This is a genomic window from Peribacillus simplex (assembly GCF_900156045.1).
Taxonomy (GTDB): domain Bacteria; phylum Bacillota; class Bacilli; order Bacillales; family DSM-1321; genus Peribacillus; species Peribacillus simplex_D.
The window spans coordinates 519,043-570,891 of record NZ_FTMX01000005.1; the positions used below are offsets into that span (position 1 = coordinate 519,043).

The window sequence follows — 51,849 nt, forward strand, 5'->3', positions numbered from 1 at the left end:
CCCCTTATTTATTGACTTGCTATATCTATACCCCACGTCAGTTGATTTAAACCTTTATTTATATGGAGGAATTTGATAAAAGAAATTAGGTTTCTTTATTTCATTGTTATATGGCTGATGAAAAACGTGTGTCGTCGCTGGAGACACCGGTGGAATTAACCAGGTCCAGTCCCCTGTTACTTTCCGGTCACAAGAGGCTTCTTTTTCTTCGAATTTCTTGAATTGTTTAGCTGCTGTATGGTGATCCACAATGCTGACTCCGTGTTTTTTATACGAATGAAGGACTGCTTCATTCAGTTCGATAAGGGCTCTATCTTTCCATAAATTCGAATCACGCTTAATATCCAAGCCCATTCTCTCCCCGATTGCCGGCAGCATATTGTAGCGTTCTTCATCCGCGAGGTTCCTGGCACCGATTTCCGTTCCCATGTACCACCCATTAAATGGTGCAGCTGAATAAGTAATACCACCAATTTCCAATCTCATACCTGAAATGATCGGAACTGCATACCATTTGATTTGAAGATCTTTGAACCATTTTAGCTTAGGGTGGGTGATTTGAACTTCTTTAATGAGGCTTTCAGGTATATCATGAAAACTAGGGGGTTTTCCGTCCAATTGGACTACAAGGGGTAAAATATCGAAAGGTCCGATTTTCCCTTCCCATCCTAATGACATACATTGCTTGGTGAATTCGATTGAACTTGAATCACCGATTACGCCATGTTCAGTCTCATATCCTGCATATCGAATGAGCTGATGATTCCAAATATCCACTTTTCGATCATGATCTTTCTGTTTGAAAATGGTAATCACAGGTCTGATGCTCCCATTATTCGTAGCATATTCGATATGCTCAAAGAGAGCCGATACTATTCCTTCTTCGCTTTGAACCATCCTTTTATCAATCACCCTCAGCGATTCCCAAAAAAAGCGTCCAATGCAACGATTGCTATTACGCCAAGCTAATTTAGCACCGTATACCAGTTCTTCATATGTATGTTCATATCTGCCTGTTTCATTTATTTCCTTGTTAATTTGTTCGATCCTGCCATTTATGTCCTCTTCCGTTTTCAATAATTCCGGATAACTTGTCCTGATAAAGGATACGGCCTCTTGCAGTAAATCATTCATCTTTCCCACGGATCCTTCCATTTGCAAAACTTTGACTTCAATATTAAAATAACATATTTTTCATGGCATCCCTAAAGAACACTATTGTTTAAAAGTGCATTTTTTTAAAATGTGGCAATTCCGAGGCGGAATACTTTTCATGATACTTAAAGTAAGCTCATAAATTTCATATACTAAATAATTATCGGTAAAGTTGTTACATATAAGGTAAATGGATTATAATATATTAATAATGAGGTGATATGATGAATAATACGACACTTTGTCCACGATTTGAAAAAGGAATGCAAATCTTGAGTAAACGCTGGACTGGATTGATTGTCAATCAATTACTTAATGGCCCTCAACGGTTTTGTAATATTGAATCTGCATTCCCGATAAGCGGCAGGATTCTTTCTGAACGTTTAAAGGACTTGGAAATTGAAGGTATCGTTAAAAGGGACGTTTATCCAGAAACACCGGTCAGGATTGAATATTCTTTAACTGAAAAAGGCAAGGCTCTTGCACCGGTAATGAACGAAATTCAAAATTGGGCACAAGAATGGCTCGAACCAATACAGAATCAATGACATAGGAATTAAGAAGGGAGGAAGGTCTGCGGACCTCCTCCTTTTTTGTTTAAGTGCCAGTGCCTAGTGGTATATTTTTTACAGATAGAATAACACTAGGTTTATTCCAAATTTATGGGCGGTGAATTATGAAACAGGCAGATTGCATTATTATTGGTGGTGGTATTGCCGGTATTCAGGCAGCCATACAGCTCGGAAGATATAAACATGATATTATCGTCATTGATTCTAATCAAGGCCGATCTTCCATTGCCAAGGCTTACCATAACATCCTTGGATGGCCTGATGGGGTAAGCGGCAAACAATTAAGGACACTTGGCAAACAGCACGCTGAAAAATTCGGTGTCGAATTCTTGGATGATACAGTGAAATCCCTTGAAAAAAAGCAGGACAAGTTTTTTATCCAAACAAAAAATGACAGGAAATATCAAGCCAAAATGGTTTTTCTGGGTACTGGCATTACCGATAACATTCCTCCAATCAGAAACATCTATCCAACTCTTGGGACATCCACATATATATGCCCTGATTGTGACGGGTATGAGATCATGGATAAGCAAACCGTTGTCATAGGAGGCGGAAATACAGGCGCGGGCATGGCGCTTACTCTATTATATTGGTCAAAAGATATCATTTACGTAAATCATTTGAAAACAAAAATTGATGATGAGTATAGGGAAAAATTAAAGGAAAACCAGATTCCCGTAATCGAAGAGGAAGTTTTTGAAGTCCATGTTGATGCCAAACAGCAGTTGACAGCCATACAATTAGTATCAGGTAAATTAATCGAAGCTGAAAAGGCATTCACGGCATTTAAGGGTAACAAACTTAATAATGAGCTGGCCTTACAATTGGGTGTGCAAGTAAATGAAAACAATCATGTGGTGATTCATCCACGGACTAAAGAAACGAATATTAAAGGAGTCTGGGCGGGCGGCGACCTCGTTGCCCATTCCGAACAAGTCACCATTTCGATGGGGGATGGTACCCAAGCAGCGATATGGATTCATAAGAGGCTGTTGGGCCAGCCACTTCCTTATGATTGACAACCTGATGGAAGATTAAAAGGCGACCTGTCAACCAGGCCGCCTTTTATATTGGTATATATAAAGTTTTCCACGTTAGCCTTCTAACACATCTATGTTCGATTCCTCCCCTTAAAAACTTTAACCAAAATGAGAATGACCGCGATGATAAGCAAGATATGTATAAATCCTGCAGCCACTTTAAAGACTAAACCAAGAACCCATAATAAGATGATTACACCAATAATTGTCCAAATCATGATTAAGCCCCCTTTCTTCCCTTCTTTAGATGATTTTTTATTAATAAGAACCTACAACGAAATTTTCTGCTTACATTTAAATTACCCCATATCTTTCTGTAACAAACCCTTACACTATTTTTTACATAAAACTGTAAATGCTGTAAATGATAATAAAGGAATGAGAATCTTCCATATTGAAAACCACCATAAGGAAGAGACTTTCAGGTTTTACCCAAAAATCCAATTAGAAGGAGTCGTCCGTTCATGAAAAAGTTTTTAGTCATCTGTTTAACAGCCTGTTCCCTATTCTTGGTTAATCTGAATCACTCGGCTGCACAGGAAAATAAAGCAAAGCCGGAAAGTGTCCAATTCACTGAAGCTCAAAAATCGGAAATCGCTAAGATCCAAAAACAGATACTCGCTGATAAAAAGTTATTGATCGAAAAATATGTCGAGTTTGGCGCGCTTTCGAAAGAAGAAGCCGATAAAATGGTTTCACATTTTGAAGAACATTATAAAATGATGGAAGAACATAATTTTCAAATTCCGCCGCACCGCCCACATTCTCGACACATGCACAAGTAATTGCATGTTATTTGCCTATAGCCTGATAATCCGACCTGATGAATAGGCCGGATTATTTTCATTTCTTTCGTCCTTGATAAATAAACATTCCGCGTTTACCATTTACTAAAGGATTTATATTTCTCTTTAGCGAAATACATAACTATGAGAAATGAAAGGGTGAAAAGGATGAACAAAATAGGTATAACAGCAAGAGACTTATTTCACTTGAAATCAGTAACCGACCCAAAGCTATCCCCGGATGGAAGCATGGTGATTTATGTCCAAACAAGAATAGATGAAAAAACGGAAAAATACATTTCCAATCTGTATATGTTCAGCCTGATAACGAATGAAACAAAGCAATGGACGTTTGGGGATAATCGTGATACATCACCAGCCTGGTCCCCCGACGGCAAGCATATCGCCTTTATATCGGACAGATCTGGTAAAAAACAGGTCCACATTATAGGGAGCATTGGCGGGGAAGCTCGACAGCTGACCCATTTCGTGAACGGTGTATCAAAGCCTATTTGGTCTCCTTGTTCCACCAAATTGCTGCTTTCAACCGGATTAAAGGTGGGGGAAAACCTTAATACGGTCAAAGAAAATGATTTGTCCAAAGAAGTTCATAGGTATGACCGGATTAAGTATAAATGGGATGGAAGAGGCTATTTTGATCAGTTATATCAGCAGCTGGTTATAGTGGAAATTTTTAAGGGAGATTCCACATTGCTAACGGAAAACAATATTGATCATCATCCGAATGCTTGGTCCCCAGACGGACAGCATATTGCATTCATAAGCGGGGATGCAGAAAGAAGTGATGATGAACTATTTTCCGATATTTTCATCATGGAACTAGAAACGAAAGCTTTAGAGAGGATAACGGATGGCAAAGGTTTTTTTAGAGATCCGAAATGGTCTCCAAATGGCGAATATCTATCTTTCATTGGCCATAATAAAGAATTTGCCGGTGCCACCTTTTCAAATATCTGGTTATATTCCATTTTCGATCAAACGACTCAGTGTTTGACCGATGGATGGGACGTCCAAATTGGAGATTCCGCAATTGGTGATTTCCAAATCGGAGCCGTCGACCCAGGTATCTTATGGACAAACGATAGCCAAGGCTTTTACTTTTTAATTAGCGATTACGGAAATACCGGAGTTTATTATGGTTCCATTGAAGGAGCCATGTATCCATCGATCCTTGACCCGCAGCATATATACGGCCTGACTATAGATCCCGAAAGCCATCGTGCTGTGGTGGCTATCAGTACACCTGTTCATCCCGGCGATCTCTTTGCTTATAACCTTACAAACGGCGATAAGGAACAAATCAGTTTTGTTAATGAGGATTTTTTGAAGGATAAACATTTGTCTATGGCTGAACCCATTACATTTCCATCTGTTGATGGTCTTACCATTCACGGCTGGATCATGAGACCGACCGATTTTAATGGCAATCAAAAATATCCGCTCATTTTAGAAATTCACGGCGGTCCGCATATGATGTATGCCAATACCTATGTACATGAATTCCAGACCTTGGCTAATGAAGGGTATACTGTATTGTTCACTAATCCGCGCGGGAGTGTAGGATATGGCCAAGACTTTGTAAATGCCTGCAGGGGCGATTATGGTGGCATGGATTATAAGGACTTAATGGCTGGAGTTGATCATGTTTTAGCCACGTATGATTTTATCGAGCATGAAGATTTAGGGGTATCCGGGGGAAGTTATGGAGGATTCATGACAAATTGGATCATCGGACATACCAACCGCTTCAAGGCCGCTGTGACTCAGCGTTGCATAAGTAATTGGCTAAGTTTTTATGGGGTCAGCGACATCGGCTATTATTTTACAGAGTGGGAAGTAGGCGGCGATATCGTTAACTCTGCTGAAAAATTATGGCAGCACTCTCCTTTAAAATATGTTTCCAATGTGACTACCCCTTTACTTTTACTTCACGGTGAAAAGGATTTCCGCTGTCCCATTGAACAGAGCGAGCAATTTTTTGTCGCTTTAAAACGGCAAAAAAAAGAAGCGATGCTTGTTTCATTCCCAGATGAAACTCATGAAGTATCCCGAAGCGGATCTCCAAAAATGCGCCTGCAACATGTTGAGGAAATCAAAGGATGGTTCAATAAGCATCTTTAAAAACAAGGCTGTTTTCGCATACTTTGTTGCTATTTACCAAGTAAAGCGGTGTGGTTGATTTCCCCTCCAGATGCTCGCTTTCCGCGGGGCGGGCGGTGAGCCTCCTCGGCGTAAACGCCTGTGGGGTCTCACCTGTCCCGCAGGAGTCTCGCACTTGCGCTCCAATCAACCTTAAATCGTTTCGTTTTTAAAAACAACAATCTTTACGAAAAGAGCTAAAAACAAAAACTCTGTTAGCAAAGCTAACAGAGTTTTTGTTTTTAGTGTTGAATTTGGTCTCTGTCCTCGGAAATCGAACTTAAAGCATTTCCTGCCATTGAATTTGTCTGTTGGTGTACAGCAAGATCACCTAATGCCACGACTCCCACCAGCTTGTCATTCTCAATGATTGGGAGCCTTCTGATTTGTTCGGTAGCCATTAATTCTTCAGCTTCCTCCACCGACATATCGGGCCTACCTGTTACAAGGTTCGTGGAAATGACATCAGTAATTCTAGTTGAATTCGGCTTTTTCTCGGCAACACAACGAATGACGATATCCCTGTCTGTGATGACACCAATTAAATGGTTATTCTCCAATACAGGAATGACACCAACATCATCATTCTTCATTTTGACTGCTGCTTCATATATATTATCTTCCGCCGTGCAACAATCCACGTTTGTTGTCATGATATCTCTTAATGTAGTCACGGATATCCCTCCATTTTCATAAGTTGCTTGTTTATTTTTGACTTCTGTAAAGAAATTATTCATGAAACACGCTCACGCTTCATTCCACATATTTCCCATGATCCGGTTTAGCAAATGAATCGAACTCCTTTGCAAGCTTTGATAAACCCATTTCCAGTTCTTGCCCTTCAACAGGATACCCGTGCCCCGTTATGGCAACAGCCGGCTTCATACTTTCCAATAACTTTACAGATTCTTTTGCAGCCTCCCAATCAGTTGTCAAATACCGCGGTGGGCCCGCAATTTCTTTCTCCTGAGTAATAACCTTGTATAGGGAATCTTGTCTGACATTCACAAAAGCATCTCCAGCAATCAAACTTCGGTCACTTTCACGGAAAAGTGAAATATGTCCTTTTGAATGGCCAGGGGTGTGAATCCATTTCCAATCGCGAAGCCCGGGAACACTTTGATCATCAGGCAATGGCTGAACTTTTTCATCAAGGTTGATTCCCTCATTCGGAAATATCCATGAAATTTTTGCGACCATCCCCCCTTCAACTGTAGGATCCGGTTCGGAGTAATTTTCCTGTCCCGTTAAATAAGGCATTTCTTTTATATGGGCATAAACAGGAGCATTCCAATACTCCATTAGCTCAATCAGTGCACCAACATGATCGAAATGTCCATGTGTCAAAATAATGGCAGCAGGTGGATTCCGAGGTCCATATATTTCTTCAGCCGTTTTCTTTATTACCTCCGCTGAGCGTGGCATCCCTGCATCTATCAATACCCATTTATCATCTTTGGGTGACCCTACAAAAATCACATTAACGATTTGGACGGACAGACAATATATATCTTCATTTATTATCTGTACATCACCACTGGAAACTGAAGTCATTGGCATCAATTTTTCATTCAAATGATTATCATCCATTTATAATCCTCCAAATTTTGAACAATCTTTTTTAAAAGGATACCCTGTACAAGAAAATAAAAAACAACCTATAATTTATATAGGCTGTTTCAGACTGTAGACAAATTCGAAGAAAAGTTGCAGATGATTTCAGTTCATATAAAACATAAAAAATCATGCAGTATAACCAAGTCATGGTTTAAAATCATGGTTATCATTTCTTCACCTCAGTATACATCCCTTCGGGTAAATACTGTAAAGGATACAATTAAAGCAAGAGCCCACCAAACGAGCAAAGTAGTGACAGACGATAATAAAGTCATCCCTTCTATCGGGGGAGCCGTCCCGCTAATATAGGCGGTCAACTTCAAATTCACCATAAAGAAATATTTCGCTGATTCCCATGATGAAACCATATTGTTCAATATAGCCCCGGAAATTAATGCTGCCAGCATGATGCCCATTCCTGCAGGGGTGCTCCTCACTAAAACCGAAAGCATGAAAGAAAGGGTCCCTACAACGACCGCCACCAGCCAGACAAGTCCCAAATCCATCAATAAGAATTTCCATTGTTCAACTAACCTTACTTGACTGACATCCACATCAGCACCATGCAATTCGAATCCGGTTATTACAGGGGCCCCCCATCCTTGATACCCGAAAACGATTCCTGATAAAAGGTAAGACAATATGGCTGTCATCGCCACGATAATCGAAACCGATAATAATAATGTTACATATTTGCTCAATAAGATTTTCCAGCGCTCCACTGGCCTTGTAAGCAATAGCTTGATCGTGCCTTGTCCATTTTCGGAAGAAACCAAATCACTGGCCACAATCATGATCAACAGCGGAATGAACAAATCAATTGCATTTTCCAAAAACATGCGTGTAAAAGTAGCTGCGCCTGGTTCTGAGGGATTGATATCATGATCGAGATAATATTGCTGCTGCTTCAGACTTACTTGCAGCTGTTCACGCCACTCATCCAGCATCCTATTCGAGCCCAACCGATTTTGAGTATCAATGATTTGCTGCTGAAGAGCTGCACGCCAATCATCAGTTCCCAACTTCTCCCGCTGCTCTTCCACTTGTTTGTATTGGGCATATGTAAACATCAACACTAAAATTCCAACGATGATACCGATTATGATCAGCCGTTTTTTTGCCAACATCTTCATCATTTCATTTTGGACCAAGTTATTCAATGCCTGCACCTCCGACACCGGTAACTTGTAAAAACAACTCTTCCAATCCCGGGAGCTTTCGATTCATTTCATGCACCCTTACCCCTGCTTGGTTAAGCGCAGCATTCCAATCGGGTGTTTTGAGTTCATCATAAGCTGTAATGATATATTTTTGATCTAAGGTAATATCGGTGAAGCTGCTTAGAATTTCCGCTCCCTTTTGAAAAGGTTCCACCCGCCAAATTAACCGCTCCTGCGTGGATAATAAGCTTTCCACTGTATCCGTTTTGATAATTTCCCCGCCTTTAATAATTGCGACCCGGTCACAAAGTTGCTGTATTTCACCTAATAAATGTGAAGAAACCAGTACACTCATACCTTCATCTTCAGCCAACTTCCTGATGAATTGTCGCATTTCACGGATTCCCGCAGGATCGAGCCCGTTAGTCGGTTCATCCAAAATTAACAGCTTAGGGCTGTTCAGCATTGCCTGCGCGATTCCTAAGCGCTGTCTCATACCTAACGAATAGGTCTTCACTTTATCGTGAATTCTCGCTTGTAGACCGACGAGTTCAACAACCTCGATCAATCTTGTTTCATCTACTTCAGGTAACATTCTTGCAAAGTGGATCAAATTATCCCACCCACTCAAAAATGTATATAATTCTGGATTTTCAACGATGCAGCCCATTTGCTTCATAGCCTTCGTAAATTCCTGACGAACATCATACCCGCATATATGGATGGAACCCGAGGTTGGCTTAATCAATCCGACCAACATACGGATTGTCGTCGTCTTACCTGCTCCATTCGGTCCTAAAAATCCGAAAACCTCACCTTCATGCAACTCAAAATCTATTCCTTTAATAATTTCCCTTTTGCCAATCTTTTTTCGCAAGTCCCTAACAGACAATGTCACCTGTTTCATCGTTCCACATCCTCCCATTTTATTAAAGGAGCAACTCTATCGGCAATTAAACGATACCCCTTCTTATTAGGGTGAAAATTGTCCGAATACAAAAACTCATTTACCGACAATTGAAATAAATCGAATGTTGGAACGAAAATTGCATTTTCATAATGAGCCACTACTTCAGCCGTTTCATTATTCCAGTCCCGTACGATGCGGTTTGTATCAAAGTCTTTATCCAAATCTATAAATGGGTTATACAAGCCAAGCAACAAAATAGTGGCTGAATCATTGACTTTATTTATATCTTTAAAAATTTGATGTAAATTTCCCAAGAAATTCTTTTGTGATACGGAAGTAGCTTCCCGATCATATTCAAGCAGGGTCTGCCCTTTTTGAAATAAATCGTTACCCCCGATTGTAACTAAAATAACATCAGCTGCCTGGATTTGGCGCTTCACTTCCGGTTGTTTCACTTGCTGCACCAATTCTTTAGACACTTGTCCATTAATTCCGAGGTTATGAATGATTGGTTTTCTATTATATTGACTCTTCAAGTCTTCAACAACAAGTCCAACATAGCCTTTGCCTGTTTCATCACCTGTGCCACGTGTTAATGAATCGCCTATCGCCACTACCGTAAAATCTTCGGGAAGGTCATTTTTTATGGGGGTTTCTTCAATTACTTCCATATCGGATGTTCCTTTTCCATAATGGTCCATAATCGCCCATCCTAGGCAAAATACAAAAAACAGACCGATAAGAGCTGATACGATGGTAGTAGCCAACACTTTTGGTTTACTCAAAAACACTCACCCTTCCATTCATTCTCTATCTTCCATTAAATCATATTATTTCCAAAAACAAAAAAACGTTTACTTATGGTTAAAAATCCCATAACTTAATTATTAACAGCATTTCAGCATTTCTTTTATAAAGCGCAACCTTCCCCTCTTATCAATAAAAAAGGCAGAATGGGATTCATCTATTCCCTTTCTGCCTTTTTTTATTTGCTGTTTAATTGATCCCTGACCCACCACGGTATTCCTTTTGATTTTGTCTGCTTTTTTTCGGAAACATTATGCCACCCACTAAAGGTGGCACTCCGGACGGCCGCTAGTGGTGAAAAAGAACGGTCGTTAATGCAGCACCTAAACCTGAGTTTTGCATGCCCACTTCAATTGATTTTGATCATTGTATCTCCTTGTATTAAAACGGACCACTCATTATTTTTTAATTATACCTAAGGGTTTCCCCATTACTTTTAAATTTTTCTCTAACTTCATGAGCCAAATTGTAAGCAGCATCCCGATCAGTGTGAGTAAACCATAAAATAAATAGACTGAATATATTCCTGATTTATCCAATATTATCCCGCCGCTGAAGGTACTGAACCAGTTTCCCAATCCGTTGCCAATGGCGGAATAAAGCGTTATTGCTGTAACTGTTATATGTGCAGGGACAACTTCCCTGATATATTGTAAAGCTGCTGGTATGAATAAGCCAAGTGAAAACCCTTGAATGACCGAAGTCACATATACGGTAGCCAAACTTGGTTCGGTGAAGTACAAACCCCAGCGGACCAATGAAGCCGCGCCAGCCAATAAGGTAATTGGCAGCAGGCCTATCTTATGAATCCATGTACCTGCCATTCTCATAAAGGGAATTTCCGATAATACAGCTAATAGGAACGCAATGCCAATTCCTGTATATGTTCCGCCTCTTGCCTCGACAAACAAACCATAGTATACATTATTTGCAAGATTAGGACCAAAAAGCAAGAACGTGATAGCAAGAAAGATTAGAAAACGTTTCATGGTGATCAATTCTTTCATTCCGCCGAAAAGTTTCACTTTTCCCCCAGGAGGCTCTTCGGGCAAACGAAGAGCCAGGCTAGCCGCGATCAACAGGCCGAAGAAAAAGGCATAAAATATAACGGAAGGACCCATGAAGGATTCAGATAACTTTCCCATTACAAAAACCGCCACACCGTAACCAAGTGATCCGAATAAACGGATTTTCCCATAATTCGATTTGATTTTTGTTGTATATTGAAGGGTGATGCTATCAGAAACTGGTATTATCGCACTTTGAAAGATGGCCAAAGCAATTGCGACGGATACTAAAAGGAAATAGGGTTCGAACAGCAAATAGCCTAAACCGAATACACCAGCAAGAAACGATGTCATTGCAAGTATTTTTGCTGGTCTCCCGCTCCAATCACAGACAATTCCCCAAAAAGGTTGAAAAACGATCATCACTATCGGTCCAACAGACATGATCGTACCTATTTCAATACCGGATAAACCTGCTTCATTGGCCAAATAAACGCTTAATAGCGGTGTTAAACTTCCCACTGCAAAAAAAGAAAAAAGGTAAAATACCTTCAAGTTTATAATATTGACATGCTTTTGTTTTTCCAAATCCAGTTCCCCCACGCAGACTCTTCTACAAAGTTGTTGATTTTTTTCATTGCTTCCTAATAGGCATTTTAAATAGGGAGCACGATATTAAAGACTGTTCCTTTATTGACTTCGCTCTCGACAAAGACATTCCCCGAATGGCTTTCTATGATTTTAAAGCTGATCATGAGACCTAACCCGTTTCCAGATTTTTTCGTTGTGAAAAATGGTTCCCCGAGTCTCTTTAGCTGCTCTGGCGGCATCCCAATTCCTGTGTCGGTAATGGATATATGCACTTTATCCTCTTTAAGTTCAGTGATGACATTTATGAACCCACCGTCAGGCATAGCTTCCATACCATTTTTAATGAAGTTCAATATGACTTGTTTTAACCGATTCTCATCACACTGAACGAGTATCTCTTCGTCATTACAAGCCGAAATCAGCGTGATGTTCTTCTTCCTTGCTTCAAACTCCGTCAAAGATACAACGTTTTGAATGATCGACACAAGATTCTTCGTTTCCAATATCAATGCCTGTGGTTTGGCCAATTGTAAGAACTCTTCAACTATCTCATTCACACGATTGATTTCATCCATGATTATTTCTAGATATTCTTGTTTATTTTTGTCCGTTTCATCCAATTGCAAAAATTCCGTATATCCTTTCATGGATGTCAGCGGATTCCGAATTTCATGTGCCACCCCAGCTGCAAGCTGACCGACAGCGGCTAATTTATCCTGCCGATGGAGCATCTCTTCAGATTGTTTACGCTCAGTTATGTCATATCTAAGTGCCAAAAACTGAAATGGCTTTCCTTCTTCGTTGAAAAATGGAACAATGGTTGTATCGACCCAATAAAAACTGCCATCTTTCGCCTTGTTCCTGATTTCACCTTTCCAAACTTTCCGTTCATGGACGGTCTTCCACATTTGTTCAAAGAATTCCTTTGAATGGTATCCAGAATTAACCATTCTATGGGTTTGGCCTATCAATTCACCTTTCCCATAACCTGAAACCTCCGAGAACTTTTCATTCACTTCAATAATGACTCCGTTATCATCGGTTATCGCCACAATCAAGGATTGGTTTATTGCATAATGCATATCTTCCAGTTCCTTGATAGACCCCTTTAAAGCATTTTCTGCTTTTTTACGGCTGGAAATATCCGAACGGATGGAAATATATTGATATGGTTTCCCCTTTTTCATAAAAGGAACGATAGTTGTATCAACCCAATAAACATTACCATCTTTAGCCCGGTTGCATATTTCACCATGCCATGTTTTCCCTTGGCTGATCGTTAGCCATAAGTCAGTGAAAAATTCTTTTGCATGATAACCAGAATTTATTATGGAATGGTTTTTCCCTATTAGCTCATGCTTTTCATATTGTGATATTTCCAGGAATTTTTCGTTAACATATGTAATGATTCCTTTTGCATCCGTGATGGCGACGATTGCCGATTGATCTAAAGCATAACGGATATCACTCACAGTATTATCGCTTTTTGCTAACCGACGGCCCACAATCGTACTTGAAGCTATCAAGCTGGCAAGGATGAATAATGAAACGAAGCATGTAAGATAAAGCATAAATGGCGTGAGTGGAACAAATTCAACCGTTTCATTTTTCACGTTCATCGGTAACACTCTCACAAAAAGATAATAGCCTTCAATGATTGCCCCGCTCATCATGAGCGTACTGACTGGCTTTAGCGAAGATTGACTTAATTTATTAAAATAAAATAATATTGCAAGCGCTGCTACAAATAATATAAAGATACTGAAAAGCGTACTGAGAACCGACAATGGGTTAAAGTGCAAGGAGTGATTTAAAGAAGATGTTCCCATTATATAATTAGATAAAATGGCCATCGTAAACATAAAGCCGCAAAAAATGATTTGCAGGACTTGGGTTTTATACGATATGGCCAATAACCCAACCCCTGCGAGCGCTATCGCTAAAGCTAACGAAAAAATTATTGTAGAAAAGTTGGATGCTGCCATTCCTGAATTATCGAGGGTATATATGACCACAAAATTAAGCGTCCAGATTGCCACTCCCATAGAGCAGCTGCTCCCTATATATACCAGGCGTTTATATCTCTCTATCGTCAGTAATGTTGTCAGTAAATCCAAAGCCGTATAACACGCCATTATTATCAATAGTACTGCAATCATAAAGAGGACAGGATTTGATGCCACAATTGATTGTTCCATTTTTTTACTTGATCACCTCTACCGTTCTATTCTCCTATATTGTAATGTAAATTCACAGGACCTCAAAGGTTTTTTATTTCCTTACTCCTATTTGATTCTTACGGAGCACCCCTTGCCTCAAGAAAATGAAGGTTTTTTCATAAATTCAATAAAATGAGAAATACTATTGTTTTGTATGGAGTAGAATATGAATACATGGTAATGACAAGCATTCACACCCCTGTTTCATCATTGCAGGGAATTATCAATAATACGAATAATTATTCAGGAATATATTAATCCAGAATGTTAATTTCTTTATTTAATTATACCTATAGGTTTATAATTAAATAGAACCTATATAGAGAGAAGGAGTGGGGGTCATGATTATGTCAGACCTGGCAGGTGCAAGTACAACAGAAATTATGCAAAAGAAGACCCAGCATAAAAAATTAACACTTAGACAAATTTTACAGAGAGGTCTATTAATTACGATCGGTGCGGTTTTAATGGCTGTCGGCCTCGAGATTTTTTTAGTGCCGAATAACGTAATCGACGGGGGCATAACGGGTATTTCGATTATGTTATCTTACATCACTGGATGGAAGCTTGGAATCTTTCTTTTCATTTTGAATCTTCCTTTCTTTTTCATCGGTTATAAACAAATCGGAAAAACCTTCGCGTTATCTACCCTTTATGGAATTTTAGTCCTTTCCATTACCACTACATTGCTTCATCATGTACCAGCTTTCACTCAAGATATCCTCCTAGCTTCCGCTTTCGGCGGAATGATTCTTGGAATTGGTGTTGGAATGGTCATACGATATGGCGGCTCATTGGATGGTACAGAAATACTTGCTATTCTCGCTAGCAAGAAACTCCCTTTTTCCGTTGGGGAAATCGTCATGTTCTTTAATTTATTCATCCTTGGCAGTGCGGGCTTCGTATTCTCGTGGGATCGTGCCATGTATTCGATCATAGCTTACTTTGTGGCATATAAAACGATGGATATCGTCATCGCAGGTTTGGACGAATCCAAATTTGTTTGGATTATCAGCGATGAATTTAATGATATCGGCGATGCGATAATGAATCGTCTTGGACGGGGCGTAACCTTTTTAGCTGGCGAAGGAGCTTATTCTGGTGATGATAAAAAAGTCATCTTTTGTGTAATAAACAGACTTGAGGAAGCAAAACTTAAAGAGATAGTCAAAAGCTTCGATCCATCTGCATTTCTTGCCGTAGGCGATATCGCGGAAGTTCGAGGCGGTCGGTTCAAGAAAAAGGATATCCACTAAACTCAACTGCTTTTTGCTTCATCCAATTGGCAAAAAGATAAAAAAAGCTGAAGGGAGAATCCCCTTCAGCTTTTTTTATATAGCCTTAATAGTTTCTTGGATTGTTGATTGCTTGAAGCATTCTGGTGCCGGGTTTCATCTCGCTGCTACATAACGGACAAACATGTTCATCATTACTTGTAAAGTTATCGCGAATCCAACCTTTGCAATCTTCTGATGTACATTCCCACACCTTTGTTTCTTCAGGAATGATTTCTTCCGTATTATTTCTTCTATACATATATCTCACTCCTTAGAATTGAATTGACTCCGTCCTGCATAACAGATCACAAGCCATAAAGATAAAAGAAAGAATAGATGGCGTTTAATCTAAATTGTGAGTAAATAACCATTCGCAAATCTAAGTATGATCATTGTTCTTTTCAAACAAACTTTTGAATGGTAAGAACTTGAGATTACGACATGAATTTTTCATATCTCAGTAACCATTATATCATATATATGCTTTACATATTTGAAGAAAGATTCTAAAAAAAGAAATGATTCCCCAAAATGAAACACAGTCCCTGACTTACCCTTCAAGATAAACGAGACTGCGCTGTTTAAGAATCCATTCCATATGGTTCTTCCTGCTCGTTCAATGAACATTTCAAAGCAATCGAGCATGAGAGTAATTTTTAATGCCAAAACCTAAAACAATGAAAGCCCTGCCTCTCTCCCATCCATACGGTTCCTAGACCGTGCCTGCGAGAATCAGATAAAAGCTTGTAAGTACATGTTTATTAATTAAAACCGTCCGTAATTCCAATTGGGTAGATTAAATTCCAAAAGACAAATGGTACATAGAAGTAAGTTAATGAAGAACAGAAATGGATCGAGGAAAATAATTACATGTAGTTCTTTTTTCTAGATGTGTTTAACTTGTTTCTACTTCATCATGAAAATGATGAAAAATTATTTTATTAATAAAAATGTTACTTTAAATTACCCTCCAGTGTTTTATTTTAATAACACTGAAACTTAACTATACCATAAATATATTTATATGTAAAGCCTTAATCCAAAATGAGATCACCCCGTCATACTTCTTTCTTAAAATAAAAAATAAAGAGGCTATGATTCACCTCTTTTATTTAAATGCATTATACTCATTTTCAATTTTTGGAAGTTCCCTGACTTCCTCGACTAATTGACTTCCGCACATTGGGCAATCATAGTTTTCCGAGGCAAAATCTTTTCTCATCCAACCATTGCAATCTGCTGATCCACAAGCATATACTATCGTATCTTCCATAACGATTTCTGGTTCCTCTGAATTCTTTTTACCAAAATACATGAGCAACCTCCTCTTTTTTATATAAAGACTCTGATTAAAGGCGCAAGATTTCTCCTTTTTATCATTCCTAGTATACGCATTAAACTAAATTCTTATTTATTCAATGAAGAAATTATCGAAAAAACCTTAACACCTTTCGTTTTCCAACCCTGCTTTAACCAAGATCGCTTTAATCATGAAGTAGGAAATATGCTCAGGCAGGGCTTCTTTTAGTGGTTTCAATTTTTCAGAATCCAATTGTTTCGCAGTTTCCAAAACAAGATCAAACTCTTTATCCGAGAAAATCTCTTCCCATTTGATATCCAGGTGTTCTTCTGCACACTTTAATAAATGATTTTCAATTGAAACGGAAGACAGCCCTCTCAATGTCCCTATTTCCTTGATTGATTTACCTTCCCGATATAAGCGATAGCTTTCTAAATGAGATTGTTTAGTAGCTCGCTTTACCGTTTCCTTTGTAACCATATTATTCGTTTCTAATTCAGGATGTGCCTGTACATACTGGGAAATCCCTTGTAAGAACACGGATCCGAAGCGTTCAAACTTCTGCATGCCTACGCCTTTAACTTCGAGGAATTCCTCTTCCGTCCTCGGCAGTTTGACGGCCATATCTTTCAAAGATGCATCAGAAAAAATAATGAATGGAGGTACATTTTCCTTACTTGCCAATTCTTTTCTTACCTGTCTCAACTCTTCGAACAACCCATGATCCGCACTGATGCTGCTTACTTTTTTCATTTCCTTACGCAGGACTTTTTTCTGTCCCAATAGCACTTCCCTGCCAGCATTGGTAACCTTGAGGACCGGAAACTGGCCGCCTGTCATTTCGATGTACTGTTTTGCTGTCAGGAAATCAATGAAATCACCTACATCCTTCGCAGATTGATCATTGATGATGCCATAGGTTGAAAGCTTCTGGAATCCGAACTCTTCAATTTTCTTATTGCGTGAACCCGTAAGCACTTGGGATATCATCGTTTTACCGAATCGCTCACCCATTCGCAACATGCATGAAAGGACCATCTGTGCCTGTGTAGTTACTTCAATTGATTCACGTTTATCTGTACAATTTTCGCAATGACCGCAATCTTCAGGGTTTTCTTCTCCAAAGTATCGAAGAATGAAGGCTTGCAAGCACCCTTCGGTAAAACAATAATCCTTCATTCTGTTCAATTTCTTCAATTCCTGGGATTGCCACTCCTGCGAGGGATTTGATTGATCAATCAAGAAACGCTGTATCTGCATATCCTGAGGGGAATATAAAAGGATACATTCACTATCCAAACCGTCCCTCCCTGCACGGCCGGCTTCCTGATAATAACTCTCCATATTCTTTGGAGTTTGGTAATGGATGACGTATCTAACATTCGACTTATCGATTCCCATCCCAAAGGCGGATGTTGCTACCATCAAGGGAACATCATCCCGAATGAATTGGTCTTGCTGTTCCGACCGGTCTTGTTCATTCATGCCAGCATGGTATCGACCTGTTTTGAATCCGGCTTTAATAAGCTTGGCATACAAGGTATCGACTTCTTTCCTAGTGGCTGCATATATGATACCCGATTCACTTTTGTTTTTTTCTAAATAGCGCATTAAAAACCGTCCGCGATTTTCTTCTTTCACAACGGAAAAGAACAGGTTATCTCGAGAAAATCCCGTTGATACTGTATGATGCACTGATATTCCGAGTGACTGACATATATCATCGGTCACATGCGGTGTGGCTGTTGCCGTTAATGCCAGTACAGTCGGAGCTGATGGCATGTTTTTCAATAAGGTTTTGATTTTTAAATAACTTGGTCTGAAGTCATGTCCCCATTGAGATATACAGTGGGCCTCATCGATGGCAACCAATGAAATTTCCACATTAAACAGATCCTGTTGAAATGCAGGATTTTCCAAACGTTCAGGTGCAACATAAACCAGCTTATATCTACCGTGCTTAATATCGTTCATTCTATTGGATGATTCTAACCCAGAAATGGAGCTATTAAGAAATGTGGCATCAATCCCATTTTGTTCGAGGGCATCTACTTGATCCTTCATCAAGGAAATAAGTGGGGATATCACGAGTGTTACACCTGGTAACAGAAGGGCTGGAATTTGGTAACATATTGATTTACCTCCGCCGGTAGGCATGATTCCCGCTGTGTTTATTCCTCCCAAAACCTGTTCGATAATCTGTTCCTGACCTTTTCGGAATGATTCATAACCAAAGTATTCCTGTAAATAATCACGTGCTTTTTCCATCAATTTACTACTCCTCCTATTTTCCTTGTTTAGGATTTATAAGGATCTATTTCTTTCATTGTACCTGCTTTTCCCGTGAACCAAAAGGACAAAAAAAGCAGACACATGATGTCTGTGTCTACTTTTTTCTATATATAAACATGTTTTGCATGGTTTAATTAATTCAGGATTTGCACTTTGACGTTTTTAACGCCCCAATTCACGGCATCTTTTTCGTTAGGTATAAAAATGTCCACTCTATTCCCTTTGATGGCACTGCCTGTATCAGCTGCCGTCGCGTAGCCATAACCCTCTACATAAACTTTAGACCCAAGCGGAATGACTGATGGATCCACGGAAATCACTTTTGCATCAGGATTAGCTTTCAAGTTAACTCCTGTAGCTGTTGTACCGCTGCAGCCTTGACAATCAGCTGTATAGGCAGTTGCTCTAACAGTGATTTCTTTTTTTATTCCTGCTTGATCGTTGGATTCATTATTTGTGTCTGCTTTTTCTGATTCTGCTGGCTCCGATTGTTCAACCGGTTTTGTTTGTTCCACTGGCTTTGTTTGTTCCACTGGCTTTGATTGTTCTGCTGGTGCAGCTTGCTCTGATTCCTGAGCAGGCCCTACACTCGCAGCTTCGACTTTGTTAGCTGCAGGTTTAATGACCAGGTCTTGACCAGGATGGATTGTATCTGAATTTAAACCGTTCCAAGATTTAATTTCTTTTACTGCTACATCATATTTGTCTGCAATTTCCGATAATGTGTCCCCTGACTTTACTTTATGATGCTCTTCTTGAGAAATATGTATGGTTCCTCCGGCATAAATCATGTCTGAAGACAAATCGTTCCAAGACTTAATATCTTCTATTGATACTTTATAAGTTTGAGATATCCCCCATAATGTGTCTCCATCTTTCACTTTGACATCTTCTGCTTGTACCGGAATTGTGAATGCACCGGATATTGCAGCCGCTGCCGCTAACGATAAGATTGATTTTTTCATATGTTGTTACCTCCTTGTGAGCTGCTTTATAAGCTACGAGTTAAATCTTAACATAGTTTTTTTCTATACAAAGAACAAACAGATAAAGAATAGATGACAAACATCACAGTAAGATAACGAGACTATAACAAGAATTTATAATATTCTGAAAAAACATCATTTTCCAGTTAATTTCCTTTCCAGACCAGAGGAGTCATATTATGCATTACCCAGGCATAAAAATTAAAGGCTATATCTTTACAAAGGAGGTATTTTTGTGACTCGCGAAAAGACTTTTACCTTAGTTAAGTCATATAAACCTTTCCATAGTAAATTCGATCCTTGCCCGCCTATTGGGAGAAAGTATTACAGGACACCTCCTAATTTGTATATTAATTTTCAACCGCCGAATTTGGAGCAGTTCACACCGGAGGAAGCTTTGAAATACGGTACACTTTGGAAATTCTTTTATGATTTTTATGATAATCCATATCGGGAAAGGGAGACATAAATGAATAAGAAACTGGATGATGAATATTATCAGTTGCTTGAACAAATACAAGCTGCGGATTTCGTACTTGTCGAGTTGACTCTTTATTTGGATACACATCCTAACGATCAGCAAGCATTACAGCAATTCAATCAATTTCATGAATACTCCAAACAATTGAAATCGGTTTTTGAGCCTAAATATGGTCCATTATTGGGTTTTGGAAACAGTCCAGGCGGTGAAAATAAATGGGAATGGGGCCAAGGCCCTTGGCCATGGCAGGTATAAGGAGAGATAGCTATGTGGGTTTATGAAAAGAAGCTGCAATATCCAGTTAAAGTAAGAGACTGTAATCCTCGATTGGCAAAATATTTAATAGAACAATACGGGGGTGCTGATGGCGAGTTGGCTGCAGCACTCCGATACTTAAATCAACGTTATACAATTCCTGATAAAGTGATTGGCCTGCTTACGGATATCGGAACGGAAGAATTTGCCCATCTGGAAATGATCGCCACGATGATTTATAAGCTTACAAAAGACGCCACCCCTCAGCAGATGGCTGCAGCTGGCCTAGGTGACCATTATGCCAATCATGATAGCGCCCTTTTTTATCATGACGCAGCAGGAAATCCATTTACCGCCACATATATCCAGGCCAAAGGCGATCCCATTGCAGATTTATATGAAGACATCGCCGCTGAAGAGAAGGCCAGAGCAACCTACCAGTGGTTGATTGACATCTCGGATGATCCTGATATCAATGATTCACTCAGGTTTTTACGTGAAAGGGAAATTATCCATTCGATGAGGTTCAGGGAAGCTGTGGAGATTTTAAAAGAAGAAAAAGGTAAAAAGAAGTTCTTTTAATGAAATTCACATAAAAAAAGGCAGCGGAGAAAATCCGCTGCTTTTTCATTTTCGGTCTGAAGAATATGTCCATCCATCTTCCTGGTAAATCTTTTCTTCTTTCATCAGTTTGCCGAGAGCACGCTTGAACGCTCCCTTGCTCAAACCGAAGTGAAACTTAATATCATCAGGTGGCGTTTTGTCACCATAAGGCATTGCACCGCCGCGATTCATTAAATAAGTGAAAATGACATCAGCATCTTCCCCCATTAAATCTTGTTTAAAAGGGATTAATGAAACGTTAAGCGTTCCATCTTCTTTACTATCAATGACACGCCCTTCAACTAATTCACCAAGACGGGGCTCATCCTTACGTTCACTTTCGTGAATGAAACAGCGGTACCCTTCTTGTGAAATAAAGAAAGATCCAACCATAAGTAAACGATAGACATTTCCTTTAACACTGGTGTTACGGACTCCTTTTAAAGGAGCTTTCACTGCAATCTCCTGAATTACATCTTCCGTTGCAAGTTTACCAAACAGGCGATCATGACGATCTGTCTTCAGGGATACATATAAACGATCACCAACCTCAGGCCATAAGCGATCTATATTCGGAAGGTCATCCAGGGATACCAGAATATCTTTGGAAAGACCGATGTCCACAAAAACACCCAGTTTTCTTTTCACATTGACAACTTCTGCCCAGCCATATCGATCAATCTGAATTTCGGGTATCTTCATTGTCGCTGTTAGCCTTGCTTGTTTGTCATGATAGATGAACACAGTTACTTCATCGCCAATCTCAAGTTCCGTTCCTTCATTCATTTCATTATGATGAAGTAAGACATCTTCTGAACCGTCCGTTAAAAACCATCCGAAATCAGCCTTACGTTCCACTTCTAACTCTACAGCCATGCCGGCCTGAATTTTTTGCATGAATAAAAATCCTCCTGTAACTTACCTTTACCTACAATTGTACCCAATTATTTATTTTTCCAACATATTTGAATTTATCATTTTTTTGTTGTTCTGTATACCTATTACGGTTTTTTATTTTTCACCCCTTGTTTTCTTCATGGAATGCCTGCGGGATGAGAATCTGCCCTTGTTTACCGTTACTTAACAAGGGATGCATGATCACTTTGGATAATTGGCTAGGTTTATAAGGTTTAACTAAATAATCTTTGGCACCCTCCCTTTCGTCAAGTGCGGCCGATACAAAAACGGGAATCCCATTCAAGTCAGCAGATCTTTTCAATTCCCACAGGATCGTCCAGCCGTCCATCTCTCCCTCTTCAAGAAGGATATCCAGTACAATGGCATCCGGGGTGAGGTTTTTAGCATTTGAAATGCCTTTCTACCACTTTTGAAATAGCTGACGTGGAAGCCACTGTCCATCAATTCATTTTTAGCAGTTCCGCTAAGAACAATGTATTTATAATTTGTCATAAAGTTTACCTATTTACCTGGCTTACCTTGTAAACCTGCAATTTCATACTCAGGTATTTCGGTGATATAATTTTATGATCAACAGAAAGGAAAAAGAAATCATTCATGACAAAAAAATTGTATTACACATCCACCAAGACTTCCCAATGGGATACCAAAATTCAGGAGAGCTTTGAAGAAGATGGTTATTACTACATCACTCTTGAAGAAACCGCTTTTTATCCCGAAGGGGGCGGTCAGCCTGCAGATACTGGTATAATAGAAGGAATTGCCGTTCTTGACGTTCAAAAAGGCAATGATGGTAAGATACTGCATAAGACGGAGAAAAGGCCAGATTCAGAAATCGTTCACTGTGAACTTGATTGGTCCCGCCGCTTCGATCATATGCAACAGCATAGCGGCCAGCATTTACTCTCTGCTGTCTGCAGGGAACTGTTCGACTCTAATACGGTCAGCTTTCACCTTGGAAAAGAATATTTAACGATCGATTTAATGTCAGGATTTCAATGGACTGAAGAACATACGGCTGCTGCTGAAAAGCTAGTTAATCAATATATCATCGAGAATCGCGAAATACTTATCTATTACGTGACAAACGAGCAATTACAGACACTTCCTGTCGTCAAAATGCCTAAAGTTTCAGAAAATATCCGTATTGTTGAGATTGAAGGGATTGAATATAACCCTTGCGGTGGAACTCATGTAGGGCGTACCGGTGAGATTGGCTTAATAAAAATTTTCAAAACGGAAAAGCAGAAAGAACATACCCGTCTCTATTTTAAGTGTGGCTTCAGGGCATTGAACGATTATTCCGAAAGTCTAGGAATTCTTTCAGCATTATCTAATAAGTTCAATACCGGACGTACAGAGATTCTGAATAGGGTGGAGAAACTGGAGAATGACTATAAGCAGCTGCTATCGGCAAATGAAAACTTAAAACTTGAAAATGCAAACTTTCTTGCTGACTCCCTGCTTGCAGAAAATGCAGGGGGATTCATCTCTCATATTTTCGAAGATAGCTCAATGAAAGATCTGCTGTACCTTGCAGGTACGATTGTAAAAAAGGAAAAGGTTACCGTATTATTAGCATCACGTAATGAGCAAAAGGTCATCCTTTCGCATAGTGGGGCCACCCCCTTTCATTGCGGACAATATTTCAGGGCTGAACTCGGTTCGTATAATGGGAAAGGCGGAGGGAACGAACAGACTGCACAAGCAGGTTTTGCGTCACAAAATGACTTAATTGCATTTTACCAATACACAGTTGAAAAATTAGGCCATAATCCTGGTATATAAAGCCTTCGCGCAGTGGTTGAAGCCATTCGTGATGAACACGGAATTCATGACTTCCCAGAATGAGAAAAGAGAGGACAAATTTATGCCCTCTCTCAAGACTTTAGAAAAATAGAGAAGAACCAATTTACCTTCAAATTTTTCTATAAAAAAGTTCCAGCTGATTTCAGAAATCCGCTCCCTTTCCGCCTACTGTCTGCCAAGCCGCATCAAAGCACGCGTCTGTGGGGTCTCGGCTAGCCAGTTTTTCGGCAGGAGTGTCACAAATTTCTTCAATCAAGAGAGGGTTTCATTCATGTAAATAAGTAAAAAAACAGGAACGATAATCAAGTTTTCTTTTAGATTCGGGGTGAATGCATTCCGAACCTATCTTTGTCGTCAAACTGAAGAGAGGACAAATTTATGTCCTCTCTCTTTTTATTCTTCCATTTTCAATTTGACTAATCCGTGTTCTTCAATATGAAGATGATATTTTTCCTCGAGCTCCATGATACGTTTAAACGCTTCCTCCTGAGTGTATTCATGTTTTTCCGACTCCTCGGCAAACTCTTTTCTAGCCAAATGGTAAGCAAGCTTATCCCTGAACACTCCTTCTTCATACTCATTTATGACTTCATGAAGTTGCTCCTCCAATTCCCTGCTTATATCATAAATTTCATATTCCTTCACAAACTGTACTCCTTCCATGCCAAAATCTTTGGCAAAGGAATTGAGATACTGTTCCACTTCACTGAACTCTATATTATCTTCAGTATCGGAAGCGACCCAATATCCGTACTGAACCATTTTGAATAATGTCTCATACTGTTTCTTGGTAAAATTGATTTTCATTGTCGATACTCCTTTTCCGGTTTCCTTACAACAAAAAGAATAAACCGCAATGGAACAAAAGTCCAATGCGGTTTATTCTCAATCCAATATTTCCGTTACAGAAAAATAAGCTGCTTTTTCCGTATCTACGACATAATGGCATTCGCCTTTAACTAAATTATAATAACGGTGCTTTTGAATATTTGATATCATTTGAGTTGAGTCATCGCCTTCAACCTCATGCTCTAGTTCTTTGCCGCCCGGAAAATAAAAACTAACTTTCAATTTCATCTTTCTCATCCTTCCCCTCATCTGGTTGAATCACTCTTTTATTTCTTATCCTTTCTCATGCAGTTTTAAACATAAATAAAATGCTTATTCACTTTTTCCATGATATTCTAGGGAAAAATACGAAAATCAGAAGGTGTTTTCATGAAGATAAGGAAAGCTGTAGAAGAAGATGTAATTGGAATAGCAAATGTACATATTAACAGCTGGAAAACGACTTATAAAGGAATCCTCCCTGAACAATATTTGTCCTCCATGAATCTGGAAGCCAAAAAGAAAAACTGGCTAAGAAATTTAAAGATGTTGCATAATGCCACCTTTGTAGCGGAAAACGCCAATGGGGAGATCATCGGTTTCGCTGCCGGCGGGCCTGAACAAACGAATGATCCGCATATTCAAGGTGAAGTATATGCCATTTATTTTTTAAAAGAATATCAACGACAGGGACTCGGCCGAAAAATGATAAAAGCGGTCATGCATGAGCTTATTGAAATGGGACATAAAAATTTAATAATCTGGGCATTAAAGGATAATCCTGCATGCGGTTTTTATAAAGCCCTTGGCGGCCAAGTGATAGCTGAAAAAACCGTTAAAATGGCAGGCATCGAGCTCACCGAAGTCGGTTTCGGGTGGGAAGATATTCAGGATATCCTTTTGCATTTGTAAGTGTATCCCGAGGAGGGTGGTTACACTCCACCCTACCCCTTTCATGTCTCGATAAGGAAAGCATTTTTCTGATTACCTAAAAAATACAGCCTGTGCAATGGCCTTGTCATTGTTACGTACAGCAATTTAATATCAAGTTCATTTCCATGGCAATATACTTCTTCCAGGGATATTGCAAATACGACATCGAATTCGAGACCTTTGGCTTGATAGGAAGGAACAATCAACGTTTTATCCTTAGGGATGTTTCCCGCTTCATCTATTAAATGAAAGCCTTGATGGAATACTCTTAGCTTCTCGTTTGCCAGTTTGCAATCTTTCATCGTTTTGGCAATAACGGCAAACGTTTTAAATCCTTCTTCTTTAAGGCTTGCGATAAGTTCGATAAGTTTTTCTTCCCAACCTTCCTTTTCAATGGTAATGAATTCTGGATCTTTGCCATGACGGACTACAGGTTCAACCTCCGGGAAATCATATGTTAATAAATGAAGTATTTCATTAGCTTGTTTCATTATTTCAACAGTTGTTCTGTAGCTTTTTTGTAATTCAGTATACGTCGCCCGAGGGAAAATACGGCTGTGAACCTCTTCCCATGTTTGAAGTCCGCGGTATGAATGGATGCCTTGTGCAAGATCGCCTACAAGTGTGAACATATCGGTATCCACTGCCGTCTTTAGTGCCTGTAACTGCATGAAGCTGTAATCCTGTGCCTCATCAATGACGACATTTTTTGCTTTGTTTTCTTTATCGACACCAAAAAGCCGCTCCTGAAGATATAATAATGCTCCTAAGTCCTCCATCTCATAACTTTTAACAGAAAATAATTTATGATTATACTCACATAATACACTGGCATCTTCAACAGTAAGTTTACCGTTGCTGTAAGAGGCAAGACGCTCCGGATCTTCGTATAACTCCTGATAATAATCCAGGAGATCTTTACTTTTGAATTGCTTAAAATACCCTTTTACGGAAGAACGGATCGCCTTTTGGATCTGTCCTATCCTTTCCTCCTTTTTATCGAGGCATTTTGTAACAAAATCCTTACGTATGACTGGATCAATATTTTTATAGAGAGCCTTCTCAATTTTGGCATCATAAAGGTCAACAACACGTTCAAGCATTGTTTTCTTTTTCAATTTCACTTCATTTTGTAAAATGGCCTTCAGTTTGTCCAGCCTGCTGTATAACGGTAAATACCAATAATCCTCTTCCAATAATCTAATGAACTTTTTAGCGGAATAGAGGCGATATTTATCACAATAAAAATCACCATTCGGATGAAAACCCCTGAAAATATCCTTTACATATTCGTCCAATATATATTTAAAGACAGGGGAGCCCTTCAGGCCTGATATCCAGACGGCTGAATTAATTTCTTCATCATCCTTTTCCAGCAATCGAGTTAATTTATCATCCGCTACAAGCTTCACTTGCTTTCCTATCGCTGCCTGAACATATTCGGAAAATGTGAATTGTTTAACCTTTTCGACACCCAATTCAGGTAAAGCTTCAGATATGTAATCAATGAACACCCGGCTCGGAGCAAGAATCATTAATTGTCGCGGATCGAACAAGTCTTTATAGTGATAGATGAAATAAGAGATCCTATGTAAAGCAATTGTAGTTTTACCACTGCCCGCTGCGCCTTGGACAATGATAGGCTTATTCAAATCTGCACGAATGATTTTATTTTGTTCTTCCTGGATCGTGGTAATGATATCTGTCAATCGATTGCTGGAACTTTTGGAAAGGGACTCCTGCAATAATTCATCCGTTGTTGTTAAATCAATGTCCCTTATCTCATCCAATTCACCTTCTTCGATCATTAGCTGTCTTTTTAAAGTGATGTTCCCGCTGAATTTCTCTCCTTCAGCTTCATATTCTATTTCACCAATCCGTCCCTCATAATAGAGGTTTGCTATCGGGGATCGCCAATCGACGATGATCTGTTCCTGGCTTTCCCTCTGATAAAGCGATGTTTTTCCGAAATAAAGGACTTCGCCTCTATCACCGTCATTCCTTTCAAAATCCACTCTTGCAAAGTAGGGCTTTTTACTTGCTTTGCGCAAACTTTCCAGTTCGGTTTTGGACATCTCAAAAAAGTTGGCCGACGTCAGCAACTGTGAATATAAGCCTGCTTCAGACCAATCGGCATCGCTAAAAGCTTCTTGCATATTCCGCTGAAACTGATCTTTGCTTGTTTCTGATGTTTTGATGACTACATCGATATAACGTTTCGTAAAATCCAGCCGCTGTCGTTCCTGTTCAAAATCAGGGTGATTACCCAATGAAACCACTTCCCCTTCCTTATTTAGTTATCAAACTCATTAAAATGCCGATGCTAAGACGAAATGGACATTTATACTATCAGAAAAGCCAATGGTTGACAAATTTGGAGACATAGAATGATATAGTTGAAATTTCACCTTCCCTGATATTTCATATAATTTGTAGAATGCACTAAATATTCCAAATTGGATTTTGCTATAGTATGTTGACTTATGAAGGAGCATCCAAAATGCTTTCAGGAGGAGAACCATTGAATACTTTTTTTACCATTCTGGCAGTAGGAAGTTTGATCTCTACTTCATCTGATGGATATCACACAGTATCCGATGCAATTATGTTAATGACAATTATACTATCCTCTTTATACATAATGATATGCAATGAATTTATTGTATATCATAAAGATATCAACCCCATCAAGCAGGCCTTGGAAGTCCTTCAAACCTCCTATACGACTGCTCGGAAGTCTCCTACGCAGTAGCCCACCCCTGATATTGCATTACTTAGAGGCAACCATACCTAACGTCTTACTTGTTATTTTATTTATATATTGGGAAAATCAGACTTCAGGCGGGCGGACATCATAGAAAGATATAGTATGGGCGGGGAATTATTATAGCTGGGACCGGGCGTTAGGCATCATCATGAAAGGTATGAGGAATGGAATGCCCCAATGGACTGACAGAGGACGACATCCCTTTATTCGGTCGGAAGATTGCCGTTGCAGACGCCTTTGATGCAATGACCTCCGATAGAACATGCCGTACGTGGATGTCAATGGAAAAGGCATTGGAAATCCTTGAAGATGGTATGGGCAGGCAGTGGGATAACGGCTGAATGATCCTGAGGGGCGAACCCTCCATACCATAAAGGAATTTATTTTCAAGATACATTTTTTTACAGATATAGTCTAACTAAAAACTTTTTAATGTACTTCCATTAAGGTAAAGTGCTCGATTATACCTTTCCTCTACAATTGTCATCATCTCTTAACATAAATAACGTTAATTTAATATTTTATTGGAAACTGCCATTATATACTTAAATTACAATTAAATAATTTTTTTAAGAAAGTGGGTACTGTCATGGAAATAAATGAAAGACAACCAATGCTATCCCCTAAATTAATCCATGAACTTGAAACTTTATCATCCAAAACAAATATGCCTATTTCCGAACTATTGGAAATATCTGTAGCATCACTATTGGAAAAGGTGAACAATACCAAAGAACTAAATGTTGGACTTAATAATAAGGAAATGATTTTAAGAAATAAAATCATCATTAATCAAAATAAAGAGGTTTTGAATAACCAAAGCACTTGACCATATAGGTGAAGTGCTTTTTGGTTCCTAACTGCCGCTGTTTATTGATTAAATATTCTATCGTGGTTTCCAATGTAATATTTATACCTTACATTGGAATTTACCCGCCAAAAAAATCGCATCGGATTCGAAATGTAGATTTGCATAAAAAAAAAGCAGCTATTAAACTGCTTATCAATAAATCATGGTTTATTTGATGTCACGTATGTACCTGCTATGAAATCATGTATCGCTCTATGGTCTTTCCTTAGGCCGACCATGAATGCACTAACAATAAACCCTATCCCCAATGTAATGGCATATACCAAAGCAGCAACTAAATACCTCAATAACATTGTGCCTATTCCTAATTTTTTGCCGTCCATCCTTACTATGCGTATTCCCATAATCCTTTTACCGACTGTATACCCATACCAAAATATCGGGACAAGCAGCATGTATAGGAAGTCGAAGAACGTTGAAAAGTTTTCATTTTCCCAATCTCCAGTAATCAATCCGAAAATTATCGCTAATGGTAAAGATACTATTATGCCATCCAAAACTCCTGCTAAAAAACGTTTCCAAAAACCTACTGAATCACTCATTTATGATCCTCCTGTCGTGTTAGTTACAGTTACCTATATTACCAATTAAAAGGTTGATACGTAATGAGTCCTTATACCCATAAATTTCTTCGGTAAAAAAATAAAACATACTTTATACGCGACAATTTAAAAACAAAATTAAATCCTTGTGTAATTTTTGCTTATAAACGTTTGTTTTTGCTAATCTGCCTTTAATTTTCATAAGAAATAAGATACAATTTAACGAACGGCATTTAAAAATTATTGGAAACTGCTGTTTGTGTGAATCAGCGTATAACTAATGAAACAAAGTGTTGGACACGTTGAAACAAAAGTATTTTGGAGGAATGTAAATAAATGATTACAGTAAATAATGTTGGTTTACGCTATGGCGATCGTAAACTGTTTGAAGATGTTAATATAAAGTTCACGCCTGGTAACTGCTATGGCCTGATTGGGGCTAATGGTGCGGGTAAATCCACTTTCTTAAAAATCCTTTCAGGTGAAATTGAAGCGCAATCCGGCGATGTCCATATGGGGCCTGGCGAACGCCTTGCCGTTCTAAAACAAGATCACTTCGCTTATGAAGAGGAAGAAGTCCTTAAAGTTGTCATTATGGGACATGAAAGATTATTTGAAGTCATGCAAGAAAAAGATGCCATCTATATGAAGGAAAACTTCACGGACGAAGACGGAATGAAAGCGGCCGAACTTGAAGGTGAATTTGCCGAATTAAACGGCTGGGAAGCTGAACCTGAAGCTTCAATCCTCTTAAAAGGCCTTGGCATTGCAGAAGACCTGCATACAAAGAAAATGGCTGAGTTGAACGGTGGCGACAAAGTTAAAGTATTGCTTGCCCAAGCACTATTCGGGAAACCGGATGTTCTATTACTGGATGAGCCTACCAACCACTTGGACTTAAAAGCGATCAAATGGCTGGAAGAATTCTTAATCAACTTTGAAAACACTGTTATCGTAGTTTCCCATGACCGTTACTTCCTTAACAAAGTTTGTACACATATCGCGGATCTTGATTTCGGTAAAATCAAAATTTATATCGGTAACTATGACTTCTGGTATGAATCAAGCCAGCTTGCCCTTAAACTGACTCAAGATGCCAATAAGAAAAAGGAAGAAAAAATCAAAGAGCTACAAAATTTCATCGCGCGCTTCAGTGCCAATGCATCGAAATCGAGCCAGGCGACATCCCGTAAGAAATTATTGGATAAAATCAGCTTGGATGACATCGAGCCTTCTTCGCGCCGCTATCCATATGTAGGCTTTACACCTGATCGTGAAATCGGGAACGACCTGCTTCGTGTAGACGGACTCTCGAAAACGATCGATGGTGTAAAAATATTGGATAACGTCAGCTTCACGATGAATAAAGGCGACAAGATTGCATTTGTCGGTAAAGATGAGATTGCTAAAACAACAATGTTCAAAATCTTGGCAGGTGAAATCGAACCGGATAGCGGCTCATTCAAATGGGGCGTTACGACCTCTCAGGCATACTTCCCTAAAGATAATGCTGAATTCTTTGAAGGTGTCGATTTAAATCTTGTCGACTGGCTCCGTCAATATTCTCCTAATGACCAGAGTGAAAGCTTCCTGCGCGGTTTCTTGGGCAGAATGTTATTCTCGGGCGATGAAGTCACGAAAAAGGCAAGTGTACTTTCAGGGGGCGAAAAAGTCCGTTGTATGCTTTCCAAAATGATGTTAAGCGGTTCGAACGTCCTAATGCTTGATGAACCTACCAACCATCTGGACTTAGAGTCGATTACGGCATTGAACAACGGTTTGATCAGCTTTAAAGGATCTATGATCTTCTCTTCTCATGATCATCAGTTCATCCAAACTATAGCGAACCGAATCATTGAACTTACTCCAAAAGGTACAGTCGATAAGCAAATGAGTTATGATGAGTACCTTGAAAATGGCGAATTGCAAAAGCAAGTGGCTGAAATGTACAAATAATACTTTTATGAAAGCACATCCATTGGATGTGCTTTTTTCGTTCCCGATTCTTCTGCTCCATTTATTTCATACCTTTAATGTATTGAAGGTATAAAAAACACGCTGCAATAAATATAATAATATTCACCGAAAGATGAGCACTGAATAATTTCATCGATAAAAAGGTATATTGGTAAAAGAAGGAGTGAGTTAGAATTGGATGGTCATACAGTGAAAAATATTTTTGATGATACAGGATACCTTTTTTTATATGATAAATTCAGTTATCATTTTTATGTATCCGGATTGTTCGACTTAGTCGATCAAGAAAAAATAATCTCGGATTTCTTAAATTCTTATGGCTTCGACGATAAAAACCCTCTCTTTTTTGACGACTTTTCCTTTTACTTTAATTGCTTTCATTATTCCCACCAAAAACAAAAGCTGCTAAATTACTTGAAAACAGAGTATGATGAACATATTTGTTAAGTATAAAAGGCCAGATAATATAATCCTGCCTTTTTTAAACAAACACGATTCAAAAAAAGGTAAGAGCATATAAGTGCTCTTACCTTAGACTGTAGACAAACTCGATGAAAATCGTGTTTGTCTACAGTTTTTTTACGGTTTGTACAATCTGAACGTTGATTTCCTCTACAGGCACTCGCTTTCCGCGGGCGGTCCGGGAGCCTCCTCGGCGCCTTTGCGCCATCGGGGTCTCCCCCGCACCCGTACGTCCTACTCTGGCTACTGATATAATAGATTGGTGGAAATGGTGGAGGAACGGGGTTTATCCATTTCTCATATAACGATTATGTGTTGGGTTCATCAGTATGGTCCTGAATTGGACAAACGGATCCGAGTTACCTCAAACAAATAACTCTTGGAGAGTCGATAAAAACATATATTAAACAGATTGATTTAGGGAATCAGTCTGTCCAAAATCAAAAAGAATTCCTCCATCAATTGTTTGGACTTCCAGCATAAGATACGATTCCGTTAGAAATATATGTGCTTTATTCTCTTTTACTTTTTTTGGACTTTAATTGACTTAAAAAATCCAATTCTAAAATAGTTTAAAGATATGAAAAATGGTCGAGATTTAATAAAAGATATTTCCACGCCTTGCAAATAGCCACTCTCTTATTACTTAGGCAAGTAGCTACACCCCTCAAAACTTATTTTGTATTTTGTTTGGGAAGTGTAATTTTCGCCAGCACGAAGAATAATATCTCCAAAATCTTCAAACTCAATCGCTCCTGGGGCAGCTTGGGTTTCAAATGTTATTCCACCATGTTGGATTAATTTTTCTCCGTGTATAAGTGGAACCCCTTTCACAAAGTTCGCAGTATAAACTACGATCGAAGGCTCTTCTGTGTATACCTCAACTTTTATTTTCTGGTCAGGACTAATTAATTTGGCTGCAGTTTGATGAAGTCCTGAGCACGTAAGGAAGAATGGATGGTCGATTCCTTGAACCTTATTAACTTCTGCGTCAATTGCTTCAAAGGTTGATTTTAATTTCTTCAGGGTTCGAAAATCATAAGGCGTGCCAATTGTGCTTCGCTTTTCCCCAGTTACCGTGGTATCGTCATTTACTGGTGCAAATTCTTCAGAAAAGATTTGCAAGGAATGATCATCGATTGGATTGCTGGGATGCCCTGTTAAGTTAAAATAGACGTGATTGGTCGGATTGAAAATTGTGTCTTTATCACTATTTGCTTGATAGCTCACTGACCAAATATTTAAGTTGTCTAATGTATAAGTCACACTTACTTTCAAATTCCCCGGAAAACCATTCTCTCCATCAGGTGAGTGGGTTGAAAAGATGATCGATGCACTTTCATCCGTCTCCTTCACTTCATAATCCCAGATTTTTTCATCGAATCCAGGGTTGCCACCGTGTAATGTATTCCCTAATTGATTTACAGATGTTTGGTAACGTGATTCACCAATTGAAAATTCGCCATTTTTTATTCTTCCAGCGACTCTTCCTATTGTTGCTCCATAATATGTTTCTTTTTTGTAATCCTCAATCGAGTCAAATCCCAATACGATATTATTACGACCCGATTCCGTTAGGACGAACAGATTGACGATTCTTGCACCAAAGTTTGTTACTTCCATTCTTACTCCATGATCATTTTCTATAGTAAACAGCAAGGCTTCATTTCCAAACGAGCTTTGTGATGCTTTCATTTTTTTCGTCTCCTTTCCCTATTAAATTCCTTCATATAAATAAAAGCTAAAACACCATGAATTGCACTAAATGTTCAGCAAACATTTTTAATAGTTGAAAAGCCGAAGTAGCAACTTCGGTCTTAAGACAGGGAATCATATGAGTAAATCAACATGTTCATGATGTGTATGTGTAGATCATAATTACAGAAGTATTTTCCCTTATGACCCCCTGATTAAAAATGCATACTTAGCTTCTTTGAATTCTGCTCCAAATATCATAGGTCTAAATTAAGCACTTTTCCCCTTAGTTTGTCTACTTTCTCCAATTTTTTCAATTTCCTCCAAAGTATGACCTCGAGTCTCAGGAACGCATGTCCGGATAAATAAAACACCAAGTAAACAAATAGCACCAAAGATTGCAAAAACAGCTTCTTGAGACATCGAAGCGGTCATGATTGGAAACAGCAATCCAACCAAGAAAGAACCTATCCAGTTAAATGATGAAGCTAATCCTGACGCACGACCGCGAATTACCAGCGGGAAAATTTCTCCAACGATGACCCAAGTTAAGGGAGCCCACGTGAATGAATAAAGTGCTACATAGATACTTAAAAAAACAACCATCATCATCGGATTTGCATTAGGAATTAATAAATTCAATATTGCCGGCAAAATAAAGGATAGCCCCATAATAGTTCCGCCTATTGTTAATAAAGTACGGCGATTAAATTTATCAGCAATCATAAGGAATATTAATGAACCTAGTACGAGAATAACCCCTTGAATAATTGGCCACATCAATACTGAGCTGGCTTCATGCCCTGTTGCTTTTTCCACAATCATAGGAATATAATAAAAAATTGCGTTTGCGCCCTGGAATTGTTGAAACGCAGCAACACCCACACCAGCAATTACTAAATAGCGGTATTTATTGCTTAAAAGTGTACCCCATGATGCTTTTTGATTTACCTTTGCTTCCTCTTTAACAGTTTCTTGAATTTGTGTTATTTCAGAATCAATTTGTTCTTTGTTAGAGCGAATAAAGCCCAACACCTTACGAGCTTCATCAATTTTATTGTTCTTAATTAAAAAACGTGGTGATTCGGGTAACCTTGACACTCCAATAAATAAGATCAAAGCAGGTACAGCAGCCAAACTAAGCATCAACCGCCATGCCATTGTTCCTGGTAAGTCTTTCAATAAATAAGCGACAATGTACGAAAGCAACATTCCAGAGACAATCATTGTTTGATTAATTCCTGACAGACGTCCACGTAACCGTGCAGGCGCCATTTCCGACATATAGGCTGGGACCAACGCAGAAGCGGCACCAACAGCCAACCCTAATAAAATCCGAGCAACAATCATAAAAAGGATCCCATTATGAGGGGATATTCCTGCCAAAATGGATCCAACAGCAAAAATGATAGAAGATATTAAAATCATTTTGCGCCGACCTAAACGATCAGAAAGCTGTCCGGCCAGGGCACCTCCAAAAACAGCTCCAAACATCAACGAAGAGGTAATCCAGCCAATAGCACCAGGGTTGTTTTGAAGGTTCCAATCATGCTGCAGAAAAGGCAAAGCACCCGTCATAACGCCGATATCATAACCGAAGAGAATGCCTCCAAAAGCCCCAAAAAAATAAATGAATCCACTTGAGATTTTCTTTCCATTAACCATAAAAATTCCCTCCTCAAGGTTTTAAAATTATTTTTAAAAAAAATCCCACTACTAAAAATATTGATAGCTTTGAAAGAAAATAATACTAGTGTTTTCAAACTACAAATACATGCTAGTAGATTCATCCTAAAAATTATTTATTAGGATGAATTCTTGGTAGTTATTGCGCTATTAAAACGCTTTCATCTTTTTCCTGAAAACCATGAACACGCTTACAAATAAAGGGATCATACTAATGGTTACTATTTTCATTCTTCAACTTCTGGAGTACCTATTTTTCCCTCCAAGGAAGCAGAGCCTCCTTGGAGGGGGAGACATTACTTAATAACTACGTATTCCAAGCCAACAAGCTTTGCATACGTTGTAATTTGGTCTGTTGTTAAATTCAATGAAACAACTGTATGGTGACCGCCACCATTCTCCAGCCAAGCTTTCACTCCATCTTGGAAGTTTGGCTTCACTTCCCAAAGTACACGGGCCACTGGAAGGTTTGGTGCTGGAATGGTTGGCTCAAATGCAGAAACTTCATTAATCAAAAGTTTATAGTTTGTACCAAAGTCAGCCATGGAAACAACGACGCCGTCTCCTGCTTTGCCGTCGAATACTAAACGTGCTGGATCTTCACGATCACCTATACCTAATGGAGATACGACAATTTTTGGTTTGTTACTTGCTAATGATGGGTCGACTTCAAGCATATGTGATTGAAGGATTGATTCCTGTCCAGCAGCTAATTCATATGTGTAATCTTCCATAAAGCCAGTTGATTGGTTATGGCTCATCACTTTCAGTAAGCGATCAAGTGCTGCCGTCTTCCAATCTCCTTCACCCGCAAAGCCATATCCTTGTGCCATCAAACGTTGGACGGCAAGACCAGGAAGTTGTTTCATTCCATGTAAATCTTCAAAGTTCGTTGTGAAGGCCGTATAACCACCATCATCAAGGAAACGTTTAATCGCAATTTCATAGCTTACCTGTACCTTTACGCTTTTCTCCCACTCTTCCCTACTGTAGGTACCATAATCAAATTCATAAAGGTCTTCGTATTCAGCAAATAAAGCATCCATTTCTTCATCAGTAACCGCATTCACATATTGAACAAGGTCTCCGATTCCAAAATAGTCAACTGTCCACCCAAATTGGATTTGCGCTTCAACCTTATCCCCTTCGGTTACTCCAACGTTACGCATGTTGTCTCCAAAGCGAGCGACCTTAATGTTGAAGCTTTCGTTATAAGCAACCGCTACGTCCATCCATTGTGCAATTTGCTGTCGCACTTCAGGGCGCTCCCAATAACCAACAACAACTTTATTTTGTTTTTTCAAACGGGCATTGATAAAACCATATTCACGGTCACCATGAGCGGATTGGTTTAGGTTCATAAAGTCCATATCAATCGTTGCCCAAGGAATACTTTCATTGAATTGTGTAGCTAAATGAAGCAATGGTTTTTGTAATAACTTTGTTCCACGAATCCACATTTTTGCAGGTGAGAAAGTATGCATCCAAGTGATGACACCGGCAACTTCATTACGATAGTTGACTTCTTTCATGATGCTTGTGATTTTATCTGCACTAACAGCTAAATCTTGCAATACTAGTGGATAAGGTAAAAAACCGCTTTCATTTAATGCATCGGTTATCGTTTGTGCATGCGCCTTGACCTCTGCTAACGCTTCTTCCCCATATAGATGTTGTGATCCTACGACGAACCAAAATTCCTTTTTATCTGTTGTTAACATAATAAACCTCTTTTCTTAATTCTAATAGTTTGATAATTTGATAGAGTTTATCTTAATTTTGACCGTAATAAGCATATTTTCCATGTTTTCGTAAATAGTGTTTATCCAAAATATTTTGTGGTAATTCTTTTGCAAAATGATTTAATTCCCGTGTAAATAAATTCATTTTCGAAACTTCATCCAACACCACACTATTCATTACGGCGGATTTTGCATCCTTGCCCCAAGTAAACGGACCATGACCATGAAGTAAGACGCCAGGAACGGCTAAAATATCTAACCCACGCTCTTCAAATGTTTCGATGATTAACTTCCCAGTCTCCACTTCGTACCCACGATCAATCTCCTCTTTTGTTAGGTAGCGGGCACATGGGACGGATCCGTAAAATGTGTCTGCATGAGTGGTCCCCATCGCTGGAACATCAAGGCCTGCTTGAGCCCAGATTGTCGCCCAAGTTGAATGAGTATGCACAATGCCGCCGATTTCTTGGTAATACTTATAAAGTACTGCGTGCGTCGCTGTATCTGAAGAAGGCCTCAACTCTCCTTCAACAACATTGCCATCTAAATCAACAACAACCATATCACTGGCTTTCATCGTTTCGTAATCAACACCACTAGGTTTGATAACAAATAAACCACTTTCTCGATCAATGGCACTTGCATTACCCCATGTATATTTCACGAGTCCATATTTAGGCAAGTCCAAATTTGCTTGAAATACCTCTTCCTTCAGTTGTTCTAACACGTCAATCCCTCCAGCTTTCCACTCATAACATCAAGTTGTCTACAGCGGCCTGCTCAATCACTAAACCCTTCCTGTATCTTTCAATAAATGCTTCAAATCCTTTAACATCTACTTGATCAGGATAAATTTCTTGCCCATCAACCTCTTCGAATACTTTTTTGTCGAGGAAGTCTTCTAAACTTTCATTTTGATCTTTATTCATCATGTAAGATGCAAGAATCGCCATTCCCCACGCGCCGCCTTCTCCTGCTGTTGACATAACTGATACTGGAGTATTCATTGCAGCGGCAACAATTTTTTGTCCAACAAGAGGGGTTTTAAATAAACCACCGTGAGCCAAAATACGATCAATTGCAACATTTTCTTCCTTTGTCAAAATACCCATTCCGATTTTTAAAGCACCGAAAGCAGTAAAAAGGTGAGTCCGCATGAAGTTTGCTAAATTGAAATGACTCTCAGGCGAGCGAACAAATAATGGTCGCCCTTTTTCTAAACCTGTGATATTTTCGCCTGAGAAATAACCATAGCTAAGCAAACCGCCACCATCTGGATCCGCTTCCAAGGCCTTATTCAACATTACTTCAAATAATTTATTTGTATCAATATTTTGTCCCATTGCCTCAGAAAACTCACGGAACAATCCCAGCCAAGCATTGAGATCACTTGAACAGTTATTCGCGTGAACCATCCCAACTGGACTTCCGTTTGGTGTAGTTACCAAATCAATTTCTGGATATACTTTTGAAAGTTCTTTCTCTAGTACAATCATGGCAAAAACGGAAGTTCCTACTGAGACATTTCCGGTACGTTTCCTCACACTATTCGTTGCAACCATTCCAGTTCCCGCATCGCCTTCTGGTGGGCAAATTGGGGTGCCAGGTTGTAAATTTCTTGATCTATCCAGGATTTTCGCTCCAATTTCGGTTAATTCACCCGCTTGCTCGCCTGAAATGTATACTTTAGGAAGAATCTCTTTTAGCACCCAAGGATAACCTTTCTTCGCAATTAAATCGTCAAACTGCTTGACCATCGATTCATTGTAATCTTGCGTTGATTCATCAATTGGGAACATGCCTGAAGCATCTCCAATGCCAATTGCTTTATTACCAGTCAATAACCAGTGAATGTATCCAGCCAAAGTGGTAATACAATCAATGCGAGGCAAATGTTTTTCTTCATTTAATATTGCTTGATAAAGGTGAGCAATACTCCATCGTTCAGGGATATTAAATTGAAATTGATTAGTTAATTCTTTTGCTGCAACACCAGTTGTTGAGTTACGCCAAGTTCGAAACGGAACAAGTAGCTCCCCTGTACTGTCAAAAGCCATATACCCATGCATCATTGCAGAAAATCCAATAGAACCTATTTTTCGAATTGTAATTCCATAATTTCGTTCAACTTCTTGCTTCAATTCACTATAAGCTGTTTGCAGACCAGTGATTATATCCACTAAGTTGTACGTCCAAATTCCATCTTCCAAGAGGTTTTCCCACTCATAACTTCCAGATGCGATTGTTTCATAACGATTATCAATCAACACCGCTTTAATACGCGTGGATCCAAATTCGATTCCAAGTGAAGTTTCTCCCTCGTTTATCGCTTGTTTAATTTTTAATATATTCGTTTGCACGTTAATCCCCCTTCTGACAGCGCTTTCAACGAAAGGAGGCGCTTAAATTTATTTACAACCATATTATATTTTTTTGTACGTACATTTGTCAACAACAAATATTATTTATACTTACAACTTTCGAGAAAAATCCTCCATCCTCACCTTAAAATTAGTAATAAATAATTTTAATGACATAAAACCTAAATGGTAAATAGGGCGAATTTAATTTATGCAAAAAACATAGGTGATTTGTTTTAATTGATTCAAAATTATGTTAAAATATGTCCGCACAAATATTTTATACAACTAAATTAGAATGTAAACAACTATGAAAGAAGTGAGGTTTAATGAAACCAAAGTATCAGGTAATCATTGATGATTTAAAAAATAAAATCCTTTCAGGTGAATATAGTGTAGGGGAACAAATTCCCACTGAAACCGCCATGCAAGAAATGTACAACGTTAGCCGGCACACTGTACGAAAGTCCATTTTAGAATTATCAAACGAGGGATTCTTAAGAAGTGAAAAAGGATCTGGCACATATGTTAGTAACCAATATCAATCAAAATCTGGTGGCAATTCCAAAAATAAAACGATCGGTGTAATCACGACCTACATTTCTGATTACATTTTCCCTTCTATTATCCGCGGAATTGAAAGAAGATTAAATGAAGATAATTATTCGTTACTATTAGCCAGTACGAATAATGATGTCGAACAAGAAAAAAAAGCCTTGGAAATGATGTTGTCATTTGGCGTGGATGGTTTAATTATTGAACCTACAAAAAGCAATCTATACAATCCCAACATCGCTTACTACCTATTGTTTAAGGAACAAGAGGTTCCATTCACCATGATTAACGCTTATTATGAAGAATTAGAGGTTCCTTTCTTTTGCCTAGATGATGTGCAGTCAAGCTACCTCGCAACAAAAGAATTGATTTCGAAAGGACACTCCCAAATTGGTCTCATTTCGAAAATGGATGATTTACAAGGAAAGTATCGAATGAAGGGATATATAAAAGCACTTGGAGAAGCCAAATTACGCTTTCAACCAGAGCAATTGCTTTCGTATACTACAGAAACGAAGCTAGACCTATACACGAACTTGAAAGGGTTTCTAAATGAAAATAGAGACGTGTTGACTGCCATTGTTTGCTATAACGACGAGGTAGGGTTGGAAGTAGCAAATGTATGCAGACAACTTGATATTTCTATTCCCGAACAATTATCAATTATTGGTCAAGACAATTCTTATATTGCGAAAAATGCTAATATCAAACTAACGACATTGACACACCCACAAGAACAAATGGGACATGATGCAGCTGATTGGGTCATTAAGAAATTACAAGGCAAGAAGGATTTACCAAACGAAACCTATTATCAACCAGTGTTAATTGAAGGCGAAACTGTCAAAGAGTTAGAAATACAATAATCTTAGTGTGTGATGCCTGTAGGCTCCATTCCCACAATGGCTGCCTCCATCCATTTTTATAAACCAGCAAATCCATCTTCTTTATTTTCAAATGCAAGTGGGTCTACGACTACACCCCCACTGAAATTCACTGCTCTAGCCACATGTTGGGTAATCCCCCCCAACAATTATGTGTTTATCGGAAATGCTCTCGATTAGTTGATTTGTTTATCTTGCCTTTTAAACTTCATATTAGGGTTCCTTCTAGGGTTTTGAGTTAGAGTGGTGTCTTACTCATATCTTACTGAGGAGCCCTATTTTTTAAAAAGCTGAAGAATGACGAACTGAAGGAATGCTAACCTGACCCGTTTTGTTCCATAAGAAAAAAGGCTGCCTCAGCAACCTCCCTTTTTGAAGTAAGACCCATTAGTTCAGTAATGGGTCTTGGAAGTACTTTTAATAAAACATTATATCTAAGGAAATTGAAACAAATATCATAATTGAAGAGAAGCCGCTCCCTCTTCATTCAATACAATATTGCACGCAACTTTAAGCGCTTCTACAGGAAAAAGCTCTGGAGCTGGAGGTCCCCCTGCAAATGAAATGACTTCTGGTCTTTCTGTTACTTTTACTATCTCACGGTTCTCAGAAGATGAAACTAGACGAGCTCATTTTCCATTTGTAAACAATCCTTCCTTGAAACTTCGATATTTTACCTTTCACAATCTATTTTATTTGAATACTCAGACACCCATCCGTTAAGCTAACCACTACTACTGCCTTCATGATTCGAGAGATATAGATTGCACCAATGACGAACGCACTTAAATAGCCTTTGCTGCATTGAGCAAAGGCTTACCTTTTTGACGGGATTCTTCTATTTAATAAAAATAAACAGCCCGCCAAGCAATTTCGTTTTTCTTCAACCTTTTTTAAAAAAACAACTCTCTATTTCTCCACTTTTTCCTTACTTCTTAACTTCTCCACTTTTTCAGGAGTGGGGGTGATGTCCCGGACAGGCGAAACTCTTCCCCATTCATCCTTGTGAACGATGTGTTTTCGTTCAAATTTGGTCGGAGTATCTATACCTGCAGCAGCTGCAAGGTTAAACAGCCCCTCGCGGAGGGAAATCACGTAATTGGCGACTCGGTATTGTTTTTCCTCAATAACCAGCCCTTCCTGCAACTTTGAATCAGTCGTGGCTACGCCGGCGGGGCAGTGGTTTGTATGGCAGATTTCAGCCATGATGCAGCCAACGCTAATCATAAAACCGCGGGCTATATTGACCAAATCTGCCCCCATCGCTAAAGCGACCGCCACTTTATCTGGAGAAGTCAGCTTGCCGGATGCAATCAGCTTGACCCTATTACGTACATCATATTTTTTTAACATCTCATCTACAAGTGGCAAAGCTGACATAATTGGGAGTCCGACCGCATCAGCAAGCTCCTGATAGGTTGCCCCAGTTCCGCCTTCTCCGCCATCCACGGTGATAAAATCCGGCCCTTTACTTGTATCCCTCATGGTTTTCGTCATTTCCTCAAGTGCATCAAGATCCCCCACAACAATTTTGATACCGATGGGCTTTCCGCCTACCTCCCTCATTCTTTCCACAAATTCGAACAATTCATTAAAATTCTTGAATTCATAGAAACGGTTAGGGCTGTTGATCGTTTGACCAGGCTCTACCAGGCGGATTTGGGCAATTTCTTCTGTCACCTTTTGTCCTTCAATATGCCCACCTCTGATTTTGGCACCTTGTGCCAGCTTAATTTCAAATGCCTTTACCTGCTCGATTTCACTTTTCTTCTTGAATTCTTCCCAGGAGAACTCCCCACCTGGTGTCCTTACTCCAAACAGTCCCGGACCTATCTGCATTATGATGTCGGGATTTCCGGAGAGATGGTATTTGGAAAGACCGCCTTCACCGGTATTCATCCATGTTCCTCCTGCAAGTCCTAATCCTTTCGACAGCGCAGTGATGGCATTCTCACCGAGTGCACCGTAGCTCATAGCAGACTGTCCTATGAGCCCCTTTAATTTAAAGGGATTCTGGCATGTATCCCCTCCGATTATGACAGCATCCTCGTCTCGTAAATAGTACGGTTCTATTTGTCTATCTTCCCGATTCTCCTTTCGGGTCAATAGTCCTTCTTCAACTACTTCATATACCTTTGTATTGATTTTTTGGCTATTATCTATTCTCAATTCTTCCCGGAGTTTGGGAAACATGCTATTGCGAATATAGTATCCAGCTTCATTGAAGTCACGTTCCGATCCAAATCCGATTAGACGCTCCTTATATTTACCAGCTTTTACAACATCCTCGAATTCCTTTCTTGAGAAAGGGGTGCCTTCATTATTATTTTCAAATAAATACTGTCTAAGTTCAGGTCCTATTTGCTCTGTCATATATCTAATTCTACCGATTAGGGGGAAATTCCTCAGGATTGAGTGTTGTTTTTGTGTATCATCCTTACGGTAAAAGTACGCTGCGGCAGCAGCAGTCCCTAAAACGGCAGATCCTTTTAAAACTGTAGGAAGGTATTTTTTCAACTTGGACATTTTATCACCCTTTGTTTCTTATATTTTTGTTTCGAGTTATCCGAGCTGTTTATAATCTTTGGAGTGCTTCATGAATCAGAATTTCTCCAGAAGTTACATTAATCGTTTTATTAAATACTGCTTTAGTATCCAGCGCTTCGACCAATACGGAAGCAATATCCTCTTTTGGGATCTCTTCTTTTTCATGTTCAATTGATAGTCCAGCTTCTACCTTACCTATTCCCGGCTTATCCACAGGCATGCTTGTCCGTATAACCGTATATGTGAACTTTTCCTGTCTTAATAGCTCCTCTGAGTTGAAACGGATTGCACTAGCATCTCCCATTTCATTTGATCGCATGGCGCTCATGAGAACAAAGCGCTTCACCCCATGTTTTTTAGCAGCCTTAACTGAGTCTATTACTGACTGATGGTCAACCAGTATTGGTTTGCCCTCCCCAGTCCGAGGGCTGGCGCTACTCAAGTAGATTACTGCTTCACAGCCCGAAAAAGCACTGGAAAAATCCCTTTTTTCCAAAGAAACCACATCTCGTGCTCCAAGTTTAACCATTTCCTCTACTTTATTTTCAGCTCCCACCAGTGCTACCGGATTATGGTGCCTGTCTGCCAGCTGTTTTACAACGTGCTCTCCGGTCATATCCTCTGTTCCTATTACAAGTACTCTCATTTTAATACCTCCCTGCTAGCTTCATACTATCTATTTACCACTTTAAAGTTTAATAAAACAATTTAGCTTCTTCTGCCGTCTCGTTTATTTTAACGATTCTTTGATAGTGAATTATTAGTGAAATTCTCATTTCATCTGTGGAAGCAATTATACTTTTTTTACTTATATTCAACGTACGTACTCTTAGAATTAATAGTCTGACATCCATTATTACAGAAGTTGCACGAACTAGATTAGTGATTGGAATTAAACATCTCGCCAAGATATTATTTCGTAAACCATAGTGAAGAAGCATGGAAAAATATAAGAGATTGTCTTTTCAAGTAAGGATACTGCCATCTACATTTATCCATCCGGAAATGAGGAGCCCTATTTTTTCAAAACTGAAAAATTACTAACTTCAGGAAAGCTAAATGACCCTTTAGCTTTCCATATATGAAAAAAGAACCTCTAGTAATGGACTAGAGGTTCGGGATTAATAAATATATTGGAACTTTAATTAGTTAAATGAAAGTAATTAAGTTAATATATTTCCATAATACGAGATAAACGAATAGAGAAAATCTTTTGATTTTCATCCTTTAAGGAAAGGGTTTGTTCATGAAGGTTAAGTTTATGCAATTGACCCTTACATGTTTTTAATACTCCTTCTTTATAATAAATGATGGTCGTAATGCCCTTTTTTTTCAACGATTTCAAGATCATCTGATTATCTCCTTTCTGGCTATTCAATAATTTATAAAAAATTGTTTGATAATTGGTGCAATACTATGGAATCAGTTAAGATACGTATATTATATAATGAAAATCGTAAGCGTTTTCATTATTGTTGTGAACAATTTGTGAAAGTTTGAACATCAGCATATTTTGGGAAGATCAGAATAGGCTAGGAAATGGTAATTGTTCAATTTGCCGCAAAAATGCTTACGTAGGGGTAGTGGAGTTGTGGTTAAAGAATGAAATGCCTTATCCACCTCGTATCATGCAGAAAAAGTTAGAGAGAATTGTATAGTTACCTTCTATGAAAAACCTTCTTAAATTAGTGAAGAAGAAAAGGATAATTTCTTTGGAAGAGCTTTTACTAGGATAGCTATCTCTTACTATTTATTAAAATGTACATTGTGAATCATTGTACAGTTGAACAATCCAAGCATAACCCCGTTCTAAATTTAGGACGGGGTTAAAAATATAGTTGTTTAATTTTTGATGTAAGATACTTCACTACACTTAAAAATATAAAGTCGTTTAAAAAATCTAAGTTTTATGACTTTTTATGATTTAGGTCTTGATAATTGAAAAATGGTGCAATTTTTCAAAACTACAATATTTCCATTTGTGAAAATAAATAAACTATGTGTCTTAACATGTGATTTTCCTGAAATGGTACGTAACCACTCATTAGAGATTAAAGAGCCGTCCAGCCGCCGTCAATAACTAATTCAGATCCTGTCATAAAGCGAGATTCATCAGAGGCTAGGAAAAGTGCACCATAGGCAATATCTTCTGGTTCACCGAAGTATGGAAGTTGTGTATATGTTTTATAGTAAGGGAGCGCCTCTTTCATCGTTGGTTCTGTCATCGGTGTGACAACGATTCCTGGGTGTAAAGAATTGACGCGAATTTTATCTTTTCCATATTCAACAGCGGCTGATTTTGATAAGACACGAAGTGCGCCTTTTGCTGCTGTATATGGGCTTGTACCAGCCATACCGACAAGGCCGCCGATTGAAGAAATATTGATGATTGAACCGCCGCCTGCCTTTTTCATTTTAGGGATAACATATTTCATTCCGATTACGCAGCCATTTAAGTCAATATCCAAAATTTTATTCCATTCATCCATTTCCATGTTTGCAATTGTTTTTGGTGATGAAACGCCTGCATTATTAACAAGGACATCGACTTTTCCATATAATTTTACTGCTTCCTCAATGACAGATTTCCATTCCTCTTCAGATGTAACATTATGTTTAATCGCGACAGCCTCGCCTCCATTTTCTTTAATTTCCTTTACGACTTGATTCAAGGGTTCTATTCGGACATCTGTAGCAATCACTTTTGCTCCTTCTTTTGCAAATAGTTTTCCTTCGGAAGCACCCATTCCCATAGCAGCTCCAGTAATGATCGCCACTTTTCCGCTTAAACGGCCCATATATAAACACCCTTTCATTATTTAAAATTAAATAAAAAGACTTTACTATTACCAATCCTTAGTTTTACGGAAAATACCACAAGAGTATATTGTCAGAACATATTCGATTCGGTAGACCTTGTCCCATTCAAGTAATTGAAAATCCCTCCTGAGATATATAAGATTCAGGAGGGATTTCTTAAAAAACCTTTTCGGGGGGATATGCAAAAATACCCAACTTGAAGCTTCATAGAGAACAATTAACCTTTTTTTACAAGAGAATGACGATTAAGTACATATTTAACCGCACCAATATATTCGGTCAGTGCCCTTTGACTTACTGCAGCGGTTGGCACAACACCTTCAAATCCGTGATAACAACCCGGATAAAGATGGAATTCAACATCAACACCAGCCCGACAAAGGCGGGTTACGTAATCCAGTGTTTCATCACGAAATGGATCTAATTGTCCTACACATGTATAGGTGTAAGGCAGACCTGATAAATCAGTTGCTCGCGCTGGGGCTGCATACTCGGATACATGATCTGTACCATTTTCACCATTTAAGTACATAGTCCAACCTTTTTGATTCAAATCATGATTCCACACCATATTACCTGTTATTTCTATACTTGATGGTGAATTATTACGATCATCTATCATTGGATATAATGGCATTTGGAAACATATTTCGGGACCTTTTCGATCTCTTGCAAGTAAAGTAAGTCCTGCAGTTAATCCGCCCCCAGCACTTGCCCCCGCTGCTCCAATCCTAGAAGCATCAACCCCTAATTCAGATGCATGTTCAGAAAACCATTTCAGTACAGCATAACAATCTTCTAATCCTGCTGGGTAAGGATGTTCTGGAGCAAGACGATAATCTACGGAAACTACAACACAATTCGCTTCTGTCACAAAGCGTTGGCACAAAACATCATCCCCTTCAGGAATACCAAGAACATAACCGCCCCCATGAATCCATAATAGACCAGGTAAAACACCATTTTTTTTCTTCGGTTCATATATTCGTATCCTAACGGCAGGATGATCCCGTGGACCCGGCACCATTCTGTTAGAAATGGAAACAGACTCATCAACGGCGATTTCAATAGATTGCGAGATAACCGCCATACCCTGTCTTGTTGCCTTAAGATTGTCCAAATCAAGCGGTGGAAATAATTCAAGTGCCTCTCTTAATTCAGGATCAATTCTATTTTTCATATATATCCAGCCCCCCTAAATCATTATTTCTTCTATTTGAGCTTATTCAGATAAATGCATGTATACGCTTACAATTCAATAAACTACTTACTTCTCAAAAAAATTATGCTGTTAATCCACCATCGATTGTAACAATAGAACCATTCATATAACCAGCTTCTTCTGATGCCAAAAAGCAAACAACATTAGCTATTTCCTCAGGTGAAGCAGGTCTTCTAAGTGGACCATTCTGCTCAGGGTTATTCATATCCATATGTTTCGTCATATTTGTTTCGACACCGCCTGGACAAATAGCATTTATCCTTATCCCTTTTGATCCATATTCTACTGCGGCCGTTTTCGTTAGACCTACTACACCATGCTTGGACGCGGAGTATCCGCCTAAATAAGCTGTGCTTTGGACGCCTGCTGTCGAAGCTGTATTAATGATCACCCCAGATTGTTGCCCCTCCATGACCTTTAATACATGTTTAAGTCCTAGAAAAGCACCTTTTAAATTCACTGCTATCACTCGATCAAACATTTCCTCGCTATAATCGGCTAATAGGGTGGGTTTACTAAGAATGCCAGCATTATTAAAAAACACATCTATTCTTCCATACATATTTTTTACAGTTGAAACATATTTTTCCACATCAGAGTATTTCGATACATCTGCTTGAATAAAAATCCCTTCACTTCCACTATCTTTTATGAGTCCAAGTGTTTCTTCTCCTCCTTTTTCATCTAAATCAACAACAACAACGCACATTCCCTTTTCTGCCAATTTCAAACTGACAGACCTGCCTATTCCACTTCCAGCTCCAGTAATTAACGCCACACCATTTTTTAAAGACATTTATATACTCCCTTTCTCCGATAAAACATCTTTAATAGACAAAGTAAATCCATTGTACCCCGAAGCGGCAACTTCATTACATTTGTGCTTATATGTGTCAAATCCCCCAAGATAAATGAGGAAACTCCGTGGTTTACCTGCAATATTTGCACCGGTGTACCAAGAATCAGTTTTCACATAAAGAGTCATTTCCGCAACCTCTCGGCAATGCTTGCTCCAAGCTTCTTCTGCCTCTACCGTTGTTTCGAAAATTTCCACATTATGTTCACGCAGGTAATCTAAACAATCGGTAATCCATTCAACATGCTGCTCAATCGCTGTTGGCATATTTACTAGTACGGACGGACTCTCAGGCCCCGTAATCATAAAGAAGTTAGGGAAACCCGCAGTTGCAAGACCGAGATAAGTTCTTACCATAGAACCTTCTTTCCATTTTTCCTTAAGTGACACTCCATCTTTGCCACGTATATCAATTTTAAATAATGGTCCTGTCAGCCCGTCATAACCGGTAGCAAAAATAAGGATGTCGAGTTCATACTCCATTTCCTTTGTTCGAAGCCCTTTTGGGGTAATCTCTACAATTGGCGCCTTCTTGACGTCAACTAACGTGACGTTTTCCCTATTAAAGGTTTCATAATAATCGGTGTCCAAGATTGGACGTTTCGTGCCAAAATAATAGTTTGGAAGCAGCTTTTCAGCGATTTCAGGGTTACGGACGATTTCTTTTATTTTCGACCGGATAAAATCTGCAGCGGTATGATTCGCCTCCTCATTAATAAAAAGATCATAATAAGCGGATGTTAAAGCATAACCCCCTTCTTCCCAAGCCTTTTCATATACCTGATGACGTTTTTCCGGTGGATCCGATAGAGCTGAGATGGTACGAATTTGGATTCCATTACCCGTTGGGGATTCGCGCATCTGTCTTTTAATCTCATTGAAGTTTGCTTTCGTTTGATTAATAAACTCTGAAGCATAAGGGTGGTTTCTGGCTGGCATTGTATATTGTGGGGTTCTCTGAAAAACAGTTAGGTGATCCGCTTCTTTTGCAATAACAGGGATTGCCTGTACACCACTTGAACCCGTGCCAATTACCCCAACCCGCTTTCCTTTAAAATCCACCTTTTCTTGAGGCCATTTGCCAGTATGATACCACTCTCCCTTAAAACTTTCTAAGCCATTAAATTTAGGTAGATTTGCAGCAGAAAGACATCCTGCGCCTGAAATGAAATACTTTGCAGTCACACTTGTACCATCATTCATTTGAACCTTCCATCTGTTACTTGTCTCATCGTAATGTACTGCAGAAATGCGTGTATTAAACTGAATGTCCCGACGCAAATCAAATTTATCTGCTACAAAATTAAGATAACGTAAGATTTCCGGCTGTTCTGGAAATCTAGAAGTCCAAGTCCACTCTTGGTAAAGTTCTTTAGAGAAAGAATAGTTATAATAAATACTTTCGATGTCACAACGTGCTCCAGGATAACGATTCCAATACCATACACCACCTACCCCGTCCCCTGCTTCATAGACACGTGTAGTGAAGCCCGCCTCTCGTAAACTATGGAGCATATATAAACCAGAAAAACCAGCTCCTAGAACGACTGCATCCAAGTAATTCACTTGATTTGTTGACATCATTTACCTACCTCCCCAATTTTCAATCAAAATGAAAATAACATCTTATTTGAAAAATTCACCTCCTTACACCAAGACTATACCTTTTTTAGATAATTGAATATTCCGTATTTTTAGAGTATAATATCCCTTAAAAAGGGGATGTTTTATGGTTTCTTACTCTACCATTCAAGAATCTATTCAAGGGCTTGGCTCCATTTCAAGTCACGAGGAGCAGCTTTTTAAAATATTAGAGATTTACATGGAACTCTTCCCTGTCCAAAATTCTTATTTGCTAAGATACTCTCCTCTAGGCCATCTTGCTGAAGGAGTAATTTTCCTCGATTCAACCGGGGGTGTACATATTGGTGAAATTCGTGATGATATTCGTTCTATTCCCATTATTTTTTCAGCTATTAGTGAAAAGAAAGCAAAATTTTGCAAAGGGCATGAATATCTTAAACAAATGGGCAGCAAATATACCATTACCTCCAACTTCAATTCCCTGTTAGTTGTTCCGATTTGCTTTGGTTCGTTTGTCTTCGGTTATATATGCAGCTCAGATTTTGTAGAAGGTACAATGATCGATGATCAACTGCTATCATCTTTTACCCTTTATGGGAAATTAGTTGGAAAAGTGACCGCTAATTGGAATAATGATGAGGGAATGCAATTCCTAAGTCGGAGAGAATTAGAAGTAATGAGAAGGATATCATATGGAGAAAGCACAAAAGAAATGTCTGATCATATGAAAATTAGCGAATTAACGATTAATCAATATGTAAAGACAGCGGTTAAAAAGCTCGGCGCAAATAATCGTTCACATGCTATTGGAGAATTATTTAGAAAAGGAATTATTTCATAGTGTTAAATTGAAAGCGTTTTAATTAATCTCTAAGAAGGGGTGAAATAGCAACAAAATCTGATATGCCAAAGCCATCAGCCTATCGATTCCTCACCTCTCTGGAGGTATGTGGTTTTTTGGTAAAGACAAAGAATACCGAACAAGATGTTCGCTACCGTTTGGGTCTAAAGCTGCTTGAATTAGGTAACATAGTCTCAGAACAATTAGATTTACGTACCATTGCTTTGCCCTGGATGAGAGAACTTTGTACTGACATTAATGAAGCTGTACATCTGGTTATACTCGATGGAGATGAAGCTGTATACATCGAAAAAGTAGAAAGCAGCCAAGCGGTACGGCTGCATACAAGGGTTGGGAAGCGTTCTGATTTATATATCGGTTCCCGTCCAAAATTGTTGCTTGCTTATTTGCCCGAGACAGATTGGGAAACTCTTCTGGAAAAAAATGACTTTTACTAAATTCACGCCGTATACAATTAAAAATAAAGAGATTCTGTATAAGGAAATTGAACAAATACGGTGAAATGGATATTCCATTAGTACAGAATATGTTAGAGGTTAATGAAGAAGAAAATTATTGAAGTTGCTAAAGTGAGGAATCCAAATGTGTTGGATGAAAATATAAGTGAATATTATATTGCTGATAGTGTCATTTACGATGATGAATCTTATTTTGTCGATAAAATGTATGATTTTGCATTCAATAAACCATCCTACTTAGCAAAAATAAA

46 protein-coding genes and 5 pseudogenes are annotated in these 51,849 nt (G+C 38.8%); 18 read left to right on the top strand and 33 right to left on the bottom strand.

Translation table 11 applies throughout. The annotated features are described in order from the left end of the window. Window positions 1-54: 54 nt before the first annotated feature. Complete coding sequence (locus tag BW986_RS19415; RefSeq protein ID WP_076369964.1) at window positions 55-1,134, bottom strand: nitric oxide synthase oxygenase; 1,080 nt, start codon at window positions 1,132-1,134, stop codon at window positions 55-57. A 245-nt stretch (window positions 1,135-1,379) separates the two neighbouring features. On the opposite strand from BW986_RS19415, the gene BW986_RS19420 reads away from it, so the two are divergent. Together BW986_RS19420 and BW986_RS19425 are read left to right on the top strand one after the other, a co-directional pair. Next, entirely contained in the window at window positions 1,380-1,703 is a 324-nt protein-coding gene (locus BW986_RS19420; RefSeq protein ID WP_048678030.1) for a catDE operon transcriptional regulator CatR, read from the top strand. A gap of 128 nt (window positions 1,704-1,831) precedes the next feature. Continuing rightward, on the top strand, window positions 1,832-2,749 hold the full coding sequence (locus BW986_RS19425) for an NAD(P)/FAD-dependent oxidoreductase (RefSeq protein WP_076369797.1): 918 nt from the start codon (window positions 1,832-1,834) through the stop codon (window positions 2,747-2,749). A 92-nt stretch (window positions 2,750-2,841) separates the two neighbouring features. Here the strand turns inward: BW986_RS19425 and BW986_RS29735 are convergent, their stop codons facing one another. Beyond that, on the bottom strand, window positions 2,842-2,988 hold the full coding sequence (locus BW986_RS29735) for a lmo0937 family membrane protein (protein WP_142244687.1): 147 nt from the start codon (window positions 2,986-2,988) through the stop codon (window positions 2,842-2,844). Between the two features lie 246 nt (window positions 2,989-3,234). Between BW986_RS29735 and BW986_RS19430 the strand changes: the two genes are divergently transcribed. Then, a complete protein-coding gene (locus BW986_RS19430) occupies window positions 3,235-3,555 on the top strand; it encodes a YckD family protein (protein ID WP_076369799.1) in 321 nt (106 codons plus the stop codon). Between the two features lie 168 nt (window positions 3,556-3,723). Then, on the top strand, window positions 3,724-5,697 hold the full coding sequence (locus BW986_RS19435) for a S9 family peptidase (protein ID WP_076369801.1): 1,974 nt from the start codon (window positions 3,724-3,726) through the stop codon (window positions 5,695-5,697). Between the two features lie 260 nt (window positions 5,698-5,957). On the opposite strand, the gene BW986_RS19440 is transcribed toward BW986_RS19435, so the two are convergent. The 8 genes and pseudogenes from BW986_RS19440 to BW986_RS19470 all read right to left on the bottom strand — a co-directional run bounded on the left by BW986_RS19440 (window position 5,958) and on the right by BW986_RS19470 (window position 14,005). Further along, window positions 5,958-6,389 (bottom strand): CBS domain-containing protein, encoded by a 432-nt coding sequence (locus tag BW986_RS19440; protein WP_142244689.1) that lies wholly within the window; start codon window positions 6,387-6,389, stop codon window positions 5,958-5,960. 79 nt (window positions 6,390-6,468) lie between these two features. Continuing rightward, on the bottom strand, window positions 6,469-7,305 hold the full coding sequence (locus BW986_RS19445; RefSeq protein ID WP_076369803.1) for an MBL fold metallo-hydrolase: 837 nt from the start codon (window positions 7,303-7,305) through the stop codon (window positions 6,469-6,471). Window positions 7,306-7,511: 206 nt separating this feature from the next. Next, entirely contained in the window at window positions 7,512-8,492 is a 981-nt protein-coding gene (locus tag BW986_RS19450) for an ABC transporter permease (protein WP_076369805.1), read from the bottom strand. Then, entirely contained in the window at window positions 8,485-9,399 is a 915-nt protein-coding gene (locus tag BW986_RS19455) for an ABC transporter ATP-binding protein (protein WP_076369807.1), read from the bottom strand. Before BW986_RS19455 ends, BW986_RS19450 begins: the two co-directional genes overlap by 8 nt. After that, a complete protein-coding gene (locus tag BW986_RS19460) occupies window positions 9,396-10,187 on the bottom strand; it encodes a GDSL-type esterase/lipase family protein (RefSeq protein WP_076369809.1) in 792 nt (263 codons plus the stop codon). Before BW986_RS19460 ends, BW986_RS19455 begins: the two co-directional genes overlap by 4 nt. A gap of 266 nt (window positions 10,188-10,453) precedes the next feature. Then, window positions 10,454-10,566: pseudogene (locus tag BW986_RS30830) on the bottom strand (bile acid:sodium symporter family protein); the annotation flags it as partial. Window positions 10,567-10,607: 41 nt separating this feature from the next. Continuing rightward, window positions 10,608-11,804, bottom strand: a complete 1,197-nt coding sequence (locus tag BW986_RS19465; protein WP_397222660.1) for an MFS transporter — start codon at window positions 11,802-11,804, stop codon at window positions 10,608-10,610. A 68-nt stretch (window positions 11,805-11,872) separates the two neighbouring features. After that, a complete protein-coding gene (locus BW986_RS19470) occupies window positions 11,873-14,005 on the bottom strand; it encodes a PAS domain S-box protein (protein WP_076369811.1) in 2,133 nt (710 codons plus the stop codon). A 362-nt stretch (window positions 14,006-14,367) separates the two neighbouring features. On the opposite strand from BW986_RS19470, the gene BW986_RS19475 reads away from it, so the two are divergent. Continuing rightward, window positions 14,368-15,282 (top strand): YitT family protein, encoded by a 915-nt coding sequence (locus BW986_RS19475; protein WP_260320902.1) that lies wholly within the window; start codon window positions 14,368-14,370, stop codon window positions 15,280-15,282. A gap of 85 nt (window positions 15,283-15,367) precedes the next feature. On the opposite strand, the gene BW986_RS19480 is transcribed toward BW986_RS19475, so the two are convergent. The 4 genes from BW986_RS19480 to BW986_RS19500 all read right to left on the bottom strand — a co-directional run bounded on the left by BW986_RS19480 (window position 15,368) and on the right by BW986_RS19500 (window position 19,860). After that, on the bottom strand, window positions 15,368-15,562 hold the full coding sequence (locus BW986_RS19480; protein ID WP_034307294.1) for a cold-shock protein: 195 nt from the start codon (window positions 15,560-15,562) through the stop codon (window positions 15,368-15,370). Between the two features lie 849 nt (window positions 15,563-16,411). Next, the gene (locus tag BW986_RS19490; protein WP_061463486.1) at window positions 16,412-16,618 is read right to left on the bottom strand and encodes a cold-inducible protein YdjO-related protein; all 207 of its coding nucleotides are present in this window, start codon (window positions 16,616-16,618) and stop codon (window positions 16,412-16,414) included. A gap of 126 nt (window positions 16,619-16,744) precedes the next feature. Next, a complete protein-coding gene (gene recQ, locus BW986_RS19495) occupies window positions 16,745-18,874 on the bottom strand; it encodes a DNA helicase RecQ (protein WP_142244690.1) in 2,130 nt (709 codons plus the stop codon). 155 nt (window positions 18,875-19,029) lie between these two features. Next, a complete protein-coding gene (locus BW986_RS19500) occupies window positions 19,030-19,860 on the bottom strand; it encodes a 3D domain-containing protein (protein ID WP_076369817.1) in 831 nt (276 codons plus the stop codon). 256 nt (window positions 19,861-20,116) lie between these two features. Here BW986_RS19500 and BW986_RS19505 point away from each other — a divergent pair, with 256 nt between their 5' ends. Genes BW986_RS19505 through cotJC form a run of 3 tightly spaced genes read left to right on the top strand, consistent with a single transcriptional unit; the run spans window position 20,117 to window position 21,199 of the window. Continuing rightward, window positions 20,117-20,350 (top strand): spore coat associated protein CotJA, encoded by a 234-nt coding sequence (locus BW986_RS19505; RefSeq protein ID WP_063234475.1) that lies wholly within the window; start codon window positions 20,117-20,119, stop codon window positions 20,348-20,350. Further along, window positions 20,351-20,617: a spore coat protein CotJB gene (locus tag BW986_RS19510; protein ID WP_063234474.1), complete on the top strand. Its 267-nt coding sequence runs from the start codon at window positions 20,351-20,353 to the stop codon at window positions 20,615-20,617. A 12-nt stretch (window positions 20,618-20,629) separates the two neighbouring features. Further along, the gene (cotJC, locus tag BW986_RS19515) at window positions 20,630-21,199 is read left to right on the top strand and encodes a spore coat protein CotJC (protein WP_034307306.1); all 570 of its coding nucleotides are present in this window, start codon (window positions 20,630-20,632) and stop codon (window positions 21,197-21,199) included. A gap of 45 nt (window positions 21,200-21,244) precedes the next feature. Here cotJC and BW986_RS19520 read toward each other — a convergent pair whose 3' ends face one another. Both BW986_RS19520 and BW986_RS19525 read right to left on the bottom strand, forming a co-directional pair. Beyond that, on the bottom strand, window positions 21,245-22,117 hold the full coding sequence (locus BW986_RS19520; RefSeq protein WP_076369819.1) for a CvfB family protein: 873 nt from the start codon (window positions 22,115-22,117) through the stop codon (window positions 21,245-21,247). 121 nt (window positions 22,118-22,238) lie between these two features. After that, window positions 22,239-22,466, bottom strand: coding sequence for a response regulator (locus BW986_RS19525; RefSeq protein ID WP_076369821.1), 228 nt, complete (start codon window positions 22,464-22,466; stop codon window positions 22,239-22,241). A 269-nt stretch (window positions 22,467-22,735) separates the two neighbouring features. Between BW986_RS19525 and BW986_RS19530 the strand changes: the two genes are divergently transcribed. Continuing rightward, on the top strand, window positions 22,736-23,926 hold the full coding sequence (locus BW986_RS19530; protein ID WP_076369823.1) for an alanyl-tRNA editing protein: 1,191 nt from the start codon (window positions 22,736-22,738) through the stop codon (window positions 23,924-23,926). Window positions 23,927-24,340: 414 nt separating this feature from the next. On the opposite strand, the gene BW986_RS19535 is transcribed toward BW986_RS19530, so the two are convergent. After that, window positions 24,341-24,754: a hypothetical protein gene (locus BW986_RS19535; protein WP_076369825.1), complete on the bottom strand. Its 414-nt coding sequence runs from the start codon at window positions 24,752-24,754 to the stop codon at window positions 24,341-24,343. Window positions 24,755-24,832: 78 nt separating this feature from the next. After that, the gene (locus tag BW986_RS19540; protein WP_076369827.1) at window positions 24,833-25,024 is read right to left on the bottom strand and encodes a hypothetical protein; all 192 of its coding nucleotides are present in this window, start codon (window positions 25,022-25,024) and stop codon (window positions 24,833-24,835) included. A gap of 141 nt (window positions 25,025-25,165) precedes the next feature. On the opposite strand from BW986_RS19540, the gene BW986_RS19545 reads away from it, so the two are divergent. Then, window positions 25,166-25,687: a GNAT family N-acetyltransferase gene (locus BW986_RS19545; RefSeq protein WP_076369829.1), complete on the top strand. Its 522-nt coding sequence runs from the start codon at window positions 25,166-25,168 to the stop codon at window positions 25,685-25,687. A 41-nt stretch (window positions 25,688-25,728) separates the two neighbouring features. Here the strand turns inward: BW986_RS19545 and BW986_RS19550 are convergent, their stop codons facing one another. Continuing rightward, entirely contained in the window at window positions 25,729-27,978 is a 2,250-nt protein-coding gene (locus BW986_RS19550; RefSeq protein ID WP_397222667.1) for a HelD family protein, read from the bottom strand. Between the two features lie 626 nt (window positions 27,979-28,604). Between BW986_RS19550 and BW986_RS30315 the strand changes: the two are divergent. Beyond that, window positions 28,605-28,816 (top strand): annotated as a pseudogene (locus tag BW986_RS30315) (HD-GYP domain-containing protein); the annotation flags it as partial. A 248-nt stretch (window positions 28,817-29,064) separates the two neighbouring features. Beyond that, window positions 29,065-29,304, top strand: coding sequence for a ribbon-helix-helix domain-containing protein (locus BW986_RS19560; RefSeq protein ID WP_076369834.1), 240 nt, complete (start codon window positions 29,065-29,067; stop codon window positions 29,302-29,304). Between the two features lie 182 nt (window positions 29,305-29,486). Here BW986_RS19560 and BW986_RS19565 read toward each other — a convergent pair whose 3' ends face one another. Continuing rightward, window positions 29,487-29,888 carry an RDD family protein gene (locus tag BW986_RS19565; RefSeq protein WP_076369836.1) on the bottom strand — a complete coding sequence of 134 codons (402 nt, stop codon included), beginning with the start codon at window positions 29,886-29,888 and terminating at the stop codon, window positions 29,487-29,489. Window positions 29,889-30,224: 336 nt separating this feature from the next. Here BW986_RS19565 and BW986_RS19570 point away from each other — a divergent pair, with 336 nt between their 5' ends. Both BW986_RS19570 and BW986_RS19580 read left to right on the top strand, forming a co-directional pair. Then, on the top strand, window positions 30,225-31,844 hold the full coding sequence (locus BW986_RS19570) for an ABC-F family ATP-binding cassette domain-containing protein (protein WP_076369838.1): 1,620 nt from the start codon (window positions 30,225-30,227) through the stop codon (window positions 31,842-31,844). 733 nt (window positions 31,845-32,577) lie between these two features. Then, a pseudogene (locus BW986_RS19580) lies at window positions 32,578-32,722 on the top strand (IS6 family transposase); the annotation flags it as partial. Window positions 32,723-32,969: 247 nt separating this feature from the next. Here BW986_RS19580 and BW986_RS19585 read toward each other — a convergent pair. The 5 genes from BW986_RS19585 to BW986_RS19605 all read right to left on the bottom strand — a co-directional run bounded on the left by BW986_RS19585 (window position 32,970) and on the right by BW986_RS19605 (window position 39,810). Further along, window positions 32,970-34,022, bottom strand: a complete 1,053-nt coding sequence (locus tag BW986_RS19585) for an aldose epimerase family protein (protein ID WP_076369842.1) — start codon at window positions 34,020-34,022, stop codon at window positions 32,970-32,972. Window positions 34,023-34,292: 270 nt separating this feature from the next. Beyond that, window positions 34,293-35,687: a sugar porter family MFS transporter gene (locus BW986_RS19590; RefSeq protein ID WP_076369844.1), complete on the bottom strand. Its 1,395-nt coding sequence runs from the start codon at window positions 35,685-35,687 to the stop codon at window positions 34,293-34,295. A 317-nt stretch (window positions 35,688-36,004) separates the two neighbouring features. Next, window positions 36,005-37,429 carry an L-arabinose isomerase gene (gene araA, locus BW986_RS19595; protein WP_076369846.1) on the bottom strand — a complete coding sequence of 475 codons (1,425 nt, stop codon included), beginning with the start codon at window positions 37,427-37,429 and terminating at the stop codon, window positions 36,005-36,007. Between the two features lie 52 nt (window positions 37,430-37,481). Then, complete coding sequence (locus tag BW986_RS19600) at window positions 37,482-38,177, bottom strand: L-ribulose-5-phosphate 4-epimerase (RefSeq protein WP_076369848.1); 696 nt, start codon at window positions 38,175-38,177, stop codon at window positions 37,482-37,484. 22 nt (window positions 38,178-38,199) lie between these two features. Beyond that, window positions 38,200-39,810 carry a xylulokinase gene (locus BW986_RS19605; RefSeq protein ID WP_076369850.1) on the bottom strand — a complete coding sequence of 537 codons (1,611 nt, stop codon included), beginning with the start codon at window positions 39,808-39,810 and terminating at the stop codon, window positions 38,200-38,202. Window positions 39,811-40,139: 329 nt separating this feature from the next. Between BW986_RS19605 and BW986_RS19610 the strand changes: the two genes are divergently transcribed. After that, a complete protein-coding gene (locus BW986_RS19610; RefSeq protein WP_076369852.1) occupies window positions 40,140-41,231 on the top strand; it encodes a GntR family transcriptional regulator in 1,092 nt (363 codons plus the stop codon). A gap of 59 nt (window positions 41,232-41,290) precedes the next feature. Here the strand turns inward: BW986_RS19610 and BW986_RS31280 are convergent. The 4 genes and pseudogenes from BW986_RS31280 to BW986_RS19625 all read right to left on the bottom strand — a co-directional run. Continuing rightward, window positions 41,291-41,461: pseudogene (locus BW986_RS31280) on the bottom strand (IS110 family RNA-guided transposase); the annotation flags it as partial. A gap of 697 nt (window positions 41,462-42,158) precedes the next feature. After that, window positions 42,159-43,775, bottom strand: coding sequence for an FMN-binding glutamate synthase family protein (locus BW986_RS19615; protein ID WP_076369854.1), 1,617 nt, complete (start codon window positions 43,773-43,775; stop codon window positions 42,159-42,161). 49 nt (window positions 43,776-43,824) lie between these two features. Then, window positions 43,825-44,442 (bottom strand): NAD(P)H-binding protein, encoded by a 618-nt coding sequence (locus tag BW986_RS19620; RefSeq protein ID WP_076369856.1) that lies wholly within the window; start codon window positions 44,440-44,442, stop codon window positions 43,825-43,827. A 522-nt stretch (window positions 44,443-44,964) separates the two neighbouring features. Continuing rightward, window positions 44,965-45,147 (bottom strand): YolD-like family protein, encoded by a 183-nt coding sequence (locus BW986_RS19625; protein WP_076369858.1) that lies wholly within the window; start codon window positions 45,145-45,147, stop codon window positions 44,965-44,967. Between the two features lie 185 nt (window positions 45,148-45,332). On the opposite strand from BW986_RS19625, the pseudogene BW986_RS31115 reads away from it, so the two are divergent. Beyond that, a pseudogene (locus tag BW986_RS31115) lies at window positions 45,333-45,454 on the top strand (TetR-like C-terminal domain-containing protein); the annotation flags it as partial. 393 nt (window positions 45,455-45,847) lie between these two features. Here BW986_RS31115 and BW986_RS19635 read toward each other — a convergent pair. The 4 genes from BW986_RS19635 to BW986_RS19650 form a co-directional block, all read right to left on the bottom strand. After that, on the bottom strand, window positions 45,848-46,594 hold the full coding sequence (locus tag BW986_RS19635; protein ID WP_076369860.1) for an SDR family NAD(P)-dependent oxidoreductase: 747 nt from the start codon (window positions 46,592-46,594) through the stop codon (window positions 45,848-45,850). Window positions 46,595-46,833: 239 nt separating this feature from the next. Beyond that, a complete protein-coding gene (locus tag BW986_RS19640) occupies window positions 46,834-47,796 on the bottom strand; it encodes an alpha/beta hydrolase (RefSeq protein ID WP_076369862.1) in 963 nt (320 codons plus the stop codon). A 103-nt stretch (window positions 47,797-47,899) separates the two neighbouring features. After that, entirely contained in the window at window positions 47,900-48,634 is a 735-nt protein-coding gene (locus BW986_RS19645; protein ID WP_076369864.1) for an SDR family NAD(P)-dependent oxidoreductase, read from the bottom strand. Further along, the gene (locus BW986_RS19650) at window positions 48,635-50,278 is read right to left on the bottom strand and encodes a flavin-containing monooxygenase (protein WP_076369866.1); all 1,644 of its coding nucleotides are present in this window, start codon (window positions 50,276-50,278) and stop codon (window positions 48,635-48,637) included. Window positions 50,279-50,423: 145 nt separating this feature from the next. Here BW986_RS19650 and BW986_RS19655 point away from each other — a divergent pair, with 145 nt between their 5' ends. Both BW986_RS19655 and BW986_RS19660 read left to right on the top strand, forming a co-directional pair. After that, window positions 50,424-51,119, top strand: coding sequence for a response regulator transcription factor (locus tag BW986_RS19655; RefSeq protein ID WP_076369868.1), 696 nt, complete (start codon window positions 50,424-50,426; stop codon window positions 51,117-51,119). A gap of 116 nt (window positions 51,120-51,235) precedes the next feature. Beyond that, a complete protein-coding gene (locus BW986_RS19660; protein WP_260320909.1) occupies window positions 51,236-51,577 on the top strand; it encodes an IclR family transcriptional regulator in 342 nt (113 codons plus the stop codon). The last annotated feature ends 272 nt before the right edge of the window (window positions 51,578-51,849 follow it).

What these genes read in the sequence shown, in the direction of transcription:
- BW986_RS19610 (WP_076369852.1), top strand. Translation starts at nt 40,140, where the DNA reads ATGAAACCAAAGTATCAGGTAATCATTGATGATTTAAAAAATAAAATC.
- BW986_RS19475 (WP_260320902.1), top strand. Translation starts at nt 14,368, where the DNA reads ATGATTATGTCAGACCTGGCAGGTGCAAGTACAACAGAAATTATGCAA.
- BW986_RS19545 (WP_076369829.1), top strand. Translation starts at nt 25,166, where the DNA reads ATGAAGATAAGGAAAGCTGTAGAAGAAGATGTAATTGGAATAGCAAAT.
- BW986_RS19420 (WP_048678030.1), top strand. Translation starts at nt 1,380, where the DNA reads ATGAATAATACGACACTTTGTCCACGATTTGAAAAAGGAATGCAAATC.
- BW986_RS19570 (WP_076369838.1), top strand. Translation starts at nt 30,225, where the DNA reads ATGATTACAGTAAATAATGTTGGTTTACGCTATGGCGATCGTAAACTG.
- BW986_RS19470 (WP_076369811.1), bottom strand. Translation starts at nt 14,005, where the DNA reads ATGGAACAATCAATTGTGGCATCAAATCCTGTCCTCTTTATGATTGCA.
- BW986_RS19560 (WP_076369834.1), top strand. Translation starts at nt 29,065, where the DNA reads ATGGAAATAAATGAAAGACAACCAATGCTATCCCCTAAATTAATCCAT.
- BW986_RS19640 (WP_076369862.1), bottom strand. Translation starts at nt 47,796, where the DNA reads ATGAAAAATAGAATTGATCCTGAATTAAGAGAGGCACTTGAATTATTT.
- BW986_RS19490 (WP_061463486.1), bottom strand. Translation starts at nt 16,618, where the DNA reads ATGTATTTTGGTAAAAAGAATTCAGAGGAACCAGAAATCGTTATGGAA.
- BW986_RS19430 (WP_076369799.1), top strand. Translation starts at nt 3,235, where the DNA reads ATGAAAAAGTTTTTAGTCATCTGTTTAACAGCCTGTTCCCTATTCTTG.
- BW986_RS19635 (WP_076369860.1), bottom strand. Translation starts at nt 46,594, where the DNA reads ATGGGCCGTTTAAGCGGAAAAGTGGCGATCATTACTGGAGCTGCTATG.
- BW986_RS19655 (WP_076369868.1), top strand. Translation starts at nt 50,424, where the DNA reads ATGGTTTCTTACTCTACCATTCAAGAATCTATTCAAGGGCTTGGCTCC.
- BW986_RS19620 (WP_076369856.1), bottom strand. Translation starts at nt 44,442, where the DNA reads ATGAGAGTACTTGTAATAGGAACAGAGGATATGACCGGAGAGCACGTT.
- BW986_RS19625 (WP_076369858.1), bottom strand. Translation starts at nt 45,147, where the DNA reads ATGATCTTGAAATCGTTGAAAAAAAAGGGCATTACGACCATCATTTAT.
- BW986_RS19455 (WP_076369807.1), bottom strand. Translation starts at nt 9,399, where the DNA reads ATGAAACAGGTGACATTGTCTGTTAGGGACTTGCGAAAAAAGATTGGC.
- BW986_RS19415 (WP_076369964.1), bottom strand. Translation starts at nt 1,134, where the DNA reads ATGAATGATTTACTGCAAGAGGCCGTATCCTTTATCAGGACAAGTTAT.
- BW986_RS19540 (WP_076369827.1), bottom strand. Translation starts at nt 25,024, where the DNA reads ATGAAATTGAAAGTTAGTTTTTATTTTCCGGGCGGCAAAGAACTAGAG.
- BW986_RS19615 (WP_076369854.1), bottom strand. Translation starts at nt 43,775, where the DNA reads ATGTCCAAGTTGAAAAAATACCTTCCTACAGTTTTAAAAGGATCTGCC.
- BW986_RS19645 (WP_076369864.1), bottom strand. Translation starts at nt 48,634, where the DNA reads ATGTCTTTAAAAAATGGTGTGGCGTTAATTACTGGAGCTGGAAGTGGA.
- BW986_RS19435 (WP_076369801.1), top strand. Translation starts at nt 3,724, where the DNA reads ATGAACAAAATAGGTATAACAGCAAGAGACTTATTTCACTTGAAATCA.
- cotJC (WP_034307306.1), top strand. Translation starts at nt 20,630, where the DNA reads ATGTGGGTTTATGAAAAGAAGCTGCAATATCCAGTTAAAGTAAGAGAC.
- BW986_RS19530 (WP_076369823.1), top strand. Translation starts at nt 22,736, where the DNA reads ATGACAAAAAAATTGTATTACACATCCACCAAGACTTCCCAATGGGAT.
- BW986_RS19500 (WP_076369817.1), bottom strand. Translation starts at nt 19,860, where the DNA reads ATGAAAAAATCAATCTTATCGTTAGCGGCAGCGGCTGCAATATCCGGT.
- BW986_RS19585 (WP_076369842.1), bottom strand. Translation starts at nt 34,022, where the DNA reads ATGAAAGCATCACAAAGCTCGTTTGGAAATGAAGCCTTGCTGTTTACT.
- BW986_RS19445 (WP_076369803.1), bottom strand. Translation starts at nt 7,305, where the DNA reads ATGGATGATAATCATTTGAATGAAAAATTGATGCCAATGACTTCAGTT.
- BW986_RS19480 (WP_034307294.1), bottom strand. Translation starts at nt 15,562, where the DNA reads ATGTATAGAAGAAATAATACGGAAGAAATCATTCCTGAAGAAACAAAG.
- BW986_RS19650 (WP_076369866.1), bottom strand. Translation starts at nt 50,278, where the DNA reads ATGATGTCAACAAATCAAGTGAATTACTTGGATGCAGTCGTTCTAGGA.
- BW986_RS19590 (WP_076369844.1), bottom strand. Translation starts at nt 35,687, where the DNA reads ATGGTTAATGGAAAGAAAATCTCAAGTGGATTCATTTATTTTTTTGGG.
- BW986_RS19425 (WP_076369797.1), top strand. Translation starts at nt 1,832, where the DNA reads ATGAAACAGGCAGATTGCATTATTATTGGTGGTGGTATTGCCGGTATT.
- BW986_RS29735 (WP_142244687.1), bottom strand. Translation starts at nt 2,988, where the DNA reads ATGATTTGGACAATTATTGGTGTAATCATCTTATTATGGGTTCTTGGT.
- BW986_RS19525 (WP_076369821.1), bottom strand. Translation starts at nt 22,466, where the DNA reads ATGGACGGCTGGACGATCCTGTGGGAATTGAAAAGATCTGCTGACTTG.
- BW986_RS19510 (WP_063234474.1), top strand. Translation starts at nt 20,351, where the DNA reads ATGAATAAGAAACTGGATGATGAATATTATCAGTTGCTTGAACAAATA.
- BW986_RS19565 (WP_076369836.1), bottom strand. Translation starts at nt 29,888, where the DNA reads ATGAGTGATTCAGTAGGTTTTTGGAAACGTTTTTTAGCAGGAGTTTTG.
- BW986_RS19535 (WP_076369825.1), bottom strand. Translation starts at nt 24,754, where the DNA reads ATGAAAATCAATTTTACCAAGAAACAGTATGAGACATTATTCAAAATG.
- BW986_RS19520 (WP_076369819.1), bottom strand. Translation starts at nt 22,117, where the DNA reads ATGCAAAAAATTCAGGCCGGCATGGCTGTAGAGTTAGAAGTGGAACGT.
- araA (WP_076369846.1), bottom strand. Translation starts at nt 37,429, where the DNA reads ATGTTAACAACAGATAAAAAGGAATTTTGGTTCGTCGTAGGATCACAA.